Below are 57,670 nucleotides of genomic sequence, written 5' to 3'. Positions count from 1 at the left end.
CAGTCACGCATCATGCCGGTCACGGGCAAGGGCTTTGATCAGTGCTATAACGCCCAGGCAGCGGTGGATACTGAGAGCATGCTGGTCACCTCTGTCCACGTCACGCAAGCGACGAATGACAAGCAACAAGTCATGCCACTGCTGAACGCATTGACCGCCTTGCCAGCCTCATTGGGTAAAGTGACCCACCTGCTGGCGGATACCGGTTACTTCAGTGCGGATAATGTGAAAGCGTGTGGTCAGCAGGGTATTGAACCGCTTATTGCGATGAAACGAGACGTTCACCACCTGCCGCTCTTCGAGCGCTTTGCAGCCGAGCCGATGGCCCCGGATAGTGATGATCCCGTTGAACAGATGGCCTATCGCCTGAAAACACAGGTGGGGCGAGCTCGTTATGCGCTGCGCAAACATACCGTGGAACCCGTGTTCGGCATCATCAAACACGTTATGGGGTTCCGGCAGTTCTCACTCAGAGGGCTAGACAACGTCAGTGGTGAGTGGCGTTTGGCCACCTTGGCATGGAATATCAAGCGCATGCATCGCTTAGTGGCCAGCTGACGGACACTGCTGGAAATAAGCGCCTGTGGCCGCCGTATGGGGGCTGAGCAGCGGTAAAGCGAATGCGCAAGTCGTGGTGGCTGTCTGGCGATCATTGAAAGCGATACAGGGCTCTGTCACTCCGATGAGCCACGTTAGTCCGACAGACTGCTAGCTTGAGCACTCTCATCCACAAAGCTTCTAACAGATAACTGGTAACTCAGCCCAGGCTCGCTTGTGCAAGATCGTCGCTGCTTTGTCGCTTCGCACCTATTTGGTATAAGCGACCCACGTACTGAATCCTTGCGTCAATTCCGCGATGTACACCTGATGCCGCACTGGCCTGGCCGAGTGTTTGTGCGGATCTACTATGCCCTTTCACCGGTGTTAGTCCGTGCATGTGAGCGTAATGCCAAATTGGACTCTGTTGCTCGTAAAACGGTTACCTGGTTACTCAGTCACCTGCAGAATCAACAGGACCGATAACCATGTGGGATTTGTTCAAAGAGTTCGTGCGTCTGTTCAGAGACTTTCAGGAGATCTGGCTGATATTCTTGACTGTTTTTGTCATCTACCTTGTTGTTCTGAACGCGCGCCGCGGTCGCCGTCACTCGACTGACTCCGAGGTAGGCGATCTTATCTGGGTCGATGAGGGCCGCCACGTTAAGCCCTTTTTCCATAATGGATTCAAGGTGGTGGGTAAGCCGGACGCGATGTACAACAAAAACGGCTTGATCACCGCCATCGAGTACAAATCACGCCGTGGGCCTGTCTTCGAGTCTGATTGGGTGCAGGCGTTTACAGCTGCTCTGGCAGCACGTGGATCGGGTTTCAAGGTCCGCCAAGTGGTGGTTAAAACCAAGAGCGAGCAAAAGGCCTTTGATCTACCAAAAGAAGACCTCGCACTTTTTAATATCGTGCGCCCCTTCGTGGAAAGAGTACGGTCAATCCAGAACGGCGGTTACGGTGAAGCCAGCCCCTCTAAGCCAAAATGCCGCGCCTGTGCTTACCGGCTTGAATGCCGCGACCGAGCAATTTAACGCTTCAAGCAATCAGCTGTCAGGCTCGTCCAGGAGCGTCGCCAAGGCACGCTTCACGCGCTGCACGGTCCGCGTAGAAGCACCCGCAGTTACCGCCGCAGCACGTACTGTTTGTCCAGCTTTTAATAGCTGAACAATTTTGGCGTTCGCAGGCTTGGCCAGATATGTTTGCACGTCCTCGGTACTCCCCTTTGGTCGACCCAGCCGCAGGCCATTTGCTTTAGCCAAAGCAACGCCTCTACGTACCGCAGAGATACGACGCTTTTCCTTTGCCCACCAATCACGTTGGATCTTGGTTTCGATTTCATTGAACTGGCGTTCGGGCATGCGTTTTAGATCGCTCAACACCTTTTTGAATTCGGCCTCACTGAACGTAAAATATTCAGTTAATCGACCAACAGGGCGGTTGTGATCGGCATAACGGAATTTGAAGTAGCGTTCACAGTGACCACGGTTCAGTTTGAACAGCAAAGGTTCGATCTTCACCGATTCGAAGTGCACCCTCAGGTCACGCTGGATTTCAGGGAGGCGATCTTCCAGTTGACGGCTTGTTAGGCCAATCTTGTAAAGCCGCTCTCCATCAGCATCAACCTGAAGACAATAAAAATGAGTGCTGTACAAGCGGCGCAGCTGTGCGCGATAAACGAGCAAAGCAGCTTGTATTTGAGTGTTACCGGGCTCTTGGGCTGCCGCAATCTGAAGCGTTTCATGAGGCTCAAGCAGCAGCAGTGGGTGGAGTTGGCCAAACAAGTTGAGGCTCAGCCCGCGTACCGGGATTTTTCCCCGATGGGTAAACTCCCATTGACCTCCTGCACGGAACGGATTGTCTTTGAACAAACCCATCGCACTGAGCCTGGGTGTCACTGCTGGCACAGCGTACTTCCCTTGCTGGCTGCTTTCCCATAGACCCCTGAGTTCCTCTAACTCTTTTGCCGCCAGCCGCAGGTTGAAATCATCAAACGCAGGTAAAGATTCAGAGGTTAATGCTCCATGGCAGGTGTCACCCAAGTGTGCGAAGTGATGCTGGAGCACATGCCCTTTCTTGGCGAGCAAGGGTCCACCACAGAATGGGCAATGCAACTTCGTTTTCCCGCTGGCCACATCATGAATACTGACCGGTTCACTATTTTCATCCAAGCCAATTGTCAGATGTACGTCAGTCATCAGGCGACTTCCCTATTCGGATCGGTCTGATACGAGTCCAGCTCGCGACCGCAAAGCCATATCTATCAAGGCATATGGCGGCATATTTAAAGTACCACAGCTCTAGTGTAGTACTTTAATGATGGATTTGCAGCGCCGGAACAGACTATGTGTTTTTTGGGGGTTGTAAGTCCGACTATCTGTGAGACATTAAGCGTATTCATCCGTGGTTGGTTGAGCTTTGGGGCCTCCTGGCCCCATTTTTTTTAGCACGCCACTCATAGTTCGGTATCATGCTGTGTAGGAGCTACAATGCTCTTACTTTCCATGACCTCGAATAAGGGATTACACGATGGATACAGCCTACTCTGCAGGCGTAAAGCTGTTACTGGATTATGCACTCAATCAGTCAGGGAGCGGCGCCAAAGCTGCAGCACAAGTGTTGCTTTCAACCTATAACAGCTACAACTACCATGCAGCATTGGTTGACCTTTGCAACTTAGATGAGCCCGGATACAGAGCAGCACTCGATGTGATTCGAGGTCGTGCTGAGACATTCCGAGAGCCTCATACCGTCATTGAGAACGGGTATGACTTATTTAATCGCCTGGAAGACATTTGGCGGCCACTACAGACACAGTATCGTTACGCTGAGAAATATCTGGATCGTAAAATCATCCGCTGGAAATGCCCACACTGCGGTGCTTCAAAGTACGATTACGAGGAAGGATCCTTCCCTGGTCGTTATGAGGGACGACCGGTTTGTGATCGCTGGGAAGACTCGCACCCTGAGCTAGAAGCTGCGGTTATGGAACCGCAACCCTGAGGGTCTGGAGTTAATTTTTGGGTATGCTCAAGCGTATTTTACTAGCTCCAGCACTATGGCTTGAAAAGTATGCTATCCGAGATGGTCAGTTCACTGGCCGTGCGAAGCGCACGGCCAAAGTAGTAACGGAGGTTTCCATCGTGACTCTGGTAGCAGATCCGCTACTGTCGATGGCCAGATTTGGTGAGTTTGGACTTAGCCACCCACTCTACTATGTAGTAATGGCTGCTCTGATCCTCATGATTTACTTGATCATGCGACCAGGTGCAGAGACATCGCTACGGGAGATGCGACGTTCGCAAAACTGGTTTGTCAAAGGCATATTTTTCTCACTATTCGGGGCTTTGCTTGCAATTGACTGGCTAGTGAATCGTTGGCCAGAGACTTGTGATACAAACAGCCTACCATCCTCTAAAGACGCAGATCACTATCCAATCGGTAGTGACGGTCAGAACTTAGACGAAGACACACGCCAAAATCTTTATATGGATGACATGGCGAACCCACCTGGCTGGTAGGTCGAGTAATATAGTGAACTGGCTATAGTTTCCCGGACACACAGACGCAGGTAATATCACCTGCCTATCAAGGTGTGTGTCATGAGTCAGAAAAAGAGCAATTTCTATACAGCTAAATTTAAAGAAGCCGCGGTCAAGCTGGCGGTGGAGTCTGATCAACCGGTCGCTCAAACCGCTCGGGAGCTGGGTGTGAACGTCAACACGCTGCACACAGGGGGTGCGCAGCGCAGTGATTCACGGGGCGCGTGCAGTGGTATCGAGAGCGAGCAAGAAAGATGACCCATTGAGTCGCTGGATTCAACGCCTCGTTGAGCATAGGGGCTTTAATCGAGCGGTGGTTGCCTATGCTAATAAAATGGTTCGATTCGCCTGGGTGTGTGTTGCTAAAAAAGAGCGCTTCCTCATCAGGTATGCTGCCGCTGCATGAATCTGACTTGTAAAGGCTAATTTAGGAGTTGACTTAGTTATAACTCAAATTTGACACATCAAATAACAAGTAGCATTCTTACTATAAAGCTTATCATGAAAATGAGCAGGAAATTTTTATAATTTTATCCAAATATTAATAAAGACTGTCTAGTGCTGTTTGCCGAAAGACTATATACATACACACACCTAAAAAAAAATAATTTTAATTAACCGGATAAAAAAAGTTACTACAAGGAGAAAATGATGGCGCAAGGAGTAAATAGGGTAATTTTGATAGGCCGATGCGGACAAGATCCTCAGATCAAGACGTTACAGGGTGGTCAAAAAGTTGTTAATATTAGCCTGGCAACAAGTGAAAGCTGGATGGATCGCCAAACTAATGAACGAAAAGAACGAACTGAATGGCATCGTGTGGTAATATTTGGCCAACTTGCAGATATTGCTGCACAACACCTTCAAAAAGGACGGCAAATTTATTTAGAAGGTAGCTTGAGAACTCGGTCTTGGACTGATAACAACGGTAATCAGCATTACATGACCGAAGTTGTAGCAAAAATAATGCAGATATTGGATTCTAACCAAGGAAATTTAGAAAAAAAACAGTATGGCAATATAGATAACAATAGTACTAGCATATCATCGGATGATAAATATATTAAAAACCAATATATCGAAGAAGAAAACAACCAATCTCGATCTAAAAATAGTCTTGATTCAGATGACCCTTTATATATACCGTTCTGATAAAGAATAAAATCATCAAAAACCAATCCTAATAAATTTTGAACTTGAAGATTAAACTTAGCAGCCTGCATTTTTAAATAATAAAAATCCAGGCTGCATTCTTCATTACAGCGATAATTAATGTATTATTTTTATTATGACATTAAATAATTTCATTTTCGAACACAGATACTCCGTATAGCTCATTATATAAATCATGAGAACCAATAGATTTGAAGTAATCACTTGCTATTTTAAAGTCGCCATACATGTATAGAAGATTGGCATATAAAACGGATAATACCTCAAAAACAAACCTGATCCCCATTTCTTTATTCTTAAAGGAAAGAAACATGACGGCTATATCTTTTACAATATTTTCATCTCGGCTTTTATAGTTTTCTTCAAATAGAAACTTATTGTACTCCTCATCGAATTCAACGAGATAAAACAATACTGGGTTTAAATCATTATTTTTAAAGAGCAACTCGATGAATTCGTCATGTTTATTTGGTAAATAGTGATAGGAATCATAATACGACAATATCACCTCATGCAGCCTTGCTTCAATTTCATCAAGTGAAAAAAGATATAAAGCTCTATCGAGATTCATATTTAATTCTTTTTGGACAAAGTGAGATCTATATTTTTCATTGCTCGCATAATTAATGCGATCTCTATCAAATGTCGCAAACTGAAGAAGGTGAATATGTTCATGAGAGATTATTGCTTCTTTTGATAAAGATCGCCTCCAAATTTCCCAAGGCTTAATTACTAGCTCATACACTTTTTCTTTATTGTGAAGAATTGGAGAGAAGAAACCAAAAGAATCACCACCTATAACAGGCCTCCTTAAAATTTTCACAAGTTGATATAACATAAAAAAAATGAAAAAAACCAAAATAAATGGTGCTAATAGCAAAATCCCACTTAAAAATATGATTTTTTGATGCGGCCGCATTTCCCTGTACAATGAAATCACTTTATCACGATCAACTTTAGTTTGAGAATAAATATTCCTTAAACTGGGCAGGCCATTTCTCTCTAGGTAATCTTGATTATTTATAGAAAGCCTTATGATCCTAGATACTGTATAGTAGAGATTACCAAAACCAAAAACAGAAACTATACTAAAATAATTGTTATTGATAACCCCTTTTAGTGGAGCAGGAGGATATTCACCGAAATCTTTTTTAAGCTGATCTAAACTGCTACTTTTTCTCTTGCTAAAAAAAAACATAGAAAATCCATTTATCTTTTTAAAGAAATATTAGGTGAATTTTATAAAACAAAAAATTAAAATCAAAGCAATACCCCTTTTATAAGTAACAAAAAGGTGCTTATGGATAAAATAATTCCTGAAAAAACAAATATACGAAGAGACTGTATCGATTTTTCTTGCTTTGCAAGCAAACCCTCAAGCATTGAATTAGTTTGACTAAGTGAAGAAATGACAGACTTTTCAGATTCTTTAACACCACGATCAAACTGCTCAGTCGATACAAAACGAAGATCTGAAATCCTAAGTAAAATTTTATCTCTACCAACATCATACTGGGACTCAGTCAACATTTTACTTTCAATTGTAGAAATTTTTTGTTCGAGTTCATTAATTCTATCTCCTAACTCATCAAACCGTATGCAGTTCTCTGCAACAGCTTTCTTGTGCTCCTCCGCAAGTTCTTCAAATTCAGTCTTTGCTAAAAAAATATCAGATTTTGCAGAATCAATGGCACTCAAAACACCGTTAAATTCACTTACTCTAGAAGATTGCTCTTCTAAAGAATTTATTACCTCTTGGAGTTTTTTAATATCACTCACCAGTCAATTCCTTTATAGCTAGAAGTTAGCCTCTCAAGGCGAGATGCCAGAGGAGACAACAATATGTGATAAGAGTAAGAATCTCTGAACTTTGCGTTTACTTCTTCAAGCAACGTAAGGTCATTAAACTTCTTGTGCACCAAACGAGCGAAGCGGCTTCGCGACTCTTCTGAGAAGAAATCTTTGAGATCCAAGGTTTCCCGAACTAAAGTCAGAGCACTCCCTTTATTAGAAGCTAGGAGCTTATCGAAAGCCGACGACATTCGAATTTCTCCATCTGTATCATCAAATTGATCCGATGTCAGTCGAGTAACACCACTCAAGTAGTCTAAGCATGGGTTATCTTTGTAGGATTCAAGAAAGCGAGATATTTGGGCACTCAGTATCATTAACTCCGAAGTTGATATCAGTTCATAATTTTCATCGTCTGGGCTTTCCTTACGAAATACTGATAACCATAGGCTTGTATCTGTAGAGTTCTCTGCCAGGTGCAACAATCTCTGGCTAGATTTGTCATGCCTGAAGTATCCCTCAAGATTAGCCTTGAAATCAGCCTCGGCAGCTGCATCTTTACCTAAAACTTCTATACACTGCTCGTAAACGTTCTTTTGAGATTGACGTCGATTATACACAAAATGATCATACGACCAGAGCAAGAGAAATAAAAATATGAACTGAGATTCGTCAATTTCACCCTTTTCTCGCTTATTACAAATAAACATGTAATACTTATTGTCGCTAGAACATATTTTCCTATAGTTAAATTCGGCTTCATATTTCCGAATCGTATTTTCAAGATTAATCTTCAGTATCTCGATATCTGGACACTGAAACTCAACTTGAATCACCCCATCAAAGAAGTTTTCAATAACCCAATCAGAAACAATACCTAGTTGAAAGAGCCGATAGATTGCTTTCTCAAGCTTAGATTTCTCTACTCGAAACTGCCGAGCATTAATGGTGATCGTTTTATGCTCTTGAAATTTTTTTAGATAATTATATATATTTGAAATCAACTTGAATTCATCATTTATCGTATCCAGATTAGCTGTCATTAAAAACATGTTGGTATTAAGATCACTCTCTCTACTCAGTTTTTTAACATGGTCTTTAAGATCAGTAACATTTGTTGCTTGGTCCCATATTTTTTCTAATATATGATTATTGGGCTCTTTAGTTAGTAAGACATAGCAATCTGCTGGCACAGCTTGAAATAGATGCTTGTCTCGCCCAGCTCGCCCTGCCTCTTGATAGAGAGCTTCCATTGAGCCTGGAATACCATAATGAATGGTGTAAGCGATATTCCCTTTGTTAACCCCCATACCAAATGCTTTTGTAGCTGTCAGTAAGTGATACTTGTTGCCTTTAAAATCGTCTTGTACCTGCCTCTTATAACGATCAAAAGCATCGCCTTGAAGGCGACCCATTTTAGGTGGAGAACCAGAAAAATATCGTACATCCATGTCCAAAATCGTTGAAAGGCGACCAGCTAAACTGTGACAGCCTTTATTGCCATTAACAGTGGGAGTAAATATGATGCCCGCTTTCTGCCTTTCATTTTCACCCGAGTTCCACTTTTTCTCCATCTGTGAAACAAGTTCGACGATAGCGTCGTTTTTCCGACCTTTATCATCAATGATGTGGAAAGAAAGCTCATCACGGGTAAAATTTAGAGGTGTTCGTATATATTCATCAAGAATATTAAACTCGGTTTGGATATCCTTGAGCACATAAACTGATGCCGTAGCAGTAAGACCAATGTAACTCGCACTGGGCGCAAATTTTTCAATGGTATTTGCCAAGTTCAAATAAGAAATGCGAAAATCGTGTCCCCATTCAGAGAGACAGTGAACTTCATCTATAACTGCATAGGCGAACGCTAGATCCAAGCCTATAGCTGACATCTCCCGTCTAAATGTATGTGTCTGAAATCGCTCAGGCGAAATGAAGACATAAAAATATTTCCCGCGTCCAAAATCACGCTGAACCCTTACCTTGTCTTCAGGCTTAAGATCACTAGTAATATAATTACTGCGGCTAAAGCCTATCGCATCGAGATCCGCCTTCTGGTCGTACATCAAGCTCTTTATCGGACATACAACAAAACTTACCGCGGGCTGAAGCATTGCAGAAAGCTGATAACAAATGGATTTACCAGAACCTGTTGGCAGCAAGCCAATGGTGCTATGCCGGGAAAGTGCAGAACCAATAATCCCGACTTGCCCTTCCCTGAAATCAACTTGATCAATGGTTGGAAGAAAGATGTTACTGAGGAAGTATCTAAGTGACTCGCGTTGTGCACTAGCAGGACTTAAATCAAGGGCATACTCAATTGGTTTAGCACAAGACAGTCTAAAATAGTCGTAATCTTCAAGTACATAGTTTTCAATCGATGATGCATCTCCACTTGGGAAATGTCGATAGAAATCAAAGTAATCAGTTCGAACGAAAATAACATCCTGATTAACTTGATGTTGATCATCGAAACGCTCAAAAAGACTGAAATCAACAACTACTGTTGAACCATCTCGATCAGTGGATAACTCTGTGAGCTCTTCAATCTCTAGGTTGAGCAGACCTGGATCAACTCCTTGTAGACAAAAAAGATTAGCGAGTAGTTCATTGAGGTCTTCAAGTGCGTCCCAAACAAAATCTATTTCATCATGATTGATTAGAGTGAGCTTAGTGAGCTCTCCGAGCCGTATTACGCCCCTCTCTACTAATTCCAGCAATAACAGTTGAAAACGACATGCTGCTGTCAGTTGAAGTCTAGGATCTAGATTAAAAGCTTCATCAGCCTCAAGTTGCTCAGCATATTTTTGAAGGGTCAAACCATTAGGTGGACTCAATATTCCTTCTTGTTCAAGAGCATCTATCCGTGCGATATGGTTACGTAGCGCGCCCATCTTTTTTAAAAAATCTTCGTTTTCAGCCGAAATTTCAGTTGTAGTAAATCTGAATGTCCGAAGACCTAAAGTCTCCGTGAAATCATCACGAAGTTGGTCAAGATGAGCTGAGCTTGTATGTTGAAAACCGTCTATTTCAATTATCGCACCAATGTGAGGAATAAAAAAGTCTACTTGTCGATTCTGAAACTGATCAACGTACACCTGAGTCATATCAAATATCTGAACTTCAGGTACAGTAAGCTGTTTTAGGAATCCATACTCGCCTAGATGCTTTTCCATTAACTCTTCAAAGAATATGCGCGCAGGGTAATTTCCTCTCTTCTGATCCCCTCTAATGAGACGCTGCCAACTTACAGGCTTACTTGAGATGAGCGGTAGGACATCGAAATCCAGACCACTCTCATCAAAGTCTAAACCAAAGGCGGAGCGCAGACGTCTGGATGCAACCGTAGGCTTCCCCCTCTGTAAAATATTTTTCAGAATCTGTAGAGCACCGTATAACTGTTCAGATTTCGCTTCTGAAGCGATCGAATACAGAGGTAAGTTATGGAAGACAAAATTGTGATTGGTATTCGTGTAATTGGCTGAAACCTTCTTGGATACAAGTTTTTTGCTAATACGCTTCTGTTTTTGAAGTGCATCACCATGTCCATCATCTTCCGAATTTAGCCGGTTGTAAAGATCCGAAAAAAGATGGTTGTTGTGTTGCATCTCGAGGCTGGCTTTGTTCGCCTCTGATCGGTAGAGTGTCTTAACCAACGTGAATATGAAAACTTGCGCACTAGGGCATTCCTCAGTTATCGCTCGTTGAATTTCCCGGGTTGTAGCACCCGAGGTATATACATCATCAACGATCAGAAACCTTGGCCGATCCAAGCTTAATACGTTTTCATGAGCTGTAAATGAGTAGGCCATTTCGACCTGTGCAGCTCGCTCAGCAGCTGATATACCTGTAGACTTCTTTAGTATTTTTGACTTTTTAAGGGCGGTCGGCTGATACTCTGCCTGCAAAGCATCAGCCAAAGCATCACCCAATTTATCCAACGGTTTTCCTATTTCCTCTGCACCTAATTCTGCGTGCCCCAATGCCCGAACAACAAAATTGATATCGGGGAATGAATCAGACAGTTCGACAACCTTATTAGTCCATCGATTAATGGCAGCTAAGACACCATCCTTAAACGACCAGACTTCCTGCTTAATACCCTCAATATAATAACCCAAATAGAGTTTGTTACCGTCAACCAGCAATTCGGAGCGAGGTGCCCCGCCACTCTCTTTGCTCAGTCTTGAGCCAATAGCCTCAGAGAGATTAGCTACCCCGAAATGCCCTGAATCGATATTTTTGACGGTACCCCACTCGACAGCAAAGAACTCCACACCAGCACTCTGTGCAGAACCTTGATCAAGTTCACTATCACCTAAATAGAGAGCTTCATCAGCAGACACAGAGAAGTAATCGAGGATTTTCTGCACACCTTCTGATGCAGGCTTGTGCGCCTGAACATCGTGGTAAGCAACGATATAATCTACCGATATATCAAAATGTGCCAGAAGAGTTTTTACGTAACTTGAAGGACCGTTAGTGAAGATGGCTATTTTGACGCCTGATGATCGCGCGGTATTAAGAATACCAAGAACATTCTCGTGGACACTGCACTCTCGGAGGTAATACCTTACCTCTCTCCACTGACCAGCTTGTCGTAACGGTTCGAGTGCTTTGGTATCAAGAAGGGTATCGTCAAGATCCAGTATAATTACCTTGATCATAGTAGCGACCCTCCTTGAGCTTCGTTCGTGGCCATGGATTTGAGCCGCTGTGATATACCCTCTAGTTCTTCAGCCATCCCCTCATAAAGCTGACTTGTGTATGGTCGCGCTTCTCCACTTTCAACTAGGTACTGAGTACCTCGAATCGCATCCAGTGTGAGATCATTGTATTTTGCAGCGATAGCATCAGGAACGAATACTGGACGACCCATCTTCCTTGCCGCTCTCACGGCATGCATCGTACCGCCATCTTTAGAGGTTTCAATCGCAAAAACAGCAGTTGAAAGGCCAGCCTGGATTCGGTCACGTTTTGCAAATAGTGCAGCTACTATGGGCATGCTTGGTTTATTTTCTGAGATCAGCAAACCACCCTTCTGAAGTATTTCCTCTGCCAAACCTTTATTCGTTGTGGGGGATATCTTTATGACATCAACCAGAACCGCAATTGTTGGAGCACCGCACTCCAGAGCAGCTTTATGAGCTATGGCATCAATTCCTAATGCCAGACCACTCACAATAAGGAATTTGTGAGTATGAAATGCCTCAACTGTTTTAGCTGCTATTAATGCCCCTTTCGATGTATTGTTACGTGTACCTACGACTGCTATTGCTCTAGTATCACTAAGAAGATCAAGGTTACCTTTGCAGAACAAAAAGGGGGGCGGATCCACTAAATCAAGAAGCTGTTTAGGGTACTGTACTGAGTTACGGTGAATAGCAAAAATTTCCTGATCGGCCCATGCTTTAAGCTCATTTTCAGTCTTTAACCGGACGTCTTTAAATTCGCCGGTTTTTATGAACTCTCTGAGTGAACTTGGAACTCTTCTCAAAGGTATACTTTCAACACCAAAATGGGCTAATTCTTCAAGCGAATTTATGCATTGCTGTGATGTAAACTCGAGAATTTTTGTGATTGAACTATCACCGACACCTTCCAAGCTTTTTAAAACCAATGCGTCGATTATGTTCATTTAATATCCCTATAAATATGAATTTATTTTAAAAATTTTACACTATATAAAACAAAGAAAACAGCTATGATCTTTATATAGACCTTAAGGAACGAATATGAAAATACGGAAATCACCTATAATTTTCATTTCTGCTTCCATTCTATTGGATTTTTTGTTGTCCCTTAACCTACTTGCGGTACCTACCAGCTTTGATAAGGCAAAAGAGGAAGCACCTCAACATATCTATCATGATCGTATCACAATCGGAACGTTTTACTGCGGCTGCGAATGGAGTTGGATGGGCAGATCCGGCGGTCGAGTTGATCTTGAGGGCTGTGGCTACCAGATTCGTAAGCAACCAAACCGTGCTGAACGAATCGAATGGGAGCACGTTGTCCCAGCCTCAAATTTTGGACGCGCACGGCAATGCTGGCAGGATGGTGGTCGAAAGAACTGCAAAGCGACAGATCCCGTGTTTAATGCCATGGAGGCTGATCTTCATAACCTGACACCCACCATCGGTGAGGTGAACGGGGACCGGTCGAATTTCAATTTTGGCATACTGTCGACCACCCTTGGCCAGCATGGAGCCTGTCCAGTTAAAGTAGATTTCAAGCAACGAACAGTTGAGCCCCGAGCTGAAGTTAAGGGACAGATTGCTCGTACCTATTTTTATATGCACGATCGGTACGATCTGCCTATGTCTCGTCAGCAACAGCAACTGTTATTAGCGTGGGATCGCCAATACCCGGTTACGGCCTGGGAGCGTGAGCGCGATCGTCGTGTTGCTCAACGAATGGGGCACTCCAATCCATTTGTGACTGGTGAAAAATCCTGGAGGCTTGGTCATAGGAACGGAGCAGAAGGGGTGGTCAGTTGGCTGCCCACTGAAAGCTCAGGTAGAACGTTGTCTGCAGTCAATGGCGTTATCCGTGGTAACAGAAACAGCAAGGTCTACCACTTGCCAGAAGGCTGCCCAAGTTATGACCGTGTCAGTTAGCGAAACATCGTTGAGTTTCAGTCAGTAGCTGAGGCTCGTGCAGCCGGGTTTCGGAAGGCGGGTAATTGCAAATAGAAGTTAACTGTTAATCTTTTCGTCAGGGATGAGCGTGTCCCGCGGGCACAATTTGATGAGGTCGACTCCCGTTGGAAGTCCGCTTTGTGCGCAAATCAGAAGAAAGGGAGAGCTGGAAGTCTTTTCAAGCAAAGCAAAAGGGTCACAACAGCTTCCTTGCTGGTGGCCCCTTGTGATCTTACTTGAACTTCGACTTAAAGCCGCTCACAAAATCTTTGCCTCCTTGAAGAGCCTTTTGTCCTGCCATGCTTGATGCTGCCTGAGATCCGCCTGATCCATAAGTGCCTCTGGCACTTCCGCCGACACCATTCATGCCCCTCACAGCCATTGCTCCTGTTGCTGATACCAGTGCAAGCCAAATCGTTGGTAGTAAGAACAGCTGGATGAAGCTCACCAGGTAGACAGTCAGAGAAGCGTAGATTTCACCGTCAATGATGGCCTTGTTGGACATCAGCGCTATCTTGTTCTCGAAGTAATACCCCAGCCCCATAACGGCGTTCAGGAACTCCAGCGCAAAATATGACAGTGCCAACGTGACAAAGGTCGAGAATTTGTAGCAGGACCAGACCATTGCCAAGGGTGCTATGATCACAACCAACGCCTGTGCCATCGAAATCAGCATGGGAACGGCCGTTTTCATAGAATTTTTGATGACAACAAATTGGGCCCAAGTGCTGGCACCATCCCAAGCCGCAATACCACCGGCAACAAGGTTGGTTAACCCGTCCAGATAGGTTTGTGGATCTGTCCAGCTACGTTCCACTGGCTCACCACCTGATACACTGATGTTATCAACCGCTGCGTAGTTACCCGCATTCGCGTCCAGTACCGCTTTCAGGAACGTTTCCTTCTGCTCTTCATCGGTCAGAGTGCCATATAGCTCTGATCCATACTCATCCCAGTCATTCCAGGCATCTTCACCATCACTTGTATCCGTAATGGATTCAAAGACCGCATCTTTCAAGCCAGGCACATCGCCGCGCCCCTCCCAAAGCTCTTTACAGGTAACGGTTGCGCCAAAGGTAGCTTGATCGTGTTGCTCATCAAGCGAGCCCGGTGTCGGGGTGTAGGAAAACCCATACCGCTCAGCATGGTGGATGTAGGCCTGATCCGACTGAAAATATCGGTCAGGGGTATTCAGCAACACATCGGAGCCGATATAGCTGGGATCTTCCCACGCTTCCATCTGGTCACGCGTCTGACCAGCTGGCAATCCATTTTGCTGCAGGTCAGCGAGTGCTGGTCGGTAACACTGCTGATTGAACTCCTCAAGACGATCCAGTACTTGTGTATCATCGATAGAGGCCGTCGAGATTTTATAGAGCACTTCGTCATAGCTGGCCGCACACCCGATAGACTTGATCGCGGTGTAGGTAATCGAGCTCGACAGGTATTCCACCAAGCCCCAGGCTACAGGCACTCGAACAGATGATCCTGATCCACCGAGGTCAGAGAACACATCATCAGCTGATTTTCCCGTGTCATCCCCGGAGCCTGAAACATCCGCGACGTTACAAGACGTGCTGGTGACCGTATAGCGCACATCTGCGATGGATACAGCGTTATTTTGGTAGGGGATCACCACCAGCATGAGCATGATGATAAATCCCAGTATTTGCATCTCCAAGGTCGCGATAATGCGACTGGCAGACTGGTCATAGGCTTGCTGAAGAGAACTTACAATTGCGACTGCGAACGGAATGTAAGCCAGGCCCGTTCCGTTCAGCGTGTCCCAGAGCGTGCCATACATCTTCCAGCTAACAATCGACGTGTAGATATCCAGGAAAGTATTCGCAATCATGCCCCCATCCCCACTTGCTGAATGATGATGACCTCAAAAGCTGCGAAAAACAGTGCTACTTTCCACCAGGACCGAGCGAGCAAATCACTGAGGTGATCCCATTTTTCAAGCATCTCTTCAGTACGATCCTCGGGATAGACCCGGGGCCGCGACAGGAAGCGGCTGATCGGCTTCCAAGCTGCGACCACGAGCACGTACATCGCTACCCTCCACGGTAACAACGTTGATTTTAAATCAGTCATATTGAAGTCCGTGGTCCCCAAAGCCCCGAAGTGCGTAAACAGAGCCACACTCACGATCAGAACGACCAAGGTGCCAGCAAAGGCCAAGCCTGTCCGGATATCCTTGATCATTCCTGCAGCCTCAGCTCATTGTTATCACGGGTAGCGCGATCCAGCATTCGCGCACGCTGCAAGCGCTTCTCTTCACCCACCATGATGGACTGAACAGTTTTAGAGGCCACAGGGGCCACCTGAGTAGCCGCCTCTTGGATCAGGGCCATGTTTTCCCGCATTTGGATCACCGCCGCATTAACCGTTTCAGGTGCATTCGGGAACGACTGGACATTCGGCTCTTTGGCCCCTGTGCGCAGCATGCGGATGGCAAGACGGGCTTGTTCAGTGAGCCGGGCAAACGCCACTTCACGACCAATATCTTCGATCATGCGTTCTGCTCCACCAGCCGGCGCAGACTGAATTTTGCGAATAACGGCAGGCGTAATGACAACAGCAGGTGGTGCGGATACGCGGTTCAGGTTCTGCCACGTGGTTTGGGTCGTACCATTAACGAGGTTGCTTAGGCGCTCGATCAGGACCTCAGTCAGATCAGCATGCTTTACTTCCAGCGCCACACCGGGCTTTGTTTCAATCTTCCGGCAGCTGCTACAAGTGTCCAGCCGCACTTCGCCCACAGTCTCGACCACCCAATCTGCAGCAGCATCGGCGCTGGTCCAGTATTTGTAGATCATGGAGTCATCGCGTAGGCCAGCTGCAGGCGATCCATTGCTGCACAGGTCCGTTTTGTTGTGGTAGAGGTTGTAGCCTGCGACGACGACATCGTAAATCGTGTTGACCTTGGGTTGGCCGATACCGCCTCGCTTCTCGCCACAGACCCACTCACGGCCTTCATCACCAATATTGGTGCCGTCATAACTGTTCTTGGCGGCAACGGCATCACCACCGGAGCTACTGATTTTATCCGCCCAGGTTTGCTGGCGAGTGGCCACGGTGGCCTGTTCCCATGGCAGACCTGTATCTCCCATAACCATGTCCTGAATGCCTTCACAGGAGGTTTCAGCAAACTCCATATCCAGCTTGCCCTGTAGAACCCCTTGCTGAAGCAAGTCATAAAGCCCCGGGTTGGCACGCTGAATCACCAGGGCTGGCAATGAGGCGACGGCTGAGGTGGCATTGTTCACGATGTTACCCATCATGGATTTAAAGCCATCCGTCACGCCGTTGAGCTGGTTCGACACCGATACTTTGGGGTCGAAGTTGCCACACTGCATGTTGGCTTCCCACTCGGCGCCCAGGCTGAAGACATTCATTGAGTTTGTGCTGGTCGGGCTACCCGGCAGAAGGCTCCCACCAATTTCATAGTTGTTGACTGTCATCATCCGCGGGCTGGCAGTTTGAGCGATGGCCTGAGCACCAACCAGGGACGCGATCAGGGTGGCTAGGGTCAGTTTTCTCATGTGTTTTTCCTCTGGTTAGCGTTTACCACTCGATGTCGTATAAGAAGTCGCCACGGTCCTTGCAGCATTTATATCGCCGCCAAAGGTTCCAAACGTGTGCGCCGTCGTCACTTCGATAGCCCGAAAGTCCATCCGATGGCCCTGTCCCCGCACTCAGCGGAAAGGTTTTGCAGCTCGTTTCACCTTTCGGAGCCAACTGCTGCCATTTACCGGAGTGTTCGGTCAGAGGTCCCGGTGGCCAGAAGCCCTCACGGCTGTTTTGAGCAATCGTGGTGTAGACGTGGCTTTCGCCACGGCGGGAAAGAAAATGGGCACTGCGAAACGCTATCAGGCCACTTTCCTTGACCAGATCATGGTTGGTCACGTGACCGATTCGAGGGTAGTAACCGCCCCAGTTGTAGCTATTGCTGCCAAGCAGACTGCCGAAAGGGTTTAGCGATTGCGGATAAAACATCTCGGGGATGCTGAAACGCCACGCCACCGTGTCCAGGTTGGACACATAGTAGGGATACATGGGCGTCAGCTGGGGGTCACAGACATACCCTGACGACCCAATGACCTTAGACGCCAGCAGCACTGGGTTTCCAAAGGAATCCGTCAGCGTGAACGTCATGTTGGAATGGGACGCCGCTTTATTCTCGGAGCCAGCCCCACCGCCGAGCTCATCAAGCCCGGACCCCATAGTCTCTAATATGATGCCGATCAGAGAGCCATCATGGCCTGCCTGCATGGCATCGAGCATTACCCGGGTTTCCACCCAAGGTGGTTTCTCAGCATTCCGATAGGTCTGTGTGGTGATTTCAGGGTTGTAATGAGCAACCTTGGCGGAGGTTTTAACGGTGCAGCCTGTAATCGTGCAGTAGAGCCAGAAGCACACCCCCACTACTTCATAATCAGCACAATTGAAGAAGGCCGATGTGGTTTTGGTGATAACCTCTGGCGTCGTGATGGTATCGGCTTTTGAATTGGAGCCTGCCGTTAGGGTTGCAGCCGTGAAAAGTGCGACTGACAACTGCTTGAGTTTCATGTCAGTTCACCTCCCGATGAAAGATGCTGACGGCTTCATCCAACGAGTTCACACCAACCACCAGGTAGCGATCGTTTAACAGGATGGATGGCACACGCTCGATGCGGTATTGCATGGCAGCACTCAGGCCATAGCCAAAGGCTTTCAGGCTCTGCCCGGCCGCTTCAAAGGCTTCGCTGGACATATAAGCACGTAGTGCCTCTTTGGTACGGTCACGGTTACTGCCCATATCCGAGCCAAACGTCAGGCCCTGAGCCTTGAGATCCTCATTGATCTGCCCTTCGACTGTGCGTTGAAGCGCCATGTCGAACATATGCACCTGGGTGTCGGTATCGAAACGGTGGTCTTCTTTTACCGGAGCGAGATCAGAGTCGTGCCACACCATGACCGATCGGATCTCTTCAGCAGACACAACGCTAACCAGGGAAGAAAATAGCAACATCGTGAAGATCCGTTTCATGCCCGCTTCCTCCGTGACGACTTAGGTGCTTCCGGCTTTGGCCCTATGCCACGGGAGTGATCGATCATCTTTGCGACATGGTAAGCCGCTTCCACTTCAGTGATCCCATACTCCTGCATCAACTCTGCACGTTGGGCTTTCTCATAGCCCTCCGTGCCTGCAAGGGAAAGGAACAAGCTGGGCGGCACATTACGGAACAGCGCTTCCACCTTGTCCGCCAGAATCGTGCCTTCAACATATTTGTGCTGCTCTTTACGGGCTGACAGCATGAGATGGCGCTGTTCTTCGGACAATTGGCGGAACCGTGCCAGCTGATTAATTTCCTCCTGGGGTGCTACAAGGGAGATCAGCCACTCACACATGTTAAGGATTTTCTTGGAATCGTTCGGGAAGTCGTCCAGGTTTTGCGTAGCCAGCCAGTACCAGGCGTTCAACTTACGCCACATCTTCACAATCTTGACCGAGAAGGAGGACAACAGCGGATTAACGGTGATCAAGTGCGCCTCATCCGTGAACATGACGATCTGCCGGCCAGAATGCTGGTACTTCTCGGCCAGCGCGTTGGTGTTCTGCATGATCGAGGTGTAGGCTAGGGCTAAATGCGACTCGTATCCGTCACGGGCCAGCGTTGCCAGATCCACGATGGTCACATCCACGTCGGGCCAGGCGGACTTTTCATTGTTGAACAGCTCACCCTCAAAGCCATCCGTATACATCCGGATCGCTTCCCCCATCTCAAAGGCACGCTCTTGGCGCTTTTCCGGGTATGCATCGTCCTGTGCTATTTGGGAGAACCCCCAGGCCACGTCTTCGGTCAGTGTTGTACGATTCTTGCTAACAGCCCTTCGAGCTCCCTTGAGGATGGCATCACGAATCATTCGACGATCGGCACGAAGAAGACGCTTGGATTCCTCTTCTTCCCCACCTGTAATCATCAGCTTGGCAATGATTTCGGCTTCACCCAGGATGTCACGCTGGTCGTCTTCCAAATCATCATCGTCGTCATCCATGCTGGACTCAGCGAGGTAATCCATGACGGCTTTTTCACGGATACGCGCCTGCTCGTCCAGATCAAGATCGTCAAAGTGAACCTTGAGCCCTTCTGCCGTCATGACCTGAACGATTGAGCGGTTTAAATCACGTTCGGGGATGCTCTCAGCATCGATAAAGTCCTTGTCGGATTCATCATCACTGCCGATCAGCAGGTGTACGTCCTGAAACGGTGCCAGTGACACCCCGGCACCGGGCTTGATCTGCAGCTTGTTCACGCTCAGGCCATTGGCCGCAAAATAGTCCCCCAGCAACCCGAAGGAATTACCGGCTTCCACGATCACCATGCGCGGACGGTGCATGGCCATGATCTGGGACGAGAAATAGTTGAGCAGTGCCGATTTACCGGCACCGGTGGGTCCAAGAATGACCCCATGAGCATTCTTCTGACGGTCCGCCTTATGGAAGGGATCGACAAGCAGGGGCTCACCACCGCGGTTGAACATGATCGTGCCTGGGTGTTGAGTGCCCCGGTGACGACCGAACAGAGATGACAGGTTGGCAATGTGCTGGAGCCATGCCGGGCGCGATGCTCGGAAGTTACGATCCATCTTGGGCTCATACACCATTGGCAGGTTCAGGATGTAAGCATCCAATCCAACCGGGTCATCCTCCGCTTGGTAGGGCTGCAGCTGGGCACCGGTCAGCAGAGCACAGGCTTGGTTGTTATGCTTCTTGAGCTGTTTTGGTGTTTCAGCACGGATGTAGACCGCCATCGTCATGCGGTAGAGCTTATTGCGGTGTGCCAGTAGTTCTTTGGCCACCTTGCAGTCACGGCGGGCATAAACCGCCTCACTTGACTCCCCTCGTGACTTTTCGGCAATGCGGTCAATGTGGTGTTCGACTTCGCTTTGGGGTGTGACGACCAACGTGGTCACCACAATCGTGCCCGGTGGCATCTTGTCCATGAGACACGAGACTTTATCGCCGGCCATGCTGATTTCACCGGAAATCAGGCCAATCTTGGGCGACCTACGAAGCTTATTCACGCGGATGCACTGGTGGTACATACCATCGAAAATCCACGCCTGTTTATCCCTGTCGGATTTTGGCATGGAGAAAAACAATGATTCCGCAAAGTCATCGCCGAAGGGACGATCCTCTTCACCGGGGTACCCTGCCAGCTCATAAAACTCACGCCGGTTACCCCCTGTCATCGGGGGTCTAGGGTTAAACCAGGCCAGCATCCAGTCGTAGAACACTTTGCCGCCCACGCGGATCAGCTGAACACCGGTGTCTCGCAAACTGCTGGTGAACTTGTCACAAACGTTGTTTAAGTCCTCTTCGGGGCTCAAGTCTTGCGGGTGCTTCCAGTTTTTGGGCAGTCGGCGATACACCACCACCATCGTGCGCCGCATTTTGCCACCCCAACTGGTCCCCATGACTTCCTCATCGAAGAACAATCCACCTTCCTTACAAATGCCGTGCAGGTGTTGTTCGATGGTATCCAGCCAGGTTTGGGTGTACTCGGAATCGATACAATGCTGATCCGGATAGGTCCGCAACTGGTGGATGAAGTCGATCATCTGACTGTCATCAAACGTATAGTGCTGGATGATCCACGGTGAATCCGGGTCTTCATCAAATGAGTCAGCAACCGCATCCTCCACCCGGTTACGGGCTTCCTGCAGCCATTCAGGTGAACGCCCTTCTGTTGAAATGGGTACCGCTTCAAATACCGCGCCTACGGAGATCCCGTCATCCAGCAAAATCGTGTTGGATTCGGGCTGCGCCTCATACCAGGGCAGCTTGTCGATGAAGCTGCTTGGGCGTCCGTACATGCGCTTCACGTCTGCAGTTTTTAGGGGCCTCTTTTTGACCTCGGGTTCATCCGGCTCAGGGACCGAATGAACTGGGTTAAGCTTTGTTTCAGCCGCTTTCTTACCTTCAGTGATTTCGGGCTCGGATTTCCCACCACGTAGCATCTTCAAAATGCCCATCTGCTATCTCCTCTTCCCAGGCGCTCAGTGTGCAGGGGTATTGATCTCACCCGGCAGTGCATAGTGGTCGCGGGTATAGAGTTTGAATTCGGTCAGATAGCCCGGCACCGGCACACCATCGGCCGTAGACAGGTGGGGGGCGACGAACATATAAAGCGTTGGGTTGGGCAGCAGCTTGAATTTTGAGTGCAGCTGAGTGGCTTCGGTACGCACGTAGCTGCTGTAATCCACGTCGGATTCGGTCAGGCTGCGACGCAGCGCACTGCGCTCATCCATCAGCTTGCCCTCACCGGTAGAACCCATCGTGGTGTTATACACGTCCTGCATGGTCTGATCGGGCTGAGGCAACATTGAGTCTTTGGAGCTACAGCCTGCGAGTACCCCGAAGACCAGCAATGTTACGGTCAGTTTCAGTGTGTTCTGCATGGTCTGGTTCCTCTTAATCCAGTGCTCGATAGGCTGAGTTCTGCTGGTTCTGGTACTCGATGTATTCCTCATGCTGCACCTTCCGCCCGAAGCCATTGATCGGATAGTCGATGGCGATTTGCTTTTCCAGATGCACATGCACAGGTGTCCCCGGTTCGACATAGATGGCATCGAAACTCTGTGACTGGCGTTGATCCAGCCACTGAGTCACTTCATCAGCACCGCCGGATATGGCCTGATTTTCAGCCGCTTTCATGCCATCGCCCGTCAGACTTTGGCGTTCCGTGCCTTCGGCATTAACGGTTGTGGTGTATTCAGAGCTGGCCACGGCATCGGCATAGGCACTGACGGCTCCCATGCCAATGCGCGTTGCCAGGTAGCTTGGTGCGTTGGTAATGCGTTTGCCTGTTACACAGGGAATGCCATATTGGTCGGAGAACCAACCGATCATGGTCCGGCTATTGCCGTTTGAACCCTTGTCTTGCGGGGGGTAGGTCGAAATTGAGCCGTCCTTGAAGGTAAAGGTCATGCTGTGGATCTCGCCGCTAACACACGAAAGGGTCCAATCCCCCTTTGCAATACCGCTCATCGTGATGCCCTGAACATCAGGAATGTGGATACCGTTGGAGGACAGGTTTTCGGGCCCTACAATGATTTTGAACGGATAGGGGTCAGGAATCTGACCATCAACCGGAATGCGTCCCAGCAAGGCTGTCATGCTGGTTGAACCCATGAGGGTCGCGTTGGCCGGCATGGTGTAGGCCTTAACCGACTGGGGCTTTTTTTTCGGATCGTCCTTCTGGCCGGTACGGATTTCCTCGCCACGTGGCATAAAACTTAAATCCGGGGCCTCAAAGTCCGGCATGGTGATCGTGCCACGTTTGGGATCCACGTGCGCATCCAGCGGGTTTTTCCAGATCAGCTGAGGCTCGCCGGTAGCACTGTCATACCCCAGTCCATCAGGTATATTCGCGGCACCGATGTCATACCCTGCTGCATTGGTGGCACTGCCCTGCTCCTGGGGACTGCGTTCCAGATCGGCAAGGCGCTGCTCCAGCTTACCCAGCAGTGTTTCCGAACGTTTACGCTGGTGTTCGACTTGTTGAGCCTGCTCGTCCACCTGGCCCTTCGCATCCTGGATTTCACGTTCCACACGCTGCGAGATGTTCTCTTCCATGTTCAGCAAACGGCTGGTTTGCTGACGCAGGGTTTCGTTCTCACCCGCAATGCGCGCGTTCTCCGAACGCAGCGACTTGATTTGCTGAGTCAGGGTGCGCATGGTTTCCTCCGGTGAGTCAAAATCCACGCCGTACTCTTTCTCAAGCTCCTCGTTGCTCATCGGGTTATCAGCCAACCCGTTATGTGCCGCTGGCGGTGCCTGCTCTATCGGTTGTAGCTCACCCCCACTGCCACTTTTCACTTTGGCAAAAATGATCATGATGCCTACGCCAACAAGCACAACGGCCATGATTTTGACCAGGAGATTGCTCTTCATAACACTCATTGGGTGTTACCTCCCTTCGCGTCTTCGGCTTGCACCCCATAGAAGGTCCAGGGCACCAGGGTTTCGGCAAGCGGGCGGTCATTCACCAGGTACAAAATGGTGCGGTCCCCCGCAGTTCCGCGGCGGCTCAGTTGATGATGCTGGTAGGTGGCATGGCTGAACGGCAGGTTGATATCCAGGTAGTTCAGGGTGACCGACTCATTGGTGGTATTACGTACCAGCAAGGCCACCACGTAGAGGTCATTCGCACGGTAGGCGAGTACTGGCTTTACACGGGTTTGCGCTCGGTTAATCCCTTTGAACGCTCGTACTTCCTTGTTCAGCACTGCATTCAAGTTTGCTTCCGATATGCCGGGGATATCGTTATGCAACCGCGTAGGGGCATACAACTTTTGAGCGGCATAACGGGTCAAGGTGATCGGTGTAATCGGAGGCCCCTTCTTGGCCACCTGCTCCTCTTTGGCCTTCACCTCTTGCTCGATCGAGTTTTCGTTTTCCAAGTAGATACGCATGTCTTCCAGAGGCTGCGCATTAGCAGGCGCATCGGTGGCAACCAGATCCAACAACACGACTTTGCCATCCGTAATGCGCTTGATGACGACGCGCTCTCGCTCAAAAGGCTTGCCAGGACGAACAAGGACAGCCCCTTGGGCGGACTGGACCCGGAATAGCTGCTCGACTTCCTGCTTGCGGGTTACGCCAACTTTGACGTGATCACCAAACTGGATTTTGCGTTCTTCACCTGCATGCAGCTGCACGATCACCGGCTTGTTGTTGTAGTGAACGATTTCAGTAGCGGTCGCAGCGAGGCTCAGGCAGGAGGCTGCGATAAAGGCGAGTAGTTTGAATCTCATGACAGATTTTCCTCCTGATGAGCAGCCAACCGCTCTTTAGCCTGCTGCTCCAGGCGCACCGGCTCCTCATAGAACCCATCCAACGCAAGCCCCCAAGGGTTACACTCGGCGTCGGTATCCCAACGCACTATCCGGATCGGATACCGCACGAATATGTCCTTCACGGTCTCACCGCGATACGTTTCCTTGATGGACACGTCGTAATAAGCCACCCAGGACTCACCCGACTCGACCCACACACGCTTGGGTTCATAGGGGCGGTCAAACATTTCCTGTAAGGCACGGGTACGTGCCAGCTCAGCACGACGGCCCTTTTGGTCCAGGTCACGCTTCAGCTCGGCCTGAAACCGAGGGGTGATATAGCAGGCCAAACGGGCAATGTTGACGGGGTAATCTTTCTCACCGGCCACCGGCCAATTGTTGAGCTGCTGCCAGATGTACAAGCCAAATCCGTAGACGTTGTACGGGTGACGCTCTTCAATCCCACGGCTTGAACCGGTCCGCAGATCAGGAGGGATATCGACCTTGATGCGTTTGGGGGCCTGAGACCAGCCGTACATGGCATAGGCAATCACACCCACCAGTACAACAATGACAAATCGGAGCGACCAGAGGTGTGCGTCTCGGGCATCGAGCGCCCGCTTTACCCTACTCATGAATATGAGTCCTCTTCTTCAGTAGCGACCTTGATCCGTTCAACAGGCGAGGAACGACGGATATCCCAGCTTGACGACTCATCGATGAAGCCAAAGCGGGCAAGCCCCTTGCGCTGGAGCTGTCGTTTGAAAAACACGATGTGCAGACCGTCTGGCTGCTTCCGCTTAATCCGAGTGAGCTGCTTGCCGGCCAAGATGAGTGTTCCGATCGTGAGGCCTGATCCAATTGCGACACCGAAAATGGAAAACCCAAATGGCATCAGGATCAGCACAGATACCGGTATCCAAAACATCAGGGAGGTGATGACAATGAACACCACTTCACTATCGGTCATGCCGCGAAACACCACAGGGTCTGCAATCAAGCGGTCAGGTATGTAGTTAATCTCGCCATTTTTCATGCCTTCCAGATCCGCCATGAAAAAACTCTCTTTGAATGTCTGAAATAATTGGATCAAGGTGGGGGTGTATCGAATCGACATGGGTGCCCGGGTGAAGTGGCCCCCATGTCATCAGGCGATGTAGGCCTAGGGCGTACCACCGTCAAAAATAATGCTGGCGGCTTCAGTCAGCAGATACACCACGAATACCAAGAGGAGCACACCAAAGGCACCGTGGGAGCCCAGGTCGCCCCAAGTGCGTTTACCGGTACCGATTTCCTTGTAAACGCCGATGCAGTTGTTGGCGACGACCAGGAACGCAATGGTGCCAACGATCAGGCCAACGACGATGCCAATATCAAAGGCGTAACCTTTCAGAAGCTCGATGTAGTTACCGTCAGACGGTGCATTGGTGGGATCAGCGGTTGTGGGGAGTGCCGCTTCAGCACGCGCTGCCAACAGAAACGGCGCAGCCGCGATGAAGGCATTGGTCTTGGACCAGAGTTGTTTCATTGAGTCATTCTCCTAATTGACTAAAAGGTAAAGCACCACCGACAAAGCAAAGACGGCGCGGAACCACAGAAAAATCATCTGGGAGCTTTTGATCTGTTCGTTGCCATAGTCCTGATAGGCTTGAAGGCAGACCCACGCGACCCAAATGAACATCAACGTGGCGCCGATGGACTGAGCCGCGAAGAGCACGCTATCCGCTGTCAGGAAACCATTGGCCCCAGTATTGAAGTCAGTTTCCCAACTCATTTATTTTTCTCCGTGTACTCACCGCCCAGGGCATCGACACGGGATGGCATGACAGGATTAATGGGCTGGGACAGGTGCGTATTAATGCCCGAACGAATAACTTCCAAATCGCGCATCAAAACGTCGTAATCGAATTTCACCCGGGCATCGTTTTCAGACAGCTTTTGGGCGTCACTGACCAGCCGTTCAAGCGCGGTCAGTTCTGATGCAATCTGCGCGAGCGCTGCCCGTTCGCTCCATACATCGGCATATACAGGCACAATGGCTACGCCCACTAAAGCCAGTACAGTCGCCCCGTATCTGAAAGATGGTTTCATGCTCGGCTCCTTGGTTTTTGCGAACTTTAACCAAGATTTAGGCGAAAAAAGGCCTGAATTAGGTCATCGGTAATGTCCTAATTCATGGCTAAAAGTCCGGCTTTTAGATAAGCAATTTGGCTTACAGGTACTTTTTGAATTTGCTCGCTGTGATGAAAATTGCAAAAGCAAACATGGCGGCAAATGGGGTAATTAAATAGTTGGGATGCACGCTAACCGGCATCGCTAAATAGATGATCCAGGCGGTGATGATCAGGGGTGCGGAAAAGCCCTTTGCTATATGGTAAACAAAGGACGATTCATACCCACCCGTGAAGCGGCGCAAATCCCTTTTCATCAGACCATCAGCAAAGCCAACCAGACCAAATAAAAAGAAGACCGGCAGTGACAGCGTGAGTATCGTCACGCGCACCATGAACGTCATCAGCGTATACGCCATGGCAATCAGATAATCGTAAATGGCGGCCTGAATATCCTTGAAGAACACCACCATGTCATGATCCCCCGGCTTCACCACATGGGATGCGTGAATCCAATCCATAACCCCTGATCGAAAGAAGGCTACATCAATGGCCTCCTGCACATACTCGTTCGCTTTTGCAGAAGCGTATGTGTCCGAGGCACCACTTTTGGCAGCGCTGTTCAGATAAGTCAGTTCCTGCTGGAACATTTCCTGGGCATGGCTGTAACCGGTGTAATCGTCCGCGAACCACCACGCCATCCCAACCCATTCCATGATGATCGACATGAAAGCTGAAAATAACAGCACCCCGAAGATCCGCCCCATCAGGCCAAAGAGCTTCGGTATCAACCCTCGGCGCTCAGAAGGATGGTGCCCAGTATTCGATTGTGCGCTCCCAGATGCACTACTCATGCATTCACCCACCATTGCTCGCCAGTTGAATAGGTTCGCTGCATCTGGTCTGTCATCTGCCGCAGCGTTTCCGGAATGGAGACGTGATCATCTTCAGGCAGCGGGATGCGGATCTTGTACAACTCGCCCCCGTTCACCAGCATGAAGGCCTGCCCTTTTGGCAATGACATCAGCGCACTGGGGTCCAGCATGGGCGCTGCATTGACCGAGATACGGTCCTGAGTTGAACTGGTGAAATCGGATTCAGAATCCACGTTGGAAGAGTCAGTAGCACCGGATACCTGCATGACTGTTGTGGTTTCTACCTCGGGAAGCTGATCAGTCATCAGCTCGGCGGTGTAACGGTCTCGAACACGAAGCATAATCAGGTTGTTAAAGTTGCCTTCAATCACCTGAGCCTTGGCCTTGTCACCATAAGCTGCTTCCAAGTCGGCACGTGCCTGGGTGTAACCTGTAAGGATGACACCTGAGCCAGCGGCCTTGTTGACCATCGGCAGGAACTCGGGACCAATCAGCTCATTCAGCTCATCCGCGTGAAGATAGATTTTTGGTAGTTTGCCTTCTTCGGCATCGACCATGCCCGCTTCGTACCCGTGCTTGTAGATGGTGCCTGCTGTGCTCACCAGATCAGAAAACATGCTGTTGCCAACAACACTGGCAATCTCCAGGTCCTGCAGGGCATCCAGGCCGATATAAATCACGCCTTTTTTCCGGATGATCTGGGTCCAATCAAATATTGCACGGTCATCATCAGCATCGGCATAGTCCGGTGCCAACAGCTTGCCTATTTTGCCCGTGGTGACCTTTTCCAGCAGTGGAATAAGTGAGGCCACCAGTTTGCTGTAGAACTCCTTGTCGTACCGCAACGCCCCCAGCAGACCTTGCATAACACCATCGTTGAACTCCATACCTTCAACATATCGGCGAAGTGCTTCCGTGCGAGGTGACTGGTACTTGGCAATGCGAGGATTCTTCTTGTACTGGATCGCGGCTTCTTCTTCGAACAAGTTCACATCCGCTTGCCAGGAAAGATCCGCATTGCGCGGTAACCAATATTCAGCGAATCGCCTGAAAAGAGGCTCGATATCCGTCACATAATGCAGGATGTTGTTGTAATCAGGCTTGTCACCGATCGCGACCAATGCCCGCGCAACAACGTTGATGAACCGCCAGCTAAATTCCTTAAACGCCGCAGAGTTCCCCTCGCCCGCCAGCTGGTTCGATACCCGTGTGGCTATTTCCGTGATACGGGAAAAGTTGGCAATCGCATTATAACGCGCCGACATCTCCGGGAATCCGAGGTGAAAACAGTAAAACTCATCTTCCCGACCGGCTTGCTTGGCCGCTGTGTACATTCGGGTCAACAATGCCGCATCGGACTTTGGGTCAAACAGAATGACAGGGCCATCGTTTCGATGGATATCCTGTAGCAGCAAGATCTCGGCCAAACGCGATTTACCCTGCCGCGTGGTGCCCAGTACCAAGGTGTTGCCAGGCCGGTCAGAGCCGGCAATGAATACATCTTTCTCGTCCTCGATGCCAACCGCATGCAGCACACGGTTACCACCAATCGGTGGCAAGGGCCGAACGGGGTTCAGCGGTGAGTTCCATCGCGTCCATTTTGTCAACCAGTGATCGCCGTGCTTACGCTCGAAGTCACGTGCCCATACGTACAGACCTCTGTCTTCGATATAGTGACGCACAGCCGGATTCATGGTGTCTTTCAGTCGCTGCGTATGACGCTGCCCCCATCTGAATCCACGGCCGAAAAACAGCGAGTCCTGGTACTTGGGCACTTGTTCAGCCGATAGCCCGTAGTACGGCAATCGCCGCAGGCGCATGCGATAGAGCATCACCCCAAAGGCTTGTTTAAACCGTATCAGCGCAAGCACGAACAGCAGGCCTGCAGAGAGATAGGCAACCGATTCCGTCATCATGAACCAACTGGGCATCGTGAAAATGATGCTGGATGCACCCAACGCCACCAGGCCAGACCAGACCTCAACCGCAGGCCTTAGTTTGGCTTCGATCAAGCTCATCGCACCACCCCCGAGCGATCAATGAAGACCGGGTAATGCTTCAGGTTAATGGCCTTGGCCAATTGGTCACCCGACATGGGTGTAAGCGCAAGGCGCCTGTCGGTGAGTTCGAGCAGCCGCTCCATCTGCTGCGCTGTATCAACGTTCACGACCAGACCAACCGCACGTTTTTCCTCAAGCACATCCACGTTGGATTGGAGCCAGTTCGCGCTTACCCGGTCATAGCCAACAATAAACATGGGTTGGGTCAGCAGGTGCGCTGGTATATTGCGCGCTTCATCGGTCCCGACAGGCCCCACTCTCAGGTTTCGGCTGATCACCGGATAAAGGGCGTCTGACAGCAGTCCCCGACTTAGCGCGTTTGCGCTTGCTCTTTCTACGGACTGACCTAATTGAGGCTTTTGTTCATCGCCTTCGTTAATGACATCAGCCAAGGGTATGCCCCCCCGATCCGCAATCACCACAGGGGGCTGTTGCGCATACACGGACGCTGCCAGCATCACACCAGCAAGCGTTGCTATAGGTCGAACCATATCTTGAATACTCTCTTTGCGTAGGCATCGGCGATTACCCGATCAGACTTGCGTCTGGCGGGCCTGTGGTAGCACCCAACCGCCAGTTCCCAGGTGTTACATTCGGAACGGGCATACTGCTCTCGGAGGTGTTTTGCCGCGGCCGTGAGGTTGGTGTAGGGATCAAATGCTGACCAGAGGTTGTAATCGAACCGTTCGCCATGCCAATACCAGTTCACCTGCGCAATACCGACATCGAAGTTCTTGGTCCCCTGTTCCACCAAGGTGGATGCAAAGCTGTAGGCTTCCTCACGTGTCGCAAAAAAGTGCGGATGTCCCTGTAGGTTGATCGTCCATGGCCATGCCTTTGAGCCTTGCTGTGTAGGTGACCGGGATTCGGCCAGCACGATGGCATAAAAGATCTGTGCGGGGACGCCTTGCTCAGCCGCTACCCGTTCCACCATGGGCGGTACAGACGCACACACGGTAGCTGTCTCCAGCAGGCACGACAGGCCAACAACCAGCTTCCATAGTTGCTTCCTGAATTCCATAAAGGATTACCAGCGCTTGAAGGTCCGCTTCACGTCACCCGATTTGCGGTTCAATACGCGCACTTCAGGCAATTCTGAACGCACAATGTCGTAGCGCGAGAACTCACCACGATCGAAGTTCAAGGTGACTTTCCGTGACTTCACGACCTCCGGATCGATACTCAAGGCTTGCGCCCAAGCACCAATTTCCTCGGCTGATGTGCCGGCCGGGAAATATACATTCAGACGGGTTCTGTCACCTTCACCGGTGGAGGCCAACACCTCCCCAAACAGTTGGCCGCAGTCATCTAGGCAATCAGGCTCTACAAACAGCATCACGTCATGGGTACGACGACTTTGCTCAGCATTCCATTCTTGAACCCATTTTTCATTGTTGACCACCGGACGCCCACCCAGGACCTGCTGGCTGGCGGCCATACGCTCCACTTCAAAGGCCAACTCCAGCTCCGCACGCTTCGCTTCCATTTTCATCCAAATTTCGGCGTAGCGACGGCGTTCAGCTGGGTCCGTTTCCATCACACCAAGGGCTGTGATCGGGTCCAGACCAGGCGACCATATACCGCGTGGGCCAGCCATAATGCGCTTGTACTTAACCCAGTCTTTTTCAGTCAGCATCCACTGCTTTGCCTGTGACTTTTCGTCTTCACTCAGGCGATCCAGAGCCTCTACAACACGACTATCCGAGAATGTTGACGGCGCGGCTGTTGAGTCGGCGGCTTCAACGTGACTGCTATCCGCAACTACAGCTGGCGACGATAGGGTTACGCTAATGGCTAACCAGAGAAGCGCTCTGCGCATGGTTATTTCTCCTGTTCTTGGATAGTGGTGCTGGACTTGTCGGGGGCAGATCGTGCAGAAAGGTCACTGGTGTAATAACCGGTGTCGTGATCAAGGAAATAATGGTTGGGCTTGTAAACGGGCCCCTCTTCCACTATCGGTTTAGGAGTTCCAATAGCGACCGACTCGGGGGCAATGCTGCTTTCCTTGGAGGACTCGTTGATAATCAAAGCGCCGAACAACACGATGATCAGGTACTCCATACGTTACCCCTTGATTCTGACATTGATGATCTTGCCACCCCGAACGAACGTGGCGGTCTCGGCCTTGGCGTTTGCACCTTCATATCGCCAGCCTTTCACAACACCACCCTTTGCAACGGACACAAATTCATCAGTGACGGGATCATGTAGCACCACACTGGAGTCATAGCCCCACTGATCGATTGACACGACCGTATTACCTTCTAACGTGTCGAACACCCTTGGTTGTGGCTTAGGCGCTCGAACGACTCGTTTGGGTGCCGACGAGGAATCACGAAGGGCTGCTGATTGCTGCAGAGACTGTGTGATGGACTCAAGGTCTGAGATCCGCTGCAGCAGTAACTGCATAGTTTCTTCAGAGTCCACTTTGGAATTCGAAAGCGATGATTTGAACTGATCCATATCGCGCTTAATCGCTGCCAGCTCATCAGACAGCTGGTCAGTATCGAGCTGCCGAATCCGAATGGTGTTTTGGCCAGCCGTTTCACGAAGCTGGCTGATCGAGACTTCCGATTCAGATTGGCGGTTACCCAATGCAGCAATGTTGTCATCGACATCAGTGAGCGCAACATTGGTATCAGCACGCAATTGACCCGTTTGATTAAGGGAATACACCACACCAGCAGCGGTACCCATCGATAGCATCAAAGCGACTGACGCGAGTACCCCAGCAACAGGAAACCCGCTACGTGGTTGTGCGGTGGATGCCTGAGGCAAAGAATCTCGATCAGGCTGATTCATGTCCTCAGCTTCCAGCGTGGCATCAAGTGCGTCATCCATTGGCTCGACCAGGACAGGGTCTGCCATGCTTGAGCTTTGTTCCCCTTTTCCCCGATCGGTCTCTTCCACATTGGCGGCCTGTTCAAAAGGATCTACGTCTGTGTTCTGGGTACTCATGCCTACCCTCCCACCAAGTCGCGTGACGCCACATAGGTGACCTTGCGGTTAATCGGATCTACCACCAACTCAAACGCATCACCTGCCAGAGTCTGTAACGCTTTATCCAGGGTAATAGGGCCAAGCTGACGGTGTATCTGGGGCAAAGGATGGTTCAGTAACACCTTGGCCTCATGAGTACGAACAGATGCATCCGCCAAACGATAGCCAGAGCGCAGTAACAGGAACTGCACCGCTTGCTCGACCGTGTCCACGGAGTTGGGAATCCGGGTATTCACGATGATTTTCAAAGGGTTTCGCTGGGACAAATAAGGCTCATTGACGGTTCGGGAGTAACGACCGGTCTCAATGTAATCCTGGGGGATAATCGGGTCTGGAGTGGTAACTGGGTTCTGCTCTGGTGCTGGGCCAGCAACACTAGTGCCGGAAGCTGTCAGCAATACCGCCCCGATCAAAGATTTCAGGTGCATCGGATTTTCCTCGTAGGTACACGCGTCGAACTACGTGGCAACCTTATCCAAAATCCGAACCTGAATATGGGGTAATTAGGTCATCGAAATTGACCCAATTGTTGAAAATGGTTTACCCCCGCGTGCGGGGGCTTAACCAGGTGGCCAGCACAGCCAAATGCTCTAGGAGGTCCGTTAGTATCTCCTATCGAGAACTATGAGCGATTCTCTAAATGCGGCTTTTTTCATCCGTGACCCTCACCGGAATCCGGCAAGGATAGGCTGGGCTTCGCCCAACAAAGGAACGTGCCTATTCTCAATTTTTAACTCGGCTTTCGCCATCCAGGGCACGGGCTAGATGTGGTTTTGAAATCGGAGCGCTCATGTTGTCTTTCGCCCTCACAGCTTGAGACAAGCAGACTTCCGTGGGTCAAGGTGCTGTAAAAAGACACTCATTGAATGCCTGTTTACCGCACCTCGAAGTGAGCCATTGGCTCGAAAAGGTAGTGAAATGCAGAGAGGTATCGCGGTGTTTCGTAAGGGGCGAATACATATCGCCTGAAGAGGTCTTGGCTCCTCGGCCTCTACTCCGAGCCGTGATCGAACGATCAACAAACAATGGCATTACTATAAATTTCACACCTGATAATTTCAACTCAGCGCATCCAGGACCCTGGGCATCTGTTTGGGCGAGAGCCGTTTCTCTTCTGGCAACTTTGAGAGGCGGCAATGCTCAAGGTACGTAATCCATTCGATCTTCAGATTCGCATTCAGTAGCTGAACCTCCCGATCCAGGCACACAACCTGATCACGTTCAAATTCCTGCACCGATCCCAGTAGCGCGGTTGCAGCCTCATCATCCAAAGACGTGAACCGCCTCTTCGATCCATCCAGTGAAATTCGCCAACTCAATGCACTGTAAGTTTCGAAGCTGCGGCGGACCAAGGACAGCCTATCAAGCTTGAACACCTGGTATTCATCGAGAAGATCTTGGGCCCTTTCCTCAAGCCCCTTCAAGCTCACCATGAATCGTCCTCGTACTACGTCAGAGGCCGATCCCATAATATTATTAAAGGATAAGGTATATATATTATATAGGGATTCGTCCCCTTCAGAGGGATTGGGGTTTCTCAGCTTGGTTTCCTTCTTCACTGCTCTTATTCCACATTCAGTGTTTATTGTAAGTCAATGTTTTTAAATCAAAAAAAGGGGTGATCCTCTCGTGACCACCCCCATGAAATAGCGCATTGACCAGGAACTTATGTGTATCTTCAGGATTCAGCCATAAATACCATTTGACCACCGGTTCTGTGCCCACTTGACCACGGGGCACAGGCCCTTTTGACCACCACTAGCCCTGGGCAGCAGCGGTCATTTTTGCAACTTCCGCCTCAACCTCATCATCAGTCACCGGCGCTTCTGTCTGCGAAACCTTTTGGCGCTTTTTAGGTAGCTCCGGGGCAAATTTACTGCGCAAACTACCATCCAAATACTCTTGCTCGATTTCACCAAACGCGGCCTTAGCTTTCTGAGCGGGCTGGGTATTCGCCGCCACATCATCACGGGTAACACCAAAATAGCGCCACTTTGACACATGCGACATCATCGCCCTGAATATGGACTCAACACTCTTCACGAGCAAAACCTTCTCACGCGCATCGATACGGCCACGATGTTGTGCCTCAAGGATCAGTCGTGCCGTGTCATCAGCTAACGCCAAGACTTCCAGCACCCTGAATCCAAGGCGGCTATGATCAACAATTTCACGTTCCACTGGGCTTTTGGTTACAGCGCTTGGAAAACTGATTCGGGAATGCCCCTGTTCAACTACCGCTTCAAGCTCTTCTTTTTTGGCTTGAAATGCATGCTCAGCTTCATCAATCGCTTCCTGAAGCGCCAGGTACGTTTTGTCAGCCCATGGATCATCCTGCTGAATAGCGGATTCCATGTTACGAACTCGACGTAGCAGTTCCGGCATAGACATGATGTACGCCTTGTTCTCAGTTCGCTCTCGGCCATTCCAGAGAAACAGTGCTACATTCGTGATAAGTTGAATTGTGGGGTTTTCTACATATTTGAATGAGCCTGCCAGCTCACGGCGATTTTGGTTCGCTTGATTGGCCATCGAGTTCGTCCTGTCATTTCGATTAGAGCGGAAACTGGTCGTTATCAGTTACAACGCGGTGGACATAATTAATCGGGAAGCCCGTTCTTTCATGAATAATCAGCAACGCAAAACGGCTGCATCGCGCTTCCTTCATCACGGATTGGAACAGCCGATGAATCTGCATCTGGGCTTCATCTACATTTTTCGGATCACACTTCCGGCCCTTCTTGGCCTGTATGTTATGCTCCCGGCGTAGACTAGTGCATTCGGTTGAGCGTTTACCAAACAGCTTGTACATAAGCTCGTTAGACGCCTCAGCCTTCAGGAACCTCAGAGCCAAGCCCTCGTCCTCTTGCCGTCGATGTACAAGCTCACCGATCTCAAAGTAGTTGACGCTAAGGGCGCCCCCTTGTGCCGCCCGGCATGCAACAGTGCGGGCGTAACCATGTGCAAGTTCGTCCATTACATCAGACGAAAGCTGAGAGGTTTGCTGAATTTGTTCTTGCGTCATGCCTAATGCTTGATATCGATGCGCTGTACCGTTCTTGGCTGATAACGTGATATCCAGCAGGATCCTGACAACCAGGCTATGTACACCATCCAATGTTTTTTGCGGAATATACGCATCACCAGAGTGTGATAACCCACTCTGATCTGCTCTACTCCGTAGTTCCCTCATATTCCTTTCTCTCCCTGATGCCAGCTCGGCACCCTACGTCCTAAATTGCTGATCACATTTTCACCAGAAACCCACTTTCTTCCATAAGAAATAGGTCAGTGGTCCATGATCTATTTACTCCGACACAGCGTCTTCAAATCCTCCAGAATCCCTAGCGCTGCCTGTCCAGGTTTCATTCAACATGTACTACCCCCTCTCGAACCCACAGCAACCTGAGAAACATATTCTGTCTCAGCCAAAGGGGGCCATTTGAGATCGTTCGAATGAAAAGACTTCTTAGGTTAATTGGTTCCACCGAAACAGAATCTGAACCAACAACATCGTCAAGCTCCAAAAAATATCCCGTGTCTAAGTCGGGACGGGAGCTGCTGGCTGACAATGAACGACAGAGGATCGTTCTACTTATAAAGCGTTCGCTGAGCGTGACTCAGGAAGTGTGGGATGCGCACTACCTTTATGCATTGGAACGCTTTGCCGAATTGGTTCAAGACCATCCAGCCTCACGCCTGCATCACCACTCTCAAGCAGGCGGTCTGCTGAGTCACACACTGGATGTGACGCTAAGAGCGTTACGCCTGAGTTCCGGGGTAATCCTTCCTCCTGGTTCGGAGCCTGAAGAGCTACTTCATAATGCAGAACGCTGGCGGTACGGCATATTTATTTGCGCCCTACTTCACGATATCGGCAAGGTCATTGGCGATCAGGAAACAGTCTACAAGGACCTATCCGGAAACTTTGTTCATTGGCAAGCCTGGCACGGCCCAATTCCCGTCGGCTCTGAGTATGCCTATCGGTACCGCCAAACTCATGGGGAACACATCCACGGGTTACATGAGAAGCTGGGGATCACCCTCCTTCCCTTTCTCCTAACTCCTTCTACATCTAAATGGCTGATCGGTGATAGAAAGCTGCTGGGTCAAATGATGAACACGTTATCAGCATCAGCAACCGGTGCTGGCGTCATTGGAGAACTCATCCGCAAGTCAGACCGAGGATCAACAGCAGACAACCTGGGGCCAGATACCGGCCTGCAAGACAGTGCAGAAAAGCCCCTTCATGCCAAGATTCTTGAAGCCTTACAAACACTTGCGAACGAAGGAAAGCTCAAGCGCAACTTGCCTGGTGCAAGTTTATGGGTGACGAATGAGCACACGTACATCGTTGCCAAGTCCACTATGGAAAAAGTTAGAGAGTACCTTCTGGCGGCAGGACACAAATCCATACCCCAGTCACCATTGCGTTTGATGCAGATCCTGAACGAACACCAGGTCACTATTCCTCCTGTTGATAGCGGGGATAGCCAGCAAGCTGTCGTCAATGATGAGCAGAGAAGCTGGACCCAGAAGCTCAGCTTTGTCGTGATACCAAATGAAACGCTTTGGGTTTCAGGCACGCCCAACACATTCGCAGGCACGATTACGCCAGTTGATAGTAAGGGAGAAGAAGTGCAATTGAGAGCGGATTGCTCCACCCCAGGGGGGTCCGTCACGGACCCCCTACTCACTCAGACTGCATCAGAACCCCACACAGCGGTATCAACCCTACATGTCGATGCGGATTCCAACACGACTGACACTGCCTCTGATTCAGCGGTAGCACTATCTTCATCCGCACTTGATGTACCCAAGGATGAGGCCAGTACAAGCACACCTTCTGCATCCGCGGAACAAACGCTTTCCGTATCCAACGAGGACAAAACCCTCGATACGGCGTCATCTTCCTCTGAAGAATCCAATATAGCTACACGATCAAGGCCAGTAAAAGTTGTCAGCCGCACACCTAAGCAAAAGCCTGCATACAAGTCGAAACAAGGTGTTAAATCGTCACCTCTTCGGGCACAAAGCGAGCTGTTTGCTTGGTTGTTAAGCGGCATTAAATACCGGCGTATCCGCGTGAATGAAAGCGGGGCTCCCGTTCACATCATTGAGGGGAAGGTCGCATTAGTCTCGCCCAAGGTATTCGACTTGTATCTGGACGATAACAAGGCGAAGGCTGTGGTGTACGGGAAGAACCGAGACAGGCAGCTACTGCAGCTACAACGCGAAGTTAAATCCCTCAACGTGCATATCAAAAATAACGGCGAAGACTTTCACAAGATCGCTGTGCGCGGACCACGAAAAGAAAGCACTGTTAGCGCCTTCCTTTTAGATCGCAGCTTATTCCCTGAGCTGGCAACCATGTCAGAGAACCCGATTCTTGAGTTGATGAACAGCGAGGAAGCATCATGACAGAAGCGGTCGAAGATATGCGGTACATCACCCCCGCTCTTGCCATATCAAACGAAAAGGGAGGCGTTGGAAAGACGTTTCTTTCAGCAAGTCTTGCTGAGTACGCGGCACGATTTGTTGGGCTCCGGGTGCTGCTGATCGACACCGACATTCAGTGCAACCTAACCGCTCTCATGGTGGGGTTAGAACAAATCCCACATGGCACTAAAGGCGCACATTACAAAGCACCACCCCCTCACCCGGACTATGACCCGACTGATAATGACCAGGTTGAAAGGCCCTCTGTTGCGGGTGCCTTTCTCGGTGAAGTTGTGATGCCGTATCCCACATGGATCAATGCTGAAAACATCCCCGGAATTGAAGGGTGTGTTGAAATTTTGCCTGCACACGGCGCGAAGCTGGAGCAAGTCATTTCCACGGGTACAGGTGAGTTTGTCAGCGTCGATGCAGATATTTACACATCGTTGCTCCACGTCGCCCAATGCGAAGCGATAGCCAGTCATTACGACTTGGTTGTGTTTGATACGAACCCTACGCGAAACATCCTGTCTCGCTCCGTTTTCAGAGCCTCGACACATGCGGTCATTCCCATGGAGTTCGATGTCCATTCCATTGACGGAATCATGAGTGTGCAATCCACCATAGAGACTGAAAATGCCTTTCGCCAATCGGCAGGCTTACCACTATTGAATTTGATCGGCCTACTCCCCAACCGTTACGTAGCTGGCAGCACACGCTCTGCAGGCATATCCAAGCTCCACTATGAGGAAACAAAAGACCTTTTCGATGCACATTACCTATCAGAGCATTCGTTTATTCCACAAGCAGAAGCCGTTAAAAAGGTCTTGTCCGGCAAGCATACCGCAGCCAGTATTTTCGATATAACCAAGAAATCAAAAGCTGAATTCCGGCTTCGAATGGCCCTTGAACATGCCTGCATTGAAATTTTGCACCCCCTCCTACATGCCCTTCCGAGCGCAGTCGACCGTCTTGATAAGCACAAGCAACGGGTGAGACAGGAACAAAAGAAATTTAACAAAATTCATCCATGAGTGACCTATGAAACCCAAGGTAAAAATTGGATCAGGGGTACGCCCCGCCACATCTATTGACCGGCTATCCAGCATGCAATCAGGCACAGGTACAAAACCAAAATTCCTATCTATTTCAACAGCTTTGGTAGATATCAATCCTGATAACGTTAGGAATACATTCAAGACTTTAGAAGAAATTGAGCAGTTTAAAGCGACATTAGAATGGCCCAGTGACGCATTAAATGGCGGTCTTGATGACCCATTGGAATGGCTTGATTCGGCCCCAAAAGCAACTGACACACATGCTCTTTCAAGCTTTAAGCGCATTGTAGAGATGGCACTTTCTATTCAAAAACTCGGGCAACTCCAACCTGCCGGGGCAGTTGCTGTCGATGGACGCTACAGAGTCATCCTGGGGTCCACGCGCGTTATGGCTTGCTCACTTCTGAACCGTGAAGTTGAAATCCATCTGTTGCCTGATGCCATAGATAGCACCACAAAGCTCATGGCACACCTTGCTGAAAACACAAAGCGTGAGAACCTGACCTTCACAGAAACAGCCGATGGATACTACCGGTTGTTCAGCCTGCTTATCGAAAGTGGAGCGATTGAAACCATCACCCGCAAGGAAGTCATGAGTCGATTATCACTGTCACGCACCCATGCACTGCGATGGCGCTCTGTCCTTGTTGCAGCGTTGGAAGACAAGACCTACCAGAACAAGCTACTCAGCGGCGAGTTTAGAAGCTTGGCCCAGGCATACGATGACGTTCGCTCAGAATTTCCAAACACCCATAAGCAGCACAGAACAACGCCCATCAAGACAAGTGAAACAATCATACCCGCCACGGAATCAGGCTCAAAAGATGACAAACATGATGGCTCGACCAAAGGCTCTAATGGCTCATCACCCCCCGATTTCAACGAAGCAAATGGTGAGAACAGCGATGACAGAGCCCTTCATTTCCCTGAAGACTTTGAGCAGCTAACGAGGTTTATCTTCAACTCAACCGTTCGACAACTTCAGAACCACAAACCAGATCTAGCTGGCCGCATCCAGTCACACATCGAAAACAATGGAATTTCTGTGAGATCCAAAGCGGATGCACTTGAACACATTAATTGGCTTATGGACGTAGCGGCTTCGCATTTTAGCAAGGCATAGAGCGGTCACAGGTGTCCCACGTGGGACACTTTACTGCTTAACTGTCCCACGTGGGACACCTGAAAGCCTCCCTCACTACACATGCTATACGAAACGAAACAACCATAACCCATTGATATACATGACCAATAGCACCATGAGCCATCGCATTACAGGGCATCGCATTACGGTTCATTGCATTACGGTATAAGTGTCTTTATAGTGAGCACATTCAAAATACTACTGAGGTCCGAAAATGCTTCACTACAGGAACGAAGTGCTGGCGGTGATGAACCAGAAGGGGGGCGTCGGGAAAAGCACAACTGCTGAGCTGTTCGCTGAGTTCATGGCAGTCAACCTGGGCAAGAAAGTTTTGCTCGTAGATACTGACATGCAGTGCAACACGTCCGAGCGCTATGTCGAAATGACCCCTGTGGTAGACGACCCGACCAATGAGGCTGGCTTTGTACCAACACTGCTGCCCGACTTTGATCCCGAAGTTGATACCCATATCAGACCTGATTCAAATATCGCCGACATCTTCGATGGTCTGGTTTGCGAACCTCGTGAAACCGCATTCAATCCGGACAATGAAGATGATCCCATCCCAGGCATTATTGACGTGATGGTAGGCCATCCAACGAAGCTTGAGCAGGTCAATGGGCGTTACGCTGATAACTCAGTAGAGCTGGTTGAAAATATCGTTAACCGACTTCAAGAAGTCCTCCATGATCCACAATACGGCGACTTCTATGACCTGATCATTATCGATACTGCCCCTACACGTACACCTCTATTCAGAGCGGCGATGCGTGCTGCAACACATGTTGTCATTCCATTTGAGCCTGAACAAAAGAGTCTGCAGGGACTACTGGCTATGTATGGCGCTGTTCGTAATGAGCGTTCATATCGTAATGGTGACCGTGATGTTCAACTTGTGGGGCTTGTACCTAATAAGGTCAGGTCAGTTGTCTCCTCTCATAGGGAAGTGCTTGCCTACATGTATGCAGACCCTCACCACAGTGGACTGATGCCACCAAAAGGCATTGTGCTCCCACTTACCGCAGAAATTTCTGCGCGCGATTTCAAAAAGGTGAAGCCTGACAGCCTCTTCAAATTACCTCGCTCAAACAAGCAGAGGCAGAAAGGGGAAGACATGATGATCCATATTGCTCGTAAGGTTTTTGCGGGCCACGCCTTGTCACCCGAGATAGAAGCCTATGCCAAAAATCGGGGGCGTAAGTAATGTCAAAGAGAAGACGCATTACCTCAAGCCAGATCGCAGAGACATCACTAGGGAGTGCACTGGGCAGTGCGGCGGCTGGCACACAGGGCTTGGTAAACACTATTGCTCGCACGTCCAAGTACATACCGATTGATGAGTATCTGGAGTTAAACCCAGCAAACGCACGTGATGAGCTGACGTTTACCATCCCGAAACTCAAAACACTGCTCGAAGAGGCCCAGTGGGACTTCGAGCTGTTAGAGCAGCAGATAGGGAAAACTGACCGAGACACCAGCGAAGCCTTCACTCAGAACATGCGCAAAGTAAAAGCCATGTTGAGCGATGCAGAATATGCTGTGTTTGAAGACCTCGTAGTCTTGGCAAGGACGATCAAATCGGTTGACGATCTGAGGAACCCTATTACCTACAAAGCATTGGACCGGTACCGACAGCGAAAGCAAGTATGTTCAGGTAACCACCGGGTACTTGCCTACGTTGTCCGTGGGTTTGAAATCATCCCTGGAACTTTGGAAGAGGGGATCGATGATGCTGAAAACCTACGGCGTGAGTTCATAGACAACGCCACCCATAAAGAGCTGACTGGGATTCAGCAGCTTTTGGCTGTTAAGCGCTTACTAGAAGCCTCAGGCGACAGCACGGAAAACTACTCTGTACGGAAGTTTGCATTCAACTACGGCATTCGTAACAAAAGCAATGCACACAGAATTCGGAAGATCCTATCCAGTGAACGGTCAGAGCTTTTTTGGAAGCTGATTGATGAGAAGCGCATCCAACTCCACGAAGCTGCCGATTACTGCGAGTTGAGTGACCAAGAGTTAACCTCACTGCTTGGAGCAGCCACCGAAGATGTCGATACAGCTTCAGACAGCCTTGCTACTGAACAACAGGCTGATGAAGAATCAAGCGGGAAGCAAATCGAGCAACAGAAGCCTGCCTCACGCAAAGGGGGCCGTCAGGCACCAATATTCCGAGTACATGGCGCTAAGCGGGATTTGCCGGTTCAACAAGCCGTACTGAACACTATGGCCAGAGGTCTTGGAATAGAAGGGGAGAAGTGGGTTAAGAGACAAGCCCAAGAGCGATACGGCTACGAGTCATTCCAGGATAAAAATCAGGTTCAAGTAGGTATCAACCTGATCATTGAGTACCTGACCAACAATATGGATGAGAACCAGTAGGGCTCGTTAGATACATATGAAAAAACGCAGAATAACCCGCGCACAACCGGCATCGGAAATCAGTAACCAGGTCGGCTCTAAAGCCGGGCAAAAGAGCGAACGCAAAAGCGTCATGCTGCCTTCCAGAACGGTCCATCTCCTTCAATCAACGTTGGAAGAGAAGGGCATGCACTCACGCCAACGTAGCCAGCTAATCAATTCATACATGGATACGTTGTTCACCTCTAAATCCTTGCCGGATATCGTCATGCTGGCGTTGCTCGACTATACCGACGCGGGGCAGAGCGACGCACAGCAGATTCAAGTCATTGTCAGTGCTGACAACATGGCCAAGATCACCGATGTCCAGCGGCGATACTCTGAAAACGAGTTCGACTACCTGTTCGAACCAGACGAAGAGCCACCGTTACCCAAAGATCCGCCAGCTATCTCGACGTTGCTGCGCATTGCGATCAATGACCAGCTGTTTGAGATTTAGAAAAGGCGAACCCTATGAGCAAGGATTGGTACGAAGAGGATCGTCCAAGTATAGAAGGGCATACCGGTGAGCCTCTGCCTGCTTTTGAGGGGGAAGAGGACTTCCATCTGCACCCTTCACCTCGGAATATCACCGAAGATGATGCTGATACCATATCAAAGCTGTCAGAGAGCGTAGCAACGGAAGAAGCTATCCCAAGAGCTAATGTCAGCCCAAGGCCCATGCTCTTAGATACACCAGATCCTGATAACTACGAGCTCAGGGTTGTGTCTGACATCCCTTTGTTCGCAGCATCACTGGAACGTCCAAAAGGGAAGTACGAAACCATAATCGGGAACGCCAAGACGACCGTTATTCCAAGTTATCTCGGGCGACCGGCAGACAGCGAACGACTCTTTATGATGTTCCTGACAAGCCAGTTTGTGCAGGTACAAGCCGACCAGCGTCATGAGAACTATTGGGTGGCCTTTCGACCCTCAGACTATAAAACCTGGCGTGGTATCACCGATGCAGGAACTCTGTACAAGAGTCTCCAAACAACACTGGAATGTCTGTCATCGACCCAATATCACACTAATATTCGCTTGGCCGAAAGTTACAAGCAGATAGAAGATGAGGCGACCAGGGCGCAGTACAGCCGAGACAAGAAGCACAAGACAACAGGCCTCGTATTTGAGCTGGATGAAGAGGGTAGACCACGCAAAGGTGTGGTTGATGCAGGGTCATACAGCCTGATCGATCAGTGGTGGTACTTGGGTGAAAAGTTAATTGGAAACGAAATCATCAGATCACTCAATGACTATGTCCTGCTCAAGATGCCCATAAACGTGTTCATGCACCTGGCCAGCACGACTGCTCGCTTGAAGGCACACGATGATATCACCAGTATCAGATCTGCTCAGATTCGTGCTTTGACGCAGTTTGCACGGAGCTATTGTGGCACGCAGAGATCCGTAAAAATTCGTAACGAAGCGGCAGTACTGGCACTTCTTCAGCTTGCAAGCAGTCCAGATGCTGCCGGATTCGATTTAAAATCAACACGAAAGAACCTGCGTAAGCTCTGCAATACACAGCCACTGCTTGATTATGCGTTCTGGTATGGCCCGAAGCCCATCAGGCGCAAAGCCTCGCCACGTGACGATGAATGGATGTTTTACTTCCTGTACGACGAGACAGGTAAGTACCGAAAAGAATGGGCTGAAGTGAAGAAAAAGCGCGGCCGCAACGCTATCCCACAAGAGATTCTCGCGGCGTACCCTACCGCCAGTCAGCCACTATAGTTCGCCTTTACCCAACGCCGGAGCAAGCTGGTTTCTTAAACCAGCAGTTTGGCGCTGTGCGCTTTTGTTATAACAAGGCGCTGTGGCTGATGCGAACCCAGTACACACGTCACGGTTTGAAGCTGCGCGCCAAGCGTGATATCAAACCGTTACTGGCGGTGGCCAAGAAGTCCCGTAAATACCACTGGCTCAAAGACTTCGATTCCATGGCGCTGCAACAGGCCGTGATTAATTTGGACACGGCGTTTTCGAACTTTTTCAACCCGAAGCTGCGGGCACGGTTTCCACGCTTTAAATCCAAGCGCGGAAAACAATCCAGCTACCACTGCACCAGCGTCAGCACTGGTGACAACTGGATCAAAATCCCCAAGTTGGATCGAATCAAGGCCCGTATCCACCGAGCACTCACCGGCACGGTCAAAAGCATTACCCTGAGTCGAACCCTGACCGGGAAATACTACGCCTCGATTCTCACCGATGACGGCTCCAATGCGCCGACACCGGTCCAGAGCCTGGATCGGGTCGTGGGTATCGATATGGGCTTGACCGATTTGTGCATTACCTCGGACGGGGTGAAAACACCCAATCCTCGGTTCCTGAAACGCGCCGCTACCAACCTGCGGCGCAAGCAAAAAGCCCTGTCCCGCTGCCAGAAAGGCAGTCGGGGCCGAGCCAAAGCCCGGCTGTTGGTATCGAAGGCGCATGAGCGCCTGGCCAACGCCCGTGCTGATTTCCAGCACACGCTGTCTCGACGGCTCATTGACGATAACCAAGCGGTGATTGTCGAGACCTTAAAGATCCAAAACCTGTTGAAAAATCGGAAGCTGTCGAAGCATATCGCCGATGCCGGTTGGCACAGCCTGATCACGAAGCTGGCGTATAAGGCCGAACGGGCCGGTAAATACCTGGTCAAGATCGACCCATGGTATGCCAGCTCCAAGACCTGTGCCGGTTGCGGCCACAAGGTCGAGTCGATGCCGCTGAATATCCGCCGCTGGGACTGCCCGGCGTGCGGTGCCACCGGCATTGACCGCGACATCAATGCCGCGATCAATATCCGCCAGCAGGGACTTTTGAAATTACGCGCCGAAGGACTGTCGGTGCCTGCCAATTGAGGCGGTGTAAATCCGGCTACGCGCCGGTTACTGCCTGTGATGTTGGAAGCATAGCCCGCTAGGGCGGTGAGCAGTCACTCAAAGGTTTACCAAAAGGGGGGAGGGCAGTCATGCCTTGCCCTCAATCCCGCATTCCGAAACATGTGTCCCCGTAACCGAACCGCCCACCCTTCTTAAGCTTTCCTAGCTGCAGGGGCGATAGCGTACACCGATCTCTGAGTGAATCCCTGTCAACGCTTCAATGCGCACCGTTCCGGTACAACAGTCAGCACTGATTGGATTCAGTATCACCCAAGCCGTAACCCATGACTCATACAGTACCGGCGCGCACTGTCATGGATGGTAGCTCTTGCTTGCGAACGGCAACCGCTATCCGTCCCGTGCAGACCTGTAGCTATGCGGCTACCAGGTAATCCATAGGCAAAAAATCCGGCATTTATATCCGTGATACCTTACTCTTCATCCGTGCATCCCTACACCAAACTGACCTTCACGCTTGAAAAATAGGGGGTTTTTAAGTTAGCCAGGAGTATAAATAGACCCGTTATCAATGTTATCGAAGGAAAAAAACACGATTTTTTTTGCCATATTCACCCAAAAAAAATCATTTTTCTATCCGTGGGACTCTACTCCTAAATTTTTAACCTTTAAAAACAATAGGTTATGGGTTTAGCCTGGATAATAAAATTACGCTGTCACAAAAGTGTCCCACGTGGGACACTTTCCATAAAAAAGGTGTTTTTTTTATCAAAAAAATGTATATTTACGTGCTGCTGATGCAAAAAACCCGCTTTAAAAAATCTCGCAAATCTGTCTTCTGTGGACAAGTTGTTGGTAAATGGTAGACAACCATTACAAAACCTGTGAGTGGCCCCGTGATACCCTACTCTTCAGGCCGTGATACCTTACTCCAGAGTCCGTGATACTTAACTCCCCATACCGTGCTTTCTCACTCCTTAATCCGTGGAACTGTACTCCAGTAATTTCCATAAGATACTGATAGCAATGAGCTTTTAGCCTAATTTCAGGCTTCGTAACAGGGTTGTAACAGAGGGATAATTATCTTTTAACAGGCTTTTAACTATTACTAGAAAACAAGCAATAGGCTATCAACACACAATACCTCATCCTTGAATGCTCCAGAGTCTCAAGTGACTTCAAGAACAAAGGGCGACAGAGGAGGGCTGCATTGATACCAAAAGGTGGATGGCCAACAGTAGAGAACAAACATTCGATAGCAGCCAATCGAACGCCTGACAATCGACGTCCTCAGCTCACTAAAGAAGGGGTGATTCCTTTTGCTCGATGCTCATGCCCGAGTGACCAACGCAGGTATGTTCTTAGCGGCGTTAATGCAGCAGTTATGAATAGCACCACACTCATAAGTCCAGACTCCTATTCCTAGACCCACTCTACCTTTCAGACAGTTGGTGCTGATAACGCACTAAAACGAGCTGGCCTTGGTGGGGTAGGCTTCACTTACGGCCTGGAACACGATCCATGCACAACGCTCTCATAGATAGGAACTGTTTCAGCATCGCCCAGCCAGCATAGTAGGCCGACTTGGCTTTATTCATGCAGGGCAATGCAGGTAATTCAAATCGTCGAGGCTGATTACCCAGTTCGACTCACCAGCTGGCAACTGGATTTGTGCAAGGCATCTCTCCGCCGGTTGGCGACTTTGGCGCAGAAATCACCCGCAAGTGATTCTTCTTAAGTGCACACCGGGCGCGTGCTAACGCCGGTTCCAGATCACGCTAGAAACAACCGGCATCTAGTTTGCCATCCGAACAGGTAACCGTTTCTTTCAAGCCAAGATCGACACCGTTCACATACTGGGCGCCAGGAATCTCGACCTCAGCCACGATAACGACATTGAGATACCAGCGGCCCCAGCACCTCCGGAGAAACTACCGACCCGCAACCGGTACCAGGCCAGCCCGTATCTGACGTAGTGGCCACCGCGACAGAATCCAGCGCGAACCTGTAGGAAACACCCCAATACAATCCCACACCAAATATATGGTATAAAAGGCTTGTGGGTGGAATTTACGTCTATAGCGTAAACCACTGAAACCAAAAGAATTTGATGTGGGTAGACTCAGATGTTGTTCGACTGGGGGAAAGAAGGTAGTGCTGCTACACAACAGCATGCCATCATAGCTGTGCAAGACGCTATTGAAGTGATCAAGGCAACGTCAGACCACAACGTTATGCTTGAGGAACTGAAGCGGATTCGAGCATACGTTGGATTTAGTCGGCTACCTGGGTGCGACTGGGGTAATGCAACAATTGCGCAGCTGGAAACGTATGAAGCTCAGGCATTGCAAGCAGTGAAAAACATCAACGTCAGCATAATCGGCTATTGATTCCTCAATAGGGCACAGGCACCCCTTACCGATGCAATACTTGCTTCGACAGAGCCAGTAAAACTACCCAGTGTGACGCGTGCTAGCAAGAAGTCAGCAGCCTTGGCTGTATCACCAACGGTGAGAGGGACACCATAGATCTGCCCCGATCCAGCACTGGCCGACACATACACTTTACCCGGCTGTCGACTCAGATTGATGCCTTTGTCCGGCCGACCGCATTGAAGTGTCTGCGCGTAACCAAGCATGATGCCTGTTATGACAGTTAGCTCGTTGTGAGATAGCTGAACAGTTATTTTGCGACTCCAATCAACATTGCGGCCGTCAGGCTTGGGAGCTACATCGATATTCACGGTGGGTTCGCCTTGCCCCCTGAACGAACCTTCCAGGCAAAGCGCAGCGCTTCCACCATAGATATGAAGTTTTGGCTGGGCTTGAAGGCTTTTATCCGGCATTACGAAACAACTCCAGTCGAGTGGCAATTTCAACTGGCTGAAGTTTGGTATTTCTCAGCCATTTCGCTTTGGCTTGCTTGATCTCAGACGGCGATGGAGCAGGTTTCCAACGAACTTCTGGCCGATTAACCTGTGGAACCACAAGCATTCCAGTCGCCAAGCAATGCGACCACTGGTATTGGCTGAGTTCGTCGTTCCACCATTTGTAGTTGGCACGAAGCGTCGGTGGTGTATGCGCCAACAAATACAGAGGAGCGCTTGAATCAACCTGATAGCTTTCAATAGCCTCGCAAATCTCGACGCTTCGCAGGTGGTTACCACTGCGCTCAAAATGTGCAGACAACGCTTGCAAGATTCTCCGATCGATCAGTCGTTTGCGGTATTGGATCTTGTTCCAAGTGTAGGCGATTCGGACGACCGTATTTTCCAGCATACGGACTTTCTTTTGAGCACGGATGAAGTTCAAAGAAGGCAATTTCATGCCTTTCAATATTTGGTGAAAGCTATAATCACGTCCTCTGTTCAGGAACTCTGCCCGGGCAACGGCAAAGCCATCCAGGAGCTCATCATCCAGTGGCAACTCTTCTTGCTCACGGGATTTGTATATGTTGTCTTTCAGCGCCTGTGAGGCGTGTTGTACCTCTTGTTTGATATGGTTGAGCTTGATTAAGGTATCAAGCACGTCCGACACACTGCAAACCAGAACGCCATGATTCTGCGGTGCACTGCCAGCGTCCATCCAAATATTTGTAATCTCATCGGCAACGCGGTACCAAGCCTCTGACGAAGGTTCGGTGTTTTGAAGGGCTTGTAGATCTACGGGTACATCAAAAGTGGGCACCGCGCACCACATATCGTGGCGGTAATCGAGAATGGCATCTTTCGTGACAGCCGTATGCTTGATCAAAGCCTGACAGGCATCCCGCAGGCGTGTGATGTGCTCAGACATCGTATCCATGTTGGTTTTCCTATCTTGCGTAGACCTGGGAAGTCGTACCGATTGGCCGTCATGATAGCAAATTTATAACAGACCGGCACTGACAAACCGCTTTTTAAAGCCTGTTATTCCTCGAATTTGATCATTTTTTAACCATTCTACTGTGGTTAAAGTAACCTTACATTTCTTTATATGGGCTTATGTATCCTTGTGCCGTGCGCTCTACGGAGCGCCGGTTAGGTTAGACAGGGATGCATTTGCCGGTCTGTTATAAATTCTGATGGTCATCCGGAATTCGGTAGCTTAAGCCCGTCTACCTGGATAGCCTGTTGCAAGCCCCGTAACTTTTAGTGCGGGGAAGAATAGTGCAACCGGCGTAGCCGGTTTGATAATGCTGTATACTTTCACAGTATGAAGCACACCAAAACCCTCAAAGTTCGGATCAAGGATCGCCACCGGTCTCGGCTTCAGCAGATGGCGTGGTCGGTGAACAAGGTCTGGAACTATGTGAACGAACTGAGCCAACGCTCCATCCGTGAGCGCGGTGTGTTTCTTTCCGCCTACGATATCCAACCCTATACCAACGGTGCCGGAAAAGACCTCGGATTGCACAGCCATACGGTGCAGGAAGTCGGCCGCGAGTACGTCACCCGCCGGCAGCAGTTCAAAAAGACCCGGCTGCAATGGCGCAAGAGCGGCGGCGTGCGCCGCTCGCTTGGCTGGATTCCGTTCAAGGCGGGCGCGGTGAAATGGAAAAACGGCCAGGTCTACCACAACGGCCACTACTTCAAGGTCTGGGACAGCTACGGGCTGGCCCGGTATCAATTTTGTGCTGGCAGCTTCTCCGAAGACGCTCGTGGCCGCTGGTACCTCAATGTGGTCGTTGAGGTTGAGGCCGAGATTCCGGCCGGTCAGGACCAAATCGGGATCGATCTTGGCCTGAACGACACCGCAACCTGTTCGGATGGTGCGAAGCTGGAAGCCGGTCGTTTCTACCGCGATCTGGAACGGGCGCTGGGCCTGGCCCAGCGGGCACGGAAGAAACACCGTGTGAAGGCGATCCACGCCAAAATCGCCAACCGGCGCAAAGACGCCTTGCACAAGTTCAGCCGCCAGCTGGTGAACCGCTGCGGCCTGATTGTTATCGGCGATGTGAAATCATCCTCATTCACCCGCACGAATAATGCCAAGTCGGTGTACGACGCCGGTTGGGCGATGCTGAAACAGTTCCTGTCCTATAAGAGCGCTGGCGCCGGGATCATGTTTCACGCGGTGAATGAAGCCTACACCACCCAGGCCTGCTCGTGTTGCGGCGCTATCAGCGCCCACAGCCCGAAAGGTAGAGCTGGCCTTGGAATAAGAGTCTGGACCTGTGAGTGTGGTGTCACTCAAGACCGCGACATCAACGCGGCCAGGAACATACTCGCGCTCGGGCATGAGCGTCTCGCAGGAGGAATCACAGCCTCTTAAGGGCGGTGAGGATGTCAATTCCGGCGCTGTAGTCCAGACCAAAGCGACCTTCATTTCAACACCAAGGTCTTCGATCTCGTGTGTGGTCAGCTGTCGATACGCCTGGTCGGATTCCATAGTGACTGCACACCATTGCGGCACCAAGGTGCTAAAATGGCACTAGTCTGCTTGTGCATCTGACCGTCGTGCTCATAACACGAATCGCTTTGGACGTAGGGGAAGGGGTACGGCAGACATCTCAATCATGCGCCCTGTACGCATAACGGTAATGCGGTCACTCCGGTCTGGCACCGGTAGTGATTGATGCAGGTTCGACTCCTGTCAGGGTGCACCACTTAGTTGCTCTCAGTAGCAGTTTTTTCTGTGAGTCCCTTCAAGTAGTCCCCAAGAGCATACGATAGCGTTGAACACTCTAGCCTTCACAGCGCGGCCGCACTCTTCTTCCTGGGGTTCTAACGGCTGTTAAATGCGCTATAGTGGCGTATGGTATGCAACAGTAAGAGAAGATCTCGGAGGGCTATCCAATGACCTCGCCGGTGACACTGGTAACGGAGCAACAGTGCTGCATACCCATCCATAACTTCCGCAGCATGCAAGGAGCACAAAATGCTGATACTGACGATCAAGGAAGGTCACTGCTTTCACATTGGGGATGATGTCGTCATTCAGGTCGAAGCCCACAATTACGATCGTGACGACTTCTCCACCGGTCAGATGAGAAACCAGGTCCGCTTAAACATAGACGCGCCTAAATCCGTCACGGTTTTGCGAGAAGAGCTGTATCACAGTTGTTCTAAGTCTTTCTCACGTCCATACCGTCGCTACGGTAGTTAACAAGGACTGCTGCAAAAAACCATATGGCTTTTCGATTTCGTAATACCATTCGTTTGGCACCGGGTATTCGTCTCAACCTTGGCAAACGAGGCGTCAGCTTGTCTGCCGGTGTGCGAGGTGCATCTGTAACGTTGGGTAAAAATGGTCTCTGGGGCAATGTTGGCGCTCCCGGCACGGGGTTGTCCTATCGGACCCGGCTGTCCGGCTCGCCCAGTCACCAGCGGCGGGCGCAGCGTGAACAGCAACGCCAAAGCAATCACACCGCCTCTTCAGCGCCAGAGCTGAGTGCGTTCAAAGCAATGCTGGATGATAAAGGGCAGGTGACTCTGGTGAATCAGGAAGGTCAGCCACTGAGTGCATCCCAGCGCAGGATGGTGTGGTCAGACTACGCTGATCGCATTACCAGTTGGCTCCAGTCCGAGATGGACACCATCAACGGCGATATGGAGCTGCTGCTGGATATTCATCAGGATATCGTGCCACCGGGAAGTGCCATCCCGGATTACGAGCCCGAGGCCTTCAATCAACCGGCTCCCACCAAGCCCGAGCGCCAGCGCCGTCCATCCCGACCGGTGAAACCCGAGTTGGAGGTCAGTTTCTGGGACCGGCTGATCCCCGGTCGACAGCAGCGACTGATTCAAGCGCAGGAGCAAGATCTGCAGCAGTGGGCCTCCGAATTGGAAGCGTGGAAACAGAAGTGCCTGCAGATCGACAAGGCTTATGAACACCGACTGCAACAGTATGAACAACAGGTTGTTGAATGGAACCGAGCATGGGAAGCCCATCAGCACGAGCAGACACAACTGGCCCAGATGTTCACCGAGCGGCTCAAGACCGATGACAGCCTGGTGGCCGATATTCTGACAGCAGAGCTCAATGAGCTGGACTGGCCACGGGAAACCCTAGTGGATTTTGACATCGATTTAGCCAAGCAGCGTGTGTATCTGGATGTGGATCTACCCGAGATCGAAGACATACCGACACGTAGCGCTGAATTTGGTGCACGTAATCGCCGTCTGCTGATCAAAGACAAATCCGAGCGTCAGCGCCGCGAGGAATACGCTCAACATATTCATGGCATCGTATTGAGACTGGCCGGTGTAGTGCTAGGCTTGTTCCCGGGTATCGATCGAGTAGTGGTTTCGGGATATTCCCAGCGGCTAGACCCAGCCACCGGGAATATCAACGACGATTACCTGCTCTCAGTGGTAATAGACAAGCCTCGCTTTGCTGGACTGAATTTCGAACAACTGGATCAAGTGGATCCGATTGCCGCATTGGAGCGATTTGAGTTGCAGCGGAAGATGACCAAAACCGGGACCTTCAGAGTGGTGGAACCGTTAAAACCGGTGTAATTAGACCGTTTGTTGGACGCTTAAACCTGCACCCTGAAATCCTCCCTTTTGCCTTGATTTAGTGACCACAAACCCGTTCAATAATCTATGAACACAAAAGGTACGTTTTCTGATGATTATTGGCTACGTGCGTGTCAGTACCCATGACCAGCATCCGGAACTACAGCTCGATGCGCTCAACCAGGCTGGGTGCGAACAGATTTTTCAGGAAAAGATGACTGGTACGCTTCGTGAGCGACCTGAACTGTCGCTATGCCTGCGTATACTCCGGAAGGGTGATACTCTGGTGGTTTGGCTGATGGATCGACTGGCTCGCTCATTGAGGGACTTGGTAGAGATCATCGAAGACCTGCATCAGCGTGAAATCGGATTCCGGTCGCTGACTGAATCCATCGATACAACCAGTGCCAGTGGGAAGCTGGTATTCCATATATTTGGTGCGCTGGCTGAGTTCGAGCACAGTCTGATATTGGAGCGTACCAAGGCCGGTTTGGCAGCAGCACGGGCACGTGGGCGCAAAGGGGGGCACAGGCCTGCTCTTTCGACCTCGGATGTGAAAAAAGCGGCGGCTATGTTGTCCGATCCGATGATGACCAAAGCTGAGGTCGCTCAGCACTTCCAAGTAAGCCGTACAACATTAAATGCATCGCTCAAGCGTGAAGGGTACCCGCTTTAATGTGTAGTTACCGCGTTAGGAGAGCGTAAGTAACGCTGACTATCAGCATAAGGAGTTTGCACATGGCGGTTAGCCAGGGAGTTATTGTCAAGTATGGTGTATAGGTATAGTGATGACTAGGTAATTTGGGGCGCTTTCATTCTCTAGTAGTTTACGTAATATTTACCATTAATAAATTTTATGCATGGATGTTAAAATGGATAAGAACAAGATTCTCGTAAATCGGGATACGACAAGGTTTAGAATTTCTTCATTCGATCATAAAGCTGTGGATTCCACAATTAGATCGATAGTTAATATTTTTAAGCTTAATTCGGCGGAATTCTCCGGCCCTATTGTGTTACCAGTTAAGCGTAGAAATACTAAAGATCCCATTTTTGTTCGAGTTATGAATTTGTTTGCTAATGATGATACTAATTTTCTTTTGAAGGAATTGGAGAAATTAGAAGTTCCTAGAACGGTTGATATATCAGTAAAGAATTTTTCTCCTGAGCCAGCAGAATATAAAGTCAAAGATAGAGATGTTATATCGCCTGCACGTCCGTTAAAAAAGGAAAATTTATATTCTGAAGATAATAAATCTAATCGAGAAAAAGTAGGTATAGACTATTATATTCGCGATAACGGACAATTTGGATCTTACCCATCATATGAGCAAGACACGTAGCTTGTGTCTTGTAAATGTATATATAGGTTCATAAGTAGGGGGCCCCTTTCGTAATAAAACTAAAGGGGCCCTTGATAACTCTAGCGACCAAACTAAAGTTATCGGGTTAGCCATGTGTATGGCTATAACCAAAAGGACCATGAAAACGACCAAGAATTCATGGCAGTTCATTTATTACATTTTTTGGCATGGATTTCAACTTTTTTGAGTTTTTGGTTCTTCTGGCATTTGCTACAGGTTATTAGGTGTTGTCCATGGGGAATACGTCTATATCCAGCGGCGCGTGACCGGTGGCAAGCGTGCCGACAGGTACAGACGCCTTGCACAGAAACTCGACACTGGCTTCATCCAACAACGGGACCAGTGCCCTGGCATCTTCATCGAAACGCTGACGCAGCCGAGCGGATGAAGGTGATTGCTTGATGCCCATGGCCGCTTTAAAGAAGGGATCATGGCGTGCGTGCTCGACGGCTTCGAAGTCGCTCTTGCCAAGGCAAATCAACCCCAGGTAGGTGCGAATGAGATCGATGTTGGCGATGCCATGGCGCTTGACGATGGTGCGCGAGGTCTTAGCCAGGGAGGTCATTCTGTTGACACTGTGGCCAACCAGCGCCAGACCGCCGTGGGGTGTGATAATCTCGGTTTTGGACTCCCGAGTTCGACAGATAAGCCATTAAACCATTGATTTTTAAGGGTTTAATAAATTCTGTAGTGGCATGCATATTTGATGTTTGAATTTATTCCCTGTAATGTAACCGCATGATTTACATAATGTTTTTATTTGTAGTGGAGCGTTTTCAAAATCAGTCTTTGTAAATCAAGCAGTTAGCGCGCTAGCTGTTGAACTCGGGTGGACTGTTCCAGCTTGAAGGTACGTGTCAAGTCCCGCATAGTCAGATATCACTGTCTGGGTGAATCGAGAATGGCGTCCATTTTACCGCCGCAGGCCGCGTGGTTACAGGCATGTGGAGATGCGAGCTGAGTTTTAAGTCACGGAGTCAGGGTTACGTAATGTCGAGTACCTACAATTCACGGATCAGCGGGTCGAGTTGTCCGATCTGAGCGCATCTAACATTGTGCTCGGTGATTACCAGTATGTAAGTGAACTATAGCCAGTTCAAAGAGCTTAATGGTACATCCTCAAAAGACTTCTTCATTTCGCTCTATTTGCATTCTGAGGTAGGATCGCAGATTTAGCCCAGAATTGGAATCTAACCCCTTTTGTGCAAAACATGGTTGACGATTGCTCACCGGCAATAGTACTGTTTCGTGCAAAAGGTGGTTGGAGGACAGAATGAACGACTTTACGGGATCGGCAGCGTCACAGGCTGACTTTATTTGGAAGAACGCGGAAGACCTGTGGGGGGATTTCAAGCATACGGACTTTGGCAAGATCATTTTGCCATTTACCTTGCTGCGCCGCCTGGAGTGTGCGCTGGAGCCGACCCGCGAGGCGGTGAGAGAAGCGCATGACGCTTTCAGGGATGCCGATGTTGAGCTGGACACCATTCTGCGCTCAACCGCTGAATATCCCTTCTACAACACCTCTGAATACTCCCTTGGCACCCTCGGCAGCACCAAGACGCGCCGCAATCTGGAAGACTACATCGCCCTGTTTTCGGATAACGCCCGCGCTATCTTCGAGGAGTTCGAGTTCGGCAATACGGTGATTCGGCTGGAAAAAGCGGGCTTGCTGTACAAGATTTGCCAGAACTTCGCCAAGATCGACCTGCACCCAGAAGTGGTGCCGGATCGGGTGATGAGTAACATCTACGAACACCTGATTCGCCGCTTTGGGGCCGAGGTCAACGAAGGGGCCGAGGACTTCATGACGCCGCGTGACATCGTTCACCTGGCGACCGCGCTTTTGCTTGACCCGGATGATGCCCTGTTTGAGGCCAGCCCCGGTTTGATTCGCACCCTGTATGACCCGACTTGCGGCACGGGTGGCTTCCTCACCGATGCCATGAACCATGTGGGCGACTACGGTAGCCGCGACAAGATCCCGCCGGTACTGGTGCCGCACGGGCAGGAGTTGGAGCCGGAAACCCATGCGGTTTGTGTGGCCGGTATGCTGATCCGCCGTTTGGAGTCCGACCCTGGCCGCGATCTGTCGAAAAACATTCGCCAGGGCAGCACGCTCTCCAACGACCAGTTTGCCGGTGAGCGTTTCCACTACTGCCTGTCCAATCCGCCTTTTGGCAAGAAATGGGAGAAGGACAAAACTGCCGTTGAAGCGGAGCACAAAAAAGGCGAGCTGGGCCGCTTTGGGCCGGGCCTGCCGAAAATCAGCGATGGTTCCATGCTGTTCTTGATACACCTGGCGAGCAAGCTGGAAATGCCGAGCAATGGCGGCGGTCGCGCCGCTATCGTGCTGTCCGGTTCGCCGCTGTTCAACGGCGGAGCGGGATCGGGCGAATCGGAAATCCGCCGCCATTTGCTGGAAAACGACCTGATCGAAGCCATTGTAGCCCTGCCGACGGACCTGTTCTTCCGAACCAATATCGCCACCTACCTGTGGATTCTGTCCAACAAAAAGCCGCAGGAGCGTAAAGGCAAGGTGCAGTTGATCAACGCCACCGACCTGTGGACTTCGATTCGCAACGAAGGCAACAAGCGCCGTATTGTCAGCGATGAGCAACGCCGCCAGATTCTGGACATCTACGCCGCAGGGGAAACCGATGCGCTTTCCCGGATGCTGGACTACCGTACCTTTGGCTATCGCCGCATCAAGGTATTGCGCCCGCTGCGCATGACCCTGGAACTGGATAAGGCAGGCATGGAGCGGCTGGAAACCGAAGCCGCCTGGGAAAAGCTCCCTGACGCGCATCAGACATTCTGGCGCGACGCCCTCAAGCCGCTGATCGGGCAAACGCAGCCCTATGGCTGGGCAGAAACCTTTGCCAAGGGCGCGATCAAGTCCGACGAAGCCAAGAAACTGAAGGTTAAAGCCAACAAGACCTTGATCACTGCGCTGATCAACGCCTTTGGTCACAAAGACCCGGAAGCCGAGCCGGTCACGGATGCCAACGGCGAGCTGGTGCCGGATACTGACCTGACCGATTACGAAAATATCCCCTATCTGGAGGATATTGAGAACTACTTCGCCCGTGAAGTGCTGCCCCATGTACCGGATGCCTGGCCGGACGAGAGCTTCACCGATGCCAGGGACGGTCAATTGGGCCGTGTCGGCTACGAGATCAACTTCAACCGCTTCTTCTACCAGTATCAGCCGCCGCGCAAGGTGCACGATATTGATGAAGACCTGAAGCAGGTGGAAGCCGAGATTGCCGCGCTACTGGCAGAGGTGGCCAGCGAATGAGCCAGTACAAAGTGTATCCCGCGTACAGGGATTCCGGCGTTGAGTGGATTGGGCAGGTGCCGGAGCATTGGGAGGTGAAAAGGCTACGTCATGTCGGACGTTACGCTAATAGTGGCGTTGACA

General features: G+C 50.0%; 55 protein-coding genes, 1 tRNA gene and 1 pseudogene. 24 read left to right on the top strand and 33 right to left on the bottom strand.

Going from position 1 to position 57,670, the window contains the following annotated elements; translation table 11 throughout:
• The 3 genes from KTN04_RS12660 to KTN04_RS12655 all read left to right on the top strand — a co-directional run.
• Positions 1-558 (top strand): transposase (locus KTN04_RS12660; protein WP_217335598.1); only part of this gene is annotated, 558 nt, incomplete at its 5' end.
• Between the two features lie 216 nt (positions 559-774).
• Positions 775-1,023: a CFI-box-CTERM domain-containing protein gene (locus KTN04_RS17410; protein ID WP_407659262.1), complete on the top strand. Its 249-nt coding sequence runs from the start codon at positions 775-777 to the stop codon at positions 1,021-1,023.
• Positions 1,024-1,025: 2 nt separating this feature from the next.
• The gene (locus KTN04_RS12655) at positions 1,026-1,577 is read left to right on the top strand and encodes a PD-(D/E)XK nuclease family protein (RefSeq protein ID WP_217335597.1); all 552 of its coding nucleotides are present in this window, start codon (positions 1,026-1,028) and stop codon (positions 1,575-1,577) included.
• A 12-nt stretch (positions 1,578-1,589) separates the two neighbouring features.
• Here the strand turns inward: KTN04_RS12655 and KTN04_RS12650 are convergent, their stop codons facing one another.
• Entirely contained in the window at positions 1,590-2,741 is a 1,152-nt protein-coding gene (locus tag KTN04_RS12650; protein ID WP_217335596.1) for a GIY-YIG nuclease family protein, read from the bottom strand.
• A 331-nt stretch (positions 2,742-3,072) separates the two neighbouring features.
• On the opposite strand from KTN04_RS12650, the gene KTN04_RS12645 reads away from it, so the two are divergent.
• From KTN04_RS12645 to KTN04_RS12630, 4 genes are all read left to right on the top strand, one after another.
• Entirely contained in the window at positions 3,073-3,546 is a 474-nt protein-coding gene (locus tag KTN04_RS12645) for a DUF7673 family protein (protein ID WP_217335595.1), read from the top strand.
• Between the two features lie 23 nt (positions 3,547-3,569).
• Positions 3,570-4,064 carry a hypothetical protein gene (locus KTN04_RS12640; protein ID WP_217335594.1) on the top strand — a complete coding sequence of 165 codons (495 nt, stop codon included), beginning with the start codon at positions 3,570-3,572 and terminating at the stop codon, positions 4,062-4,064.
• Positions 4,065-4,145: 81 nt separating this feature from the next.
• Positions 4,146-4,343, top strand: a complete 198-nt coding sequence (locus tag KTN04_RS12635) for a transposase (protein WP_217335593.1) — start codon at positions 4,146-4,148, stop codon at positions 4,341-4,343.
• 393 nt (positions 4,344-4,736) lie between these two features.
• Positions 4,737-5,237: a single-stranded DNA-binding protein gene (locus KTN04_RS12630; RefSeq protein ID WP_217335592.1), complete on the top strand. Its 501-nt coding sequence runs from the start codon at positions 4,737-4,739 to the stop codon at positions 5,235-5,237.
• A gap of 142 nt (positions 5,238-5,379) precedes the next feature.
• Here KTN04_RS12630 and KTN04_RS12625 read toward each other — a convergent pair whose 3' ends face one another.
• From KTN04_RS12625 to KTN04_RS12610, 4 genes are all read right to left on the bottom strand, one after another.
• Positions 5,380-6,456 (bottom strand): hypothetical protein, encoded by a 1,077-nt coding sequence (locus tag KTN04_RS12625; RefSeq protein ID WP_217335591.1) that lies wholly within the window; start codon positions 6,454-6,456, stop codon positions 5,380-5,382.
• Between the two features lie 62 nt (positions 6,457-6,518).
• Positions 6,519-7,037 carry a hypothetical protein gene (locus KTN04_RS12620; RefSeq protein ID WP_217335590.1) on the bottom strand — a complete coding sequence of 173 codons (519 nt, stop codon included), beginning with the start codon at positions 7,035-7,037 and terminating at the stop codon, positions 6,519-6,521.
• Entirely contained in the window at positions 7,034-11,716 is a 4,683-nt protein-coding gene (locus KTN04_RS12615) for a RecQ family ATP-dependent DNA helicase (RefSeq protein WP_217335589.1), read from the bottom strand. The genes KTN04_RS12620 and KTN04_RS12615 overlap by 4 nt, the downstream gene beginning before the upstream one ends.
• Positions 11,713-12,687 (bottom strand): DNA-processing protein DprA, encoded by a 975-nt coding sequence (locus tag KTN04_RS12610; RefSeq protein WP_217335588.1) that lies wholly within the window; start codon positions 12,685-12,687, stop codon positions 11,713-11,715. The genes KTN04_RS12615 and KTN04_RS12610 overlap by 4 nt, the downstream gene beginning before the upstream one ends.
• A gap of 97 nt (positions 12,688-12,784) precedes the next feature.
• On the opposite strand from KTN04_RS12610, the gene KTN04_RS12605 reads away from it, so the two are divergent.
• A complete protein-coding gene (locus KTN04_RS12605; RefSeq protein ID WP_217335587.1) occupies positions 12,785-13,669 on the top strand; it encodes an endonuclease in 885 nt (294 codons plus the stop codon).
• A gap of 253 nt (positions 13,670-13,922) precedes the next feature.
• On the opposite strand, the gene KTN04_RS12600 is transcribed toward KTN04_RS12605, so the two are convergent.
• The 25 genes from KTN04_RS12600 to KTN04_RS12480 form a co-directional block, all read right to left on the bottom strand.
• A complete protein-coding gene (locus tag KTN04_RS12600; RefSeq protein ID WP_217335586.1) occupies positions 13,923-15,545 on the bottom strand; it encodes a conjugal transfer protein TraG N-terminal domain-containing protein in 1,623 nt (540 codons plus the stop codon).
• Positions 15,542-15,898, bottom strand: coding sequence for a hypothetical protein (locus KTN04_RS12595; RefSeq protein WP_217335585.1), 357 nt, complete (start codon positions 15,896-15,898; stop codon positions 15,542-15,544). The genes KTN04_RS12600 and KTN04_RS12595 overlap by 4 nt, the downstream gene beginning before the upstream one ends.
• Entirely contained in the window at positions 15,895-17,238 is a 1,344-nt protein-coding gene (locus tag KTN04_RS12590; protein ID WP_217335584.1) for an integrating conjugative element protein, read from the bottom strand. The genes KTN04_RS12595 and KTN04_RS12590 overlap by 4 nt, the downstream gene beginning before the upstream one ends.
• A gap of 22 nt (positions 17,239-17,260) precedes the next feature.
• Positions 17,261-18,265: a TIGR03756 family integrating conjugative element protein gene (locus KTN04_RS12585; protein WP_217335583.1), complete on the bottom strand. Its 1,005-nt coding sequence runs from the start codon at positions 18,263-18,265 to the stop codon at positions 17,261-17,263.
• A gap of 1 nt (position 18,266) precedes the next feature.
• A complete protein-coding gene (locus tag KTN04_RS12580) occupies positions 18,267-18,707 on the bottom strand; it encodes a DUF1525 domain-containing protein (protein ID WP_217335582.1) in 441 nt (146 codons plus the stop codon).
• 14 nt (positions 18,708-18,721) lie between these two features.
• Positions 18,722-21,715 (bottom strand): conjugative transfer ATPase, encoded by a 2,994-nt coding sequence (locus tag KTN04_RS12575; RefSeq protein WP_217335581.1) that lies wholly within the window; start codon positions 21,713-21,715, stop codon positions 18,722-18,724.
• 24 nt (positions 21,716-21,739) lie between these two features.
• Positions 21,740-22,141, bottom strand: a complete 402-nt coding sequence (locus tag KTN04_RS12570) for a TIGR03751 family conjugal transfer lipoprotein (RefSeq protein WP_217335580.1) — start codon at positions 22,139-22,141, stop codon at positions 21,740-21,742.
• 13 nt (positions 22,142-22,154) lie between these two features.
• On the bottom strand, positions 22,155-23,645 hold the full coding sequence (locus tag KTN04_RS12565; protein ID WP_217335579.1) for a TIGR03752 family integrating conjugative element protein: 1,491 nt from the start codon (positions 23,643-23,645) through the stop codon (positions 22,155-22,157).
• Positions 23,642-24,499, bottom strand: coding sequence for a TIGR03749 family integrating conjugative element protein (locus KTN04_RS12560; RefSeq protein ID WP_217335578.1), 858 nt, complete (start codon positions 24,497-24,499; stop codon positions 23,642-23,644). The genes KTN04_RS12565 and KTN04_RS12560 overlap by 4 nt, the downstream gene beginning before the upstream one ends.
• Positions 24,496-25,155, bottom strand: a complete 660-nt coding sequence (locus KTN04_RS12555; protein ID WP_217335577.1) for a PFL_4703 family integrating conjugative element protein — start codon at positions 25,153-25,155, stop codon at positions 24,496-24,498. The genes KTN04_RS12560 and KTN04_RS12555 overlap by 4 nt, the downstream gene beginning before the upstream one ends.
• Positions 25,152-25,574: a TIGR03750 family conjugal transfer protein gene (locus KTN04_RS12550; protein ID WP_217335576.1), complete on the bottom strand. Its 423-nt coding sequence runs from the start codon at positions 25,572-25,574 to the stop codon at positions 25,152-25,154. Before KTN04_RS12550 ends, KTN04_RS12555 begins: the two co-directional genes overlap by 4 nt.
• A gap of 108 nt (positions 25,575-25,682) precedes the next feature.
• Positions 25,683-26,048, bottom strand: coding sequence for a TIGR03745 family integrating conjugative element membrane protein (locus tag KTN04_RS12545; protein ID WP_217335575.1), 366 nt, complete (start codon positions 26,046-26,048; stop codon positions 25,683-25,685).
• A gap of 12 nt (positions 26,049-26,060) precedes the next feature.
• A complete protein-coding gene (locus tag KTN04_RS12540) occupies positions 26,061-26,294 on the bottom strand; it encodes a DUF3262 family protein (protein ID WP_217335574.1) in 234 nt (77 codons plus the stop codon).
• Complete coding sequence (locus KTN04_RS12535; RefSeq protein ID WP_217335573.1) at positions 26,291-26,611, bottom strand: integrative conjugative element protein, RAQPRD family; 321 nt, start codon at positions 26,609-26,611, stop codon at positions 26,291-26,293. Before KTN04_RS12535 ends, KTN04_RS12540 begins: the two co-directional genes overlap by 4 nt.
• 121 nt (positions 26,612-26,732) lie before the next feature.
• Complete coding sequence (locus tag KTN04_RS12530; RefSeq protein WP_217335572.1) at positions 26,733-27,485, bottom strand: TIGR03747 family integrating conjugative element membrane protein; 753 nt, start codon at positions 27,483-27,485, stop codon at positions 26,733-26,735.
• Positions 27,482-29,524 carry a type IV conjugative transfer system coupling protein TraD gene (gene traD, locus KTN04_RS12525; RefSeq protein WP_217335571.1) on the bottom strand — a complete coding sequence of 681 codons (2,043 nt, stop codon included), beginning with the start codon at positions 29,522-29,524 and terminating at the stop codon, positions 27,482-27,484. The genes KTN04_RS12530 and traD overlap by 4 nt, the downstream gene beginning before the upstream one ends.
• A complete protein-coding gene (locus KTN04_RS12520) occupies positions 29,521-30,024 on the bottom strand; it encodes a PFL_4695 family integrating conjugative element protein (RefSeq protein WP_256449090.1) in 504 nt (167 codons plus the stop codon). The genes traD and KTN04_RS12520 overlap by 4 nt, the downstream gene beginning before the upstream one ends.
• Before the next feature lie 17 nt (positions 30,025-30,041).
• Positions 30,042-30,587, bottom strand: coding sequence for a transglycosylase SLT domain-containing protein (locus KTN04_RS12515; protein ID WP_217335569.1), 546 nt, complete (start codon positions 30,585-30,587; stop codon positions 30,042-30,044).
• 6 nt (positions 30,588-30,593) lie between these two features.
• The gene (locus KTN04_RS12510) at positions 30,594-31,385 is read right to left on the bottom strand and encodes a TIGR03759 family integrating conjugative element protein (RefSeq protein WP_217335568.1); all 792 of its coding nucleotides are present in this window, start codon (positions 31,383-31,385) and stop codon (positions 30,594-30,596) included.
• Positions 31,386-31,387: 2 nt separating this feature from the next.
• A complete protein-coding gene (locus tag KTN04_RS12505) occupies positions 31,388-31,627 on the bottom strand; it encodes a hypothetical protein (protein WP_217335567.1) in 240 nt (79 codons plus the stop codon).
• A gap of 3 nt (positions 31,628-31,630) precedes the next feature.
• A complete protein-coding gene (locus KTN04_RS12500; protein ID WP_217335566.1) occupies positions 31,631-32,524 on the bottom strand; it encodes a hypothetical protein in 894 nt (297 codons plus the stop codon).
• 2 nt (positions 32,525-32,526) lie between these two features.
• Positions 32,527-32,994, bottom strand: coding sequence for a PFGI-1 class ICE element type IV pilus protein PilL2 (pilL2, locus tag KTN04_RS12495; RefSeq protein WP_217335565.1), 468 nt, complete (start codon positions 32,992-32,994; stop codon positions 32,527-32,529).
• A gap of 630 nt (positions 32,995-33,624) precedes the next feature.
• Positions 33,625-33,999, bottom strand: coding sequence for a hypothetical protein (locus KTN04_RS12490; RefSeq protein ID WP_217335564.1), 375 nt, complete (start codon positions 33,997-33,999; stop codon positions 33,625-33,627).
• A gap of 325 nt (positions 34,000-34,324) precedes the next feature.
• The gene (locus KTN04_RS12485) at positions 34,325-35,098 is read right to left on the bottom strand and encodes a PFL_4669 family integrating conjugative element protein (RefSeq protein WP_217335563.1); all 774 of its coding nucleotides are present in this window, start codon (positions 35,096-35,098) and stop codon (positions 34,325-34,327) included.
• A gap of 22 nt (positions 35,099-35,120) precedes the next feature.
• Entirely contained in the window at positions 35,121-35,759 is a 639-nt protein-coding gene (locus tag KTN04_RS12480) for an STY4526/YPO1902 family pathogenicity island replication protein (RefSeq protein WP_217335562.1), read from the bottom strand.
• Positions 35,760-36,022: 263 nt separating this feature from the next.
• Here KTN04_RS12480 and mobH point away from each other — a divergent pair, with 263 nt between their 5' ends.
• The 9 genes from mobH (at position 36,023) to KTN04_RS12435 (ending at position 47,831) form a co-directional block, all read left to right on the top strand.
• Entirely contained in the window at positions 36,023-37,987 is a 1,965-nt protein-coding gene (gene mobH / locus KTN04_RS12475) for a MobH family relaxase (protein WP_217335561.1), read from the top strand.
• Positions 37,984-39,039 (top strand): ParA family protein, encoded by a 1,056-nt coding sequence (locus KTN04_RS12470; protein ID WP_217335560.1) that lies wholly within the window; start codon positions 37,984-37,986, stop codon positions 39,037-39,039. The genes mobH and KTN04_RS12470 overlap by 4 nt, the downstream gene beginning before the upstream one ends.
• A gap of 7 nt (positions 39,040-39,046) precedes the next feature.
• Positions 39,047-40,186, top strand: coding sequence for a ParB/RepB/Spo0J family partition protein (locus tag KTN04_RS12465; protein ID WP_217335559.1), 1,140 nt, complete (start codon positions 39,047-39,049; stop codon positions 40,184-40,186).
• 235 nt (positions 40,187-40,421) lie between these two features.
• On the top strand, positions 40,422-41,411 hold the full coding sequence (locus tag KTN04_RS12460; protein WP_217335558.1) for a ParA family protein: 990 nt from the start codon (positions 40,422-40,424) through the stop codon (positions 41,409-41,411).
• Positions 41,411-42,589 (top strand): hypothetical protein, encoded by a 1,179-nt coding sequence (locus tag KTN04_RS12455; protein WP_217335557.1) that lies wholly within the window; start codon positions 41,411-41,413, stop codon positions 42,587-42,589. The genes KTN04_RS12460 and KTN04_RS12455 overlap by 1 nt, the downstream gene beginning before the upstream one ends.
• A gap of 16 nt (positions 42,590-42,605) precedes the next feature.
• Complete coding sequence (locus KTN04_RS12450) at positions 42,606-43,067, top strand: hypothetical protein (protein WP_217335556.1); 462 nt, start codon at positions 42,606-42,608, stop codon at positions 43,065-43,067.
• A 14-nt stretch (positions 43,068-43,081) separates the two neighbouring features.
• The gene (locus KTN04_RS12445) at positions 43,082-44,347 is read left to right on the top strand and encodes a replication initiator protein A (protein WP_217335555.1); all 1,266 of its coding nucleotides are present in this window, start codon (positions 43,082-43,084) and stop codon (positions 44,345-44,347) included.
• Complete coding sequence (locus KTN04_RS12440; RefSeq protein ID WP_217335600.1) at positions 44,344-45,462, top strand: RNA-guided endonuclease InsQ/TnpB family protein; 1,119 nt, start codon at positions 44,344-44,346, stop codon at positions 45,460-45,462. The genes KTN04_RS12445 and KTN04_RS12440 overlap by 4 nt, the downstream gene beginning before the upstream one ends.
• A gap of 2,105 nt (positions 45,463-47,567) precedes the next feature.
• Positions 47,568-47,831 (top strand): hypothetical protein, encoded by a 264-nt coding sequence (locus KTN04_RS12435; RefSeq protein ID WP_217335554.1) that lies wholly within the window; start codon positions 47,568-47,570, stop codon positions 47,829-47,831.
• Here the strand turns inward: KTN04_RS12435 and KTN04_RS12430 are convergent.
• Positions 47,825-48,286, bottom strand: a complete 462-nt coding sequence (locus tag KTN04_RS12430; protein ID WP_217335553.1) for a hypothetical protein — start codon at positions 48,284-48,286, stop codon at positions 47,825-47,827. The genes KTN04_RS12435 and KTN04_RS12430 overlap by 7 nt on opposite strands.
• Complete coding sequence (locus KTN04_RS12425) at positions 48,276-49,244, bottom strand: hypothetical protein (protein ID WP_217335552.1); 969 nt, start codon at positions 49,242-49,244, stop codon at positions 48,276-48,278. Before KTN04_RS12425 ends, KTN04_RS12430 begins: the two co-directional genes overlap by 11 nt.
• A 390-nt stretch (positions 49,245-49,634) precedes the next feature.
• On the opposite strand from KTN04_RS12425, the gene KTN04_RS16890 reads away from it, so the two are divergent.
• The 6 genes from KTN04_RS16890 to KTN04_RS12395 all read left to right on the top strand — a co-directional run bounded on the left by KTN04_RS16890 (position 49,635) and on the right by KTN04_RS12395 (position 54,225).
• Entirely contained in the window at positions 49,635-50,693 is a 1,059-nt protein-coding gene (locus KTN04_RS16890) for an RNA-guided endonuclease InsQ/TnpB family protein (protein WP_254262539.1), read from the top strand.
• Between the two features lie 246 nt (positions 50,694-50,939).
• Positions 50,940-51,027 (top strand) — tRNA-OTHER (locus tag KTN04_RS12415).
• A gap of 272 nt (positions 51,028-51,299) precedes the next feature.
• Positions 51,300-51,527 carry a carbon storage regulator gene (locus tag KTN04_RS12410; protein WP_217335551.1) on the top strand — a complete coding sequence of 76 codons (228 nt, stop codon included), beginning with the start codon at positions 51,300-51,302 and terminating at the stop codon, positions 51,525-51,527.
• Between the two features lie 23 nt (positions 51,528-51,550).
• Positions 51,551-52,882 carry a DUF4236 domain-containing protein gene (locus KTN04_RS12405; protein WP_217335550.1) on the top strand — a complete coding sequence of 444 codons (1,332 nt, stop codon included), beginning with the start codon at positions 51,551-51,553 and terminating at the stop codon, positions 52,880-52,882.
• Positions 52,883-52,994: 112 nt separating this feature from the next.
• A complete protein-coding gene (locus tag KTN04_RS12400; protein ID WP_217335549.1) occupies positions 52,995-53,558 on the top strand; it encodes a recombinase family protein in 564 nt (187 codons plus the stop codon).
• 196 nt (positions 53,559-53,754) lie between these two features.
• A complete protein-coding gene (locus tag KTN04_RS12395; protein WP_217335548.1) occupies positions 53,755-54,225 on the top strand; it encodes a 30S ribosomal protein S10 in 471 nt (156 codons plus the stop codon).
• 244 nt (positions 54,226-54,469) lie between these two features.
• On the opposite strand, the pseudogene KTN04_RS12390 reads toward KTN04_RS12395, so the two are convergent.
• Positions 54,470-54,892: pseudogene (locus tag KTN04_RS12390) on the bottom strand (IS1380 family transposase); the annotation flags it as partial.
• 627 nt (positions 54,893-55,519) lie between these two features.
• Between KTN04_RS12390 and KTN04_RS12385 the strand changes: the two are divergent.
• Positions 55,520-57,547, top strand: a complete 2,028-nt coding sequence (locus KTN04_RS12385; RefSeq protein ID WP_217335547.1) for a type I restriction-modification system subunit M — start codon at positions 55,520-55,522, stop codon at positions 57,545-57,547.
• Positions 57,548-57,670 lie beyond the last annotated feature (123 nt).

Origin of the sequence: Marinobacterium weihaiense, assembly GCF_019061305.1 — a bacterium.
Lineage (GTDB): Bacteria > Pseudomonadota > Gammaproteobacteria > Pseudomonadales > Balneatricaceae > Marinobacterium > Marinobacterium weihaiense.
The sequence above is the reverse complement of the archived record's forward strand: the minus strand, read 5'-3'. Positions and strand labels throughout refer to the sequence as shown.

What these genes read in the sequence shown, in the direction of transcription:
- KTN04_RS12655 (WP_217335597.1), top strand. Translation starts at nt 1,026, where the DNA reads ATGTGGGATTTGTTCAAAGAGTTCGTGCGTCTGTTCAGAGACTTTCAG.
- KTN04_RS12650 (WP_217335596.1), bottom strand. Translation starts at nt 2,741, where the DNA reads ATGACTGACGTACATCTGACAATTGGCTTGGATGAAAATAGTGAACCG.
- KTN04_RS12645 (WP_217335595.1), top strand. Translation starts at nt 3,073, where the DNA reads ATGGATACAGCCTACTCTGCAGGCGTAAAGCTGTTACTGGATTATGCA.
- KTN04_RS12640 (WP_217335594.1), top strand. Translation starts at nt 3,570, where the DNA reads ATGCTCAAGCGTATTTTACTAGCTCCAGCACTATGGCTTGAAAAGTAT.
- KTN04_RS12635 (WP_217335593.1), top strand. Translation starts at nt 4,146, where the DNA reads ATGAGTCAGAAAAAGAGCAATTTCTATACAGCTAAATTTAAAGAAGCC.
- KTN04_RS12630 (WP_217335592.1), top strand. Translation starts at nt 4,737, where the DNA reads ATGGCGCAAGGAGTAAATAGGGTAATTTTGATAGGCCGATGCGGACAA.
- KTN04_RS12625 (WP_217335591.1), bottom strand. Translation starts at nt 6,456, where the DNA reads ATGTTTTTTTTTAGCAAGAGAAAAAGTAGCAGTTTAGATCAGCTTAAA.
- KTN04_RS12615 (WP_217335589.1), bottom strand. Translation starts at nt 11,716, where the DNA reads ATGATCAAGGTAATTATACTGGATCTTGACGATACCCTTCTTGATACC.
- KTN04_RS12610 (WP_217335588.1), bottom strand. Translation starts at nt 12,687, where the DNA reads ATGAACATAATCGACGCATTGGTTTTAAAAAGCTTGGAAGGTGTCGGT.
- KTN04_RS12605 (WP_217335587.1), top strand. Translation starts at nt 12,785, where the DNA reads ATGAAAATACGGAAATCACCTATAATTTTCATTTCTGCTTCCATTCTA.
- KTN04_RS12600 (WP_217335586.1), bottom strand. Translation starts at nt 15,545, where the DNA reads ATGATTGCGAATACTTTCCTGGATATCTACACGTCGATTGTTAGCTGG.
- KTN04_RS12595 (WP_217335585.1), bottom strand. Translation starts at nt 15,898, where the DNA reads ATGATCAAGGATATCCGGACAGGCTTGGCCTTTGCTGGCACCTTGGTC.
- KTN04_RS12590 (WP_217335584.1), bottom strand. Translation starts at nt 17,238, where the DNA reads ATGAGAAAACTGACCCTAGCCACCCTGATCGCGTCCCTGGTTGGTGCT.
- KTN04_RS12585 (WP_217335583.1), bottom strand. Translation starts at nt 18,265, where the DNA reads ATGAAACTCAAGCAGTTGTCAGTCGCACTTTTCACGGCTGCAACCCTA.
- KTN04_RS12580 (WP_217335582.1), bottom strand. Translation starts at nt 18,707, where the DNA reads ATGTTGCTATTTTCTTCCCTGGTTAGCGTTGTGTCTGCTGAAGAGATC.
- KTN04_RS12575 (WP_217335581.1), bottom strand. Translation starts at nt 21,715, where the DNA reads ATGGGCATTTTGAAGATGCTACGTGGTGGGAAATCCGAGCCCGAAATC.
- KTN04_RS12570 (WP_217335580.1), bottom strand. Translation starts at nt 22,141, where the DNA reads ATGCAGAACACACTGAAACTGACCGTAACATTGCTGGTCTTCGGGGTA.
- KTN04_RS12565 (WP_217335579.1), bottom strand. Translation starts at nt 23,645, where the DNA reads ATGAGTGTTATGAAGAGCAATCTCCTGGTCAAAATCATGGCCGTTGTG.
- KTN04_RS12560 (WP_217335578.1), bottom strand. Translation starts at nt 24,499, where the DNA reads ATGAGATTCAAACTACTCGCCTTTATCGCAGCCTCCTGCCTGAGCCTC.
- KTN04_RS12555 (WP_217335577.1), bottom strand. Translation starts at nt 25,155, where the DNA reads ATGAGTAGGGTAAAGCGGGCGCTCGATGCCCGAGACGCACACCTCTGG.
- KTN04_RS12550 (WP_217335576.1), bottom strand. Translation starts at nt 25,574, where the DNA reads ATGGCGGATCTGGAAGGCATGAAAAATGGCGAGATTAACTACATACCT.
- KTN04_RS12545 (WP_217335575.1), bottom strand. Translation starts at nt 26,048, where the DNA reads ATGAAACAACTCTGGTCCAAGACCAATGCCTTCATCGCGGCTGCGCCG.
- KTN04_RS12540 (WP_217335574.1), bottom strand. Translation starts at nt 26,294, where the DNA reads ATGAGTTGGGAAACTGACTTCAATACTGGGGCCAATGGTTTCCTGACA.
- KTN04_RS12535 (WP_217335573.1), bottom strand. Translation starts at nt 26,611, where the DNA reads ATGAAACCATCTTTCAGATACGGGGCGACTGTACTGGCTTTAGTGGGC.
- KTN04_RS12530 (WP_217335572.1), bottom strand. Translation starts at nt 27,485, where the DNA reads ATGAGTAGTGCATCTGGGAGCGCACAATCGAATACTGGGCACCATCCT.
- traD (WP_217335571.1), bottom strand. Translation starts at nt 29,524, where the DNA reads ATGAGCTTGATCGAAGCCAAACTAAGGCCTGCGGTTGAGGTCTGGTCT.
- KTN04_RS12520 (WP_256449090.1), bottom strand. Translation starts at nt 30,024, where the DNA reads ATGCTGGCAGCGTCCGTGTATGCGCAACAGCCCCCTGTGGTGATTGCG.
- KTN04_RS12515 (WP_217335569.1), bottom strand. Translation starts at nt 30,587, where the DNA reads ATGGAATTCAGGAAGCAACTATGGAAGCTGGTTGTTGGCCTGTCGTGC.
- KTN04_RS12510 (WP_217335568.1), bottom strand. Translation starts at nt 31,385, where the DNA reads ATGCGCAGAGCGCTTCTCTGGTTAGCCATTAGCGTAACCCTATCGTCG.
- KTN04_RS12505 (WP_217335567.1), bottom strand. Translation starts at nt 31,627, where the DNA reads ATGGAGTACCTGATCATCGTGTTGTTCGGCGCTTTGATTATCAACGAG.
- KTN04_RS12500 (WP_217335566.1), bottom strand. Translation starts at nt 32,524, where the DNA reads ATGAGTACCCAGAACACAGACGTAGATCCTTTTGAACAGGCCGCCAAT.
- pilL2 (WP_217335565.1), bottom strand. Translation starts at nt 32,994, where the DNA reads ATGCACCTGAAATCTTTGATCGGGGCGGTATTGCTGACAGCTTCCGGC.
- KTN04_RS12490 (WP_217335564.1), bottom strand. Translation starts at nt 33,999, where the DNA reads ATGGTGAGCTTGAAGGGGCTTGAGGAAAGGGCCCAAGATCTTCTCGAT.
- KTN04_RS12485 (WP_217335563.1), bottom strand. Translation starts at nt 35,098, where the DNA reads ATGGCCAATCAAGCGAACCAAAATCGCCGTGAGCTGGCAGGCTCATTC.
- KTN04_RS12480 (WP_217335562.1), bottom strand. Translation starts at nt 35,759, where the DNA reads ATGAGGGAACTACGGAGTAGAGCAGATCAGAGTGGGTTATCACACTCT.
- mobH (WP_217335561.1), top strand. Translation starts at nt 36,023, where the DNA reads ATGAAAAGACTTCTTAGGTTAATTGGTTCCACCGAAACAGAATCTGAA.
- KTN04_RS12470 (WP_217335560.1), top strand. Translation starts at nt 37,984, where the DNA reads ATGACAGAAGCGGTCGAAGATATGCGGTACATCACCCCCGCTCTTGCC.
- KTN04_RS12465 (WP_217335559.1), top strand. Translation starts at nt 39,047, where the DNA reads ATGAAACCCAAGGTAAAAATTGGATCAGGGGTACGCCCCGCCACATCT.
- KTN04_RS12460 (WP_217335558.1), top strand. Translation starts at nt 40,422, where the DNA reads ATGCTTCACTACAGGAACGAAGTGCTGGCGGTGATGAACCAGAAGGGG.
- KTN04_RS12455 (WP_217335557.1), top strand. Translation starts at nt 41,411, where the DNA reads ATGTCAAAGAGAAGACGCATTACCTCAAGCCAGATCGCAGAGACATCA.
- KTN04_RS12450 (WP_217335556.1), top strand. Translation starts at nt 42,606, where the DNA reads ATGAAAAAACGCAGAATAACCCGCGCACAACCGGCATCGGAAATCAGT.
- KTN04_RS12445 (WP_217335555.1), top strand. Translation starts at nt 43,082, where the DNA reads ATGAGCAAGGATTGGTACGAAGAGGATCGTCCAAGTATAGAAGGGCAT.
- KTN04_RS12435 (WP_217335554.1), top strand. Translation starts at nt 47,568, where the DNA reads ATGTTGTTCGACTGGGGGAAAGAAGGTAGTGCTGCTACACAACAGCAT.
- KTN04_RS12430 (WP_217335553.1), bottom strand. Translation starts at nt 48,286, where the DNA reads ATGCCGGATAAAAGCCTTCAAGCCCAGCCAAAACTTCATATCTATGGT.
- KTN04_RS12425 (WP_217335552.1), bottom strand. Translation starts at nt 49,244, where the DNA reads ATGGATACGATGTCTGAGCACATCACACGCCTGCGGGATGCCTGTCAG.
- KTN04_RS16890 (WP_254262539.1), top strand. Translation starts at nt 49,635, where the DNA reads ATGAAGCACACCAAAACCCTCAAAGTTCGGATCAAGGATCGCCACCGG.
- KTN04_RS12410 (WP_217335551.1), top strand. Translation starts at nt 51,300, where the DNA reads ATGCTGATACTGACGATCAAGGAAGGTCACTGCTTTCACATTGGGGAT.
- KTN04_RS12405 (WP_217335550.1), top strand. Translation starts at nt 51,551, where the DNA reads ATGGCTTTTCGATTTCGTAATACCATTCGTTTGGCACCGGGTATTCGT.
- KTN04_RS12400 (WP_217335549.1), top strand. Translation starts at nt 52,995, where the DNA reads ATGATTATTGGCTACGTGCGTGTCAGTACCCATGACCAGCATCCGGAA.
- KTN04_RS12395 (WP_217335548.1), top strand. Translation starts at nt 53,755, where the DNA reads ATGGATAAGAACAAGATTCTCGTAAATCGGGATACGACAAGGTTTAGA.
- KTN04_RS12385 (WP_217335547.1), top strand. Translation starts at nt 55,520, where the DNA reads ATGAACGACTTTACGGGATCGGCAGCGTCACAGGCTGACTTTATTTGG.